At 58.3% G+C, this 57,671-nt stretch carries 51 protein-coding genes, 3 tRNA genes and 5 pseudogenes (2 of these 59 cut by a window edge); 45 read left to right on the forward strand and 14 right to left on the reverse strand.

The genetic code is table 11. From position 1 onward, the window contains the following. The 12 genes and pseudogenes from EDC27_RS10525 to EDC27_RS10585 all read left to right on the forward strand — a co-directional run. Positions 1-431, forward strand: the end of a protein-coding gene (locus tag EDC27_RS10525; protein ID WP_123290601.1) for a sensor histidine kinase. 2,161 nt of this gene lie to the left of the window's left edge; 431 of the gene's 2,592 nt are visible here — the last part of the coding sequence; its start codon lies off the left edge, out of view; the stop codon is at positions 429-431. Between the two features lie 69 nt (positions 432-500). Continuing rightward, positions 501-1,073: a cob(I)yrinic acid a,c-diamide adenosyltransferase gene (locus EDC27_RS10530; protein ID WP_123290602.1), complete on the forward strand. Its 573-nt coding sequence runs from the start codon at positions 501-503 to the stop codon at positions 1,071-1,073. A 489-nt stretch (positions 1,074-1,562) separates the two neighbouring features. Next, positions 1,563-1,850, forward strand: coding sequence for a co-chaperone GroES (gene groES / locus EDC27_RS10540; RefSeq protein ID WP_123290604.1), 288 nt, complete (start codon positions 1,563-1,565; stop codon positions 1,848-1,850). 24 nt (positions 1,851-1,874) lie between these two features. After that, positions 1,875-3,497: a chaperonin GroEL gene (groL, locus tag EDC27_RS10545; RefSeq protein ID WP_123290605.1), complete on the forward strand. Its 1,623-nt coding sequence runs from the start codon at positions 1,875-1,877 to the stop codon at positions 3,495-3,497. A 141-nt stretch (positions 3,498-3,638) separates the two neighbouring features. After that, positions 3,639-3,827 (forward strand): annotated as a pseudogene (gene rpoZ, locus EDC27_RS16910) (DNA-directed RNA polymerase subunit omega); the annotation flags it as partial. A 215-nt stretch (positions 3,828-4,042) separates the two neighbouring features. Further along, positions 4,043-4,378 carry a hypothetical protein gene (locus EDC27_RS10555; protein WP_123290607.1) on the forward strand — a complete coding sequence of 112 codons (336 nt, stop codon included), beginning with the start codon at positions 4,043-4,045 and terminating at the stop codon, positions 4,376-4,378. A gap of 90 nt (positions 4,379-4,468) precedes the next feature. Beyond that, positions 4,469-5,614, forward strand: a complete 1,146-nt coding sequence (gene dnaJ / locus EDC27_RS10560; protein ID WP_123290935.1) for a molecular chaperone DnaJ — start codon at positions 4,469-4,471, stop codon at positions 5,612-5,614. Between the two features lie 151 nt (positions 5,615-5,765). Beyond that, positions 5,766-5,978, forward strand: a complete 213-nt coding sequence (locus tag EDC27_RS10565; RefSeq protein WP_245994460.1) for a hypothetical protein — start codon at positions 5,766-5,768, stop codon at positions 5,976-5,978. Between the two features lie 70 nt (positions 5,979-6,048). Next, the gene (locus tag EDC27_RS10570; protein WP_123290609.1) at positions 6,049-7,041 is read left to right on the forward strand and encodes an ABC transporter ATP-binding protein; all 993 of its coding nucleotides are present in this window, start codon (positions 6,049-6,051) and stop codon (positions 7,039-7,041) included. Further along, positions 7,038-7,808 carry an ABC transporter permease gene (locus EDC27_RS10575; protein ID WP_123290610.1) on the forward strand — a complete coding sequence of 257 codons (771 nt, stop codon included), beginning with the start codon at positions 7,038-7,040 and terminating at the stop codon, positions 7,806-7,808. The genes EDC27_RS10570 and EDC27_RS10575 overlap by 4 nt, the downstream gene beginning before the upstream one ends. A 31-nt stretch (positions 7,809-7,839) precedes the next feature. Beyond that, a complete protein-coding gene (locus tag EDC27_RS10580) occupies positions 7,840-9,297 on the forward strand; it encodes a GldG family protein (protein ID WP_123290611.1) in 1,458 nt (485 codons plus the stop codon). Beyond that, entirely contained in the window at positions 9,294-10,676 is a 1,383-nt protein-coding gene (locus EDC27_RS10585; protein WP_123290612.1) for a DUF4340 domain-containing protein, read from the forward strand. The genes EDC27_RS10580 and EDC27_RS10585 overlap by 4 nt, the downstream gene beginning before the upstream one ends. A 106-nt stretch (positions 10,677-10,782) precedes the next feature. On the opposite strand, the gene queF is transcribed toward EDC27_RS10585, so the two are convergent. The 6 genes from queF to EDC27_RS10615 form a co-directional block, all read right to left on the reverse strand. Further along, entirely contained in the window at positions 10,783-11,250 is a 468-nt protein-coding gene (gene queF, locus EDC27_RS10590) for a preQ(1) synthase (RefSeq protein WP_123290613.1), read from the reverse strand. An 84-nt stretch (positions 11,251-11,334) separates the two neighbouring features. Beyond that, the gene (locus EDC27_RS10595; protein ID WP_123290614.1) at positions 11,335-12,048 is read right to left on the reverse strand and encodes a hypothetical protein; all 714 of its coding nucleotides are present in this window, start codon (positions 12,046-12,048) and stop codon (positions 11,335-11,337) included. A 102-nt stretch (positions 12,049-12,150) separates the two neighbouring features. Beyond that, positions 12,151-12,888, reverse strand: coding sequence for a DEAD/DEAH box helicase family protein (locus EDC27_RS10600; RefSeq protein WP_123290615.1), 738 nt, complete (start codon positions 12,886-12,888; stop codon positions 12,151-12,153). 114 nt (positions 12,889-13,002) lie between these two features. Continuing rightward, positions 13,003-15,087: an elongation factor G gene (gene fusA / locus EDC27_RS10605; protein WP_123290616.1), complete on the reverse strand. Its 2,085-nt coding sequence runs from the start codon at positions 15,085-15,087 to the stop codon at positions 13,003-13,005. 134 nt (positions 15,088-15,221) lie between these two features. Next, positions 15,222-16,703: a LysM peptidoglycan-binding domain-containing protein gene (locus tag EDC27_RS10610; RefSeq protein WP_123290617.1), complete on the reverse strand. Its 1,482-nt coding sequence runs from the start codon at positions 16,701-16,703 to the stop codon at positions 15,222-15,224. A gap of 258 nt (positions 16,704-16,961) precedes the next feature. Further along, positions 16,962-17,219 (reverse strand): hypothetical protein, encoded by a 258-nt coding sequence (locus EDC27_RS10615; protein WP_211334866.1) that lies wholly within the window; start codon positions 17,217-17,219, stop codon positions 16,962-16,964. Between the two features lie 148 nt (positions 17,220-17,367). Here EDC27_RS10615 and tadA point away from each other — a divergent pair, with 148 nt between their 5' ends. The 12 genes from tadA to EDC27_RS15810 all read left to right on the forward strand — a co-directional run bounded on the left by tadA (position 17,368) and on the right by EDC27_RS15810 (position 25,001). Further along, positions 17,368-17,871: a tRNA adenosine(34) deaminase TadA gene (gene tadA, locus EDC27_RS10620; RefSeq protein WP_211334867.1), complete on the forward strand. Its 504-nt coding sequence runs from the start codon at positions 17,368-17,370 to the stop codon at positions 17,869-17,871. After that, positions 17,848-17,943, forward strand: a tRNA-Ser gene (locus EDC27_RS10625). Before tadA ends, EDC27_RS10625 begins: the two co-directional genes overlap by 24 nt. 138 nt (positions 17,944-18,081) lie before the next feature. Further along, positions 18,082-18,175, forward strand: a tRNA-Ser gene (locus EDC27_RS10630). A gap of 37 nt (positions 18,176-18,212) precedes the next feature. Further along, positions 18,213-19,991: a DNA polymerase III subunit gamma/tau gene (gene dnaX, locus EDC27_RS10635; RefSeq protein ID WP_123290618.1), complete on the forward strand. Its 1,779-nt coding sequence runs from the start codon at positions 18,213-18,215 to the stop codon at positions 19,989-19,991. A gap of 16 nt (positions 19,992-20,007) precedes the next feature. Beyond that, positions 20,008-20,334 carry a YbaB/EbfC family nucleoid-associated protein gene (locus EDC27_RS10640; protein WP_123290619.1) on the forward strand — a complete coding sequence of 109 codons (327 nt, stop codon included), beginning with the start codon at positions 20,008-20,010 and terminating at the stop codon, positions 20,332-20,334. A 46-nt stretch (positions 20,335-20,380) separates the two neighbouring features. After that, on the forward strand, positions 20,381-20,989 hold the full coding sequence (recR, locus tag EDC27_RS10645) for a recombination mediator RecR (RefSeq protein WP_123290620.1): 609 nt from the start codon (positions 20,381-20,383) through the stop codon (positions 20,987-20,989). A gap of 163 nt (positions 20,990-21,152) precedes the next feature. Next, the gene (locus EDC27_RS10650; RefSeq protein WP_123290621.1) at positions 21,153-21,701 is read left to right on the forward strand and encodes a 2-oxoacid:acceptor oxidoreductase family protein; all 549 of its coding nucleotides are present in this window, start codon (positions 21,153-21,155) and stop codon (positions 21,699-21,701) included. Between the two features lie 3 nt (positions 21,702-21,704). Further along, positions 21,705-21,998 (forward strand): 4Fe-4S binding protein, encoded by a 294-nt coding sequence (locus EDC27_RS10655; RefSeq protein WP_123290622.1) that lies wholly within the window; start codon positions 21,705-21,707, stop codon positions 21,996-21,998. 1 nt (position 21,999) lies between these two features. Next, on the forward strand, positions 22,000-23,175 hold the full coding sequence (locus EDC27_RS10660) for a transketolase C-terminal domain-containing protein (protein WP_123290623.1): 1,176 nt from the start codon (positions 22,000-22,002) through the stop codon (positions 23,173-23,175). Next, positions 23,176-24,168, forward strand: coding sequence for a pyruvate synthase subunit PorB (gene porB, locus EDC27_RS10665; RefSeq protein WP_123290624.1), 993 nt, complete (start codon positions 23,176-23,178; stop codon positions 24,166-24,168). Positions 24,169-24,392: 224 nt separating this feature from the next. Further along, positions 24,393-24,468 (forward strand) — tRNA-Asn (locus tag EDC27_RS10670). A gap of 290 nt (positions 24,469-24,758) precedes the next feature. Further along, positions 24,759-25,001, forward strand: a complete 243-nt coding sequence (locus tag EDC27_RS15810) for a hypothetical protein (RefSeq protein WP_148045739.1) — start codon at positions 24,759-24,761, stop codon at positions 24,999-25,001. A gap of 198 nt (positions 25,002-25,199) precedes the next feature. Here the strand turns inward: EDC27_RS15810 and EDC27_RS10680 are convergent, their stop codons facing one another. After that, positions 25,200-25,916, reverse strand: a complete 717-nt coding sequence (locus tag EDC27_RS10680) for a TSUP family transporter (RefSeq protein WP_123290626.1) — start codon at positions 25,914-25,916, stop codon at positions 25,200-25,202. Between the two features lie 118 nt (positions 25,917-26,034). Between EDC27_RS10680 and EDC27_RS16550 the strand changes: the two are divergent. Continuing rightward, positions 26,035-26,292: pseudogene (locus EDC27_RS16550) on the forward strand (IS1380 family transposase); the annotation flags it as partial. A 72-nt stretch (positions 26,293-26,364) separates the two neighbouring features. Here EDC27_RS16550 and EDC27_RS10690 read toward each other — a convergent pair. After that, positions 26,365-26,853: a DUF2321 domain-containing protein gene (locus EDC27_RS10690; protein WP_123290628.1), complete on the reverse strand. Its 489-nt coding sequence runs from the start codon at positions 26,851-26,853 to the stop codon at positions 26,365-26,367. 340 nt (positions 26,854-27,193) lie between these two features. On the opposite strand from EDC27_RS10690, the gene EDC27_RS16790 reads away from it, so the two are divergent. The 8 genes and pseudogenes from EDC27_RS16790 to EDC27_RS10725 all read left to right on the forward strand — a co-directional run. After that, the gene (locus EDC27_RS16790; RefSeq protein ID WP_281273144.1) at positions 27,194-27,325 is read left to right on the forward strand and encodes a hypothetical protein; all 132 of its coding nucleotides are present in this window, start codon (positions 27,194-27,196) and stop codon (positions 27,323-27,325) included. Positions 27,326-27,411: 86 nt separating this feature from the next. Continuing rightward, entirely contained in the window at positions 27,412-28,638 is a 1,227-nt protein-coding gene (locus EDC27_RS10695; RefSeq protein ID WP_148045740.1) for a transposase, read from the forward strand. 31 nt (positions 28,639-28,669) lie between these two features. Further along, a complete protein-coding gene (locus EDC27_RS16040) occupies positions 28,670-28,810 on the forward strand; it encodes a hypothetical protein (RefSeq protein WP_170161761.1) in 141 nt (46 codons plus the stop codon). Positions 28,811-28,988: 178 nt separating this feature from the next. Continuing rightward, a complete protein-coding gene (locus EDC27_RS10700) occupies positions 28,989-29,585 on the forward strand; it encodes a hypothetical protein (RefSeq protein ID WP_211334868.1) in 597 nt (198 codons plus the stop codon). Between the two features lie 1,014 nt (positions 29,586-30,599). Next, positions 30,600-30,785, forward strand: coding sequence for a hypothetical protein (locus EDC27_RS10705; RefSeq protein WP_211334869.1), 186 nt, complete (start codon positions 30,600-30,602; stop codon positions 30,783-30,785). Between the two features lie 144 nt (positions 30,786-30,929). After that, positions 30,930-31,202 (forward strand): transposase, encoded by a 273-nt coding sequence (locus EDC27_RS17065; RefSeq protein ID WP_123290631.1) that lies wholly within the window; start codon positions 30,930-30,932, stop codon positions 31,200-31,202. Continuing rightward, positions 31,199-31,572: pseudogene (locus EDC27_RS17070) on the forward strand (transposase). The gene EDC27_RS17065 and the pseudogene EDC27_RS17070 overlap by 4 nt, the downstream one beginning before the upstream one ends. A gap of 490 nt (positions 31,573-32,062) precedes the next feature. Next, positions 32,063-32,659 (forward strand): annotated as a pseudogene (locus EDC27_RS10725) (chalcone isomerase family protein); the annotation flags it as partial. Here the strand turns inward: EDC27_RS10725 and EDC27_RS10730 are convergent. The 4 genes from EDC27_RS10730 to EDC27_RS10745 form a co-directional block, all read right to left on the reverse strand. Next, positions 32,600-33,421 (reverse strand): DUF429 domain-containing protein, encoded by an 822-nt coding sequence (locus EDC27_RS10730; protein WP_123290938.1) that lies wholly within the window; start codon positions 33,419-33,421, stop codon positions 32,600-32,602. The pseudogene EDC27_RS10725 and the gene EDC27_RS10730 overlap by 60 nt on opposite strands. A 795-nt stretch (positions 33,422-34,216) precedes the next feature. After that, a complete protein-coding gene (locus EDC27_RS10735; protein ID WP_123290635.1) occupies positions 34,217-34,549 on the reverse strand; it encodes a DMT family transporter in 333 nt (110 codons plus the stop codon). A 453-nt stretch (positions 34,550-35,002) separates the two neighbouring features. Continuing rightward, complete coding sequence (locus EDC27_RS17075; protein ID WP_407923349.1) at positions 35,003-35,119, reverse strand: integrase core domain-containing protein; 117 nt, start codon at positions 35,117-35,119, stop codon at positions 35,003-35,005. A gap of 34 nt (positions 35,120-35,153) precedes the next feature. Next, entirely contained in the window at positions 35,154-35,519 is a 366-nt protein-coding gene (locus EDC27_RS10745) for a hypothetical protein (RefSeq protein ID WP_123290637.1), read from the reverse strand. Between EDC27_RS10745 and EDC27_RS10750 the strand changes: the two genes are divergently transcribed. The 11 genes from EDC27_RS10750 to EDC27_RS10810 all read left to right on the forward strand — a co-directional run bounded on the left by EDC27_RS10750 (position 35,518) and on the right by EDC27_RS10810 (position 51,703). Next, a complete protein-coding gene (locus EDC27_RS10750; RefSeq protein ID WP_123290638.1) occupies positions 35,518-36,126 on the forward strand; it encodes a hypothetical protein in 609 nt (202 codons plus the stop codon). The genes EDC27_RS10745 and EDC27_RS10750 overlap by 2 nt on opposite strands. 100 nt (positions 36,127-36,226) lie before the next feature. Beyond that, complete coding sequence (locus EDC27_RS10755) at positions 36,227-36,487, forward strand: hypothetical protein (RefSeq protein WP_123290639.1); 261 nt, start codon at positions 36,227-36,229, stop codon at positions 36,485-36,487. A 789-nt stretch (positions 36,488-37,276) separates the two neighbouring features. Then, positions 37,277-40,711, forward strand: coding sequence for a helicase-related protein (locus tag EDC27_RS10760; RefSeq protein WP_123290640.1), 3,435 nt, complete (start codon positions 37,277-37,279; stop codon positions 40,709-40,711). Next, positions 40,708-41,859: an AAA family ATPase gene (locus tag EDC27_RS10765; protein ID WP_123290641.1), complete on the forward strand. Its 1,152-nt coding sequence runs from the start codon at positions 40,708-40,710 to the stop codon at positions 41,857-41,859. Before EDC27_RS10760 ends, EDC27_RS10765 begins: the two co-directional genes overlap by 4 nt. Further along, on the forward strand, positions 41,844-42,449 hold the full coding sequence (locus EDC27_RS10770; protein ID WP_123290642.1) for a hypothetical protein: 606 nt from the start codon (positions 41,844-41,846) through the stop codon (positions 42,447-42,449). Before EDC27_RS10765 ends, EDC27_RS10770 begins: the two co-directional genes overlap by 16 nt. Next, positions 42,446-45,859, forward strand: a complete 3,414-nt coding sequence (locus tag EDC27_RS16045; protein ID WP_170161764.1) for a DUF1156 domain-containing protein — start codon at positions 42,446-42,448, stop codon at positions 45,857-45,859. Before EDC27_RS10770 ends, EDC27_RS16045 begins: the two co-directional genes overlap by 4 nt. A 10-nt stretch (positions 45,860-45,869) precedes the next feature. Then, positions 45,870-47,108 carry an AAA family ATPase gene (locus EDC27_RS10780; protein WP_170161765.1) on the forward strand — a complete coding sequence of 413 codons (1,239 nt, stop codon included), beginning with the start codon at positions 45,870-45,872 and terminating at the stop codon, positions 47,106-47,108. Beyond that, positions 47,101-47,709, forward strand: coding sequence for a DUF4276 family protein (locus EDC27_RS10785; RefSeq protein ID WP_170161766.1), 609 nt, complete (start codon positions 47,101-47,103; stop codon positions 47,707-47,709). The genes EDC27_RS10780 and EDC27_RS10785 overlap by 8 nt, the downstream gene beginning before the upstream one ends. Beyond that, entirely contained in the window at positions 47,709-50,480 is a 2,772-nt protein-coding gene (locus EDC27_RS10790; RefSeq protein ID WP_211334870.1) for a DUF499 domain-containing protein, read from the forward strand. The genes EDC27_RS10785 and EDC27_RS10790 overlap by 1 nt, the downstream gene beginning before the upstream one ends. A gap of 774 nt (positions 50,481-51,254) precedes the next feature. Further along, positions 51,255-51,497, forward strand: a complete 243-nt coding sequence (locus EDC27_RS10805) for a hypothetical protein (RefSeq protein WP_123290647.1) — start codon at positions 51,255-51,257, stop codon at positions 51,495-51,497. Then, on the forward strand, positions 51,488-51,703 hold the full coding sequence (locus EDC27_RS10810) for an MFS transporter (RefSeq protein ID WP_148045741.1): 216 nt from the start codon (positions 51,488-51,490) through the stop codon (positions 51,701-51,703). The genes EDC27_RS10805 and EDC27_RS10810 overlap by 10 nt, the downstream gene beginning before the upstream one ends. Before the next feature lie 24 nt (positions 51,704-51,727). Here EDC27_RS10810 and EDC27_RS16300 read toward each other — a convergent pair whose 3' ends face one another. Beyond that, positions 51,728-54,883, reverse strand: a complete 3,156-nt coding sequence (locus tag EDC27_RS16300) for an AAA domain-containing protein (protein ID WP_211334871.1) — start codon at positions 54,881-54,883, stop codon at positions 51,728-51,730. Between the two features lie 165 nt (positions 54,884-55,048). Continuing rightward, positions 55,049-55,686 (reverse strand): annotated as a pseudogene (locus EDC27_RS16915) (SAM-dependent methyltransferase); the annotation flags it as partial. A 1,563-nt stretch (positions 55,687-57,249) separates the two neighbouring features. Between EDC27_RS16915 and rmuC the strand changes: the two are divergent. Then, positions 57,250-57,671: the start of a DNA recombination protein RmuC gene (gene rmuC, locus EDC27_RS10845; RefSeq protein ID WP_123290941.1), read on the forward strand. It continues 985 nt past the right edge of the window; 422 of the gene's 1,407 nt are visible here — the first part of the coding sequence; it begins with the start codon at positions 57,250-57,252; the stop codon falls past the right edge of the window.

Below are 57,671 nucleotides of genomic sequence, written 5' to 3' on the forward strand. Positions count from 1 at the left end.
AGACCAACCGGCTCACCGTTGCAGTGGACCTGCCCTTGGACCCCGTGCCCATTGTCGGCGACTACAACAAGCTTCTTCGCATCTTTCACAACCTCTTTTCCAATGCCGTCAAGTACAACCGACCGGGAGGCCATGTGACGGTTCGAGGGGCCTGGGAAAGCCCTCGACGATTTCGCGTGGCCGTGGAAGATTCCGGCATTGGCATTCCCCAGGAAGACCTGCGGCGCATTTTTGACGATTTTTACCGTGTGGGGATGAGCGGGACTCCGGTGCGAGGATCCGGAATCGGGCTGGCGGTCGTGCGGGAACTGGTGCACCTGCACGGCGCCGAGTTGGATGTGCAAAGCACTGTGGGTGTGGGCAGCGTTTTCTCCATCACGTTTCCGGTGATGGAGGATTCCGAGATCGACGTTGCGCTGTCCGTGGATTAAACCTTTTGGAATGATCAAGGGACGCGAAGGCGTGCCCGCGTAGAGGGGTTAAAGAGAGGGGGCGTGTATATGGCCAAAGCTCATGAAGCCCGTGACAGGCTCTCGGAAGGGAGGAAACGGCAGGTGGCGGTCTTTACGTTTTCCAAAAAAGGTGACAGTGGTGAAACGAGCTTGTTGACCGGGGAGAGGGTTTCCAAGGCCAGTTTAAGGCCGGAGACCTACGGGACGCTGGACGAGGCCAGTTCCGTCTTGGGACTGGCCAAGGCGTTCTCAAATAATGACAAGGTGCGCCAAATGGTGCGCACCATTCAGGAAGATCTTCAACTTCTCGCAGCACAACTGGCCTGCGGCACTGAAAAACGCTGTGAATGGAGGGTGGAAAGTCACCACATCGATCGCCTGGAACAATGGATCGAAAACCTGCAACGGGAAGTGCCCCTGCCCCGCCATTTCGTCCTTCCCGGAACCAATCCCGTCAGCGCGTCGTTGGATGTGGCGCGAACCGTAGTGCGGCGTGCCGAACGCCGTGCCACGGGTATGAAGGAAGCCGGTATGCTGGAAGACCCTTTGGTTCAGGCATACCTCAACCGCCTGGCCGATTTTCTGTTTACTTTGGCTCGGTACGCGGAAAAACATCCCTGACCGCTTGTTCGAGAAGATCTTCTGAGTTGTCTTTTTGGGGAGGACGGGGCGGGCTGGATAACCTGGCATCGCGCCGCGGGGGAGGCTTTTACGAAAAAGGACGCGCGGCGCTCAAAAATTCCATGGAGGCGACCTTGCCATGCAGGGCCGCTGCACAAGGTTAAAGGTCATTGCTGCCGGCGCAAGGAGACCCGATCTTTGGGCTTTTTTGAAGAGAAGCCCGTCGTGCTCAGCTCTGAAGGAGCCGCACGTTTGTCTTGTAGGCCGGCGGGCCGTAGCCCATGAAAAAAGAAGAAAAAAGAAAAAAAATTTAAAAGAAGCCAATGGCCAGTTTTCTTTTCCCGTCGACTTTGCCCCAAAACGGTGGTTCCTTCCTCTTATTTTTTCATTTTCGGACTTGCCAGGAAACCTAAAGGCCTTTAGAAAGTGTTAGCACTCAGGTGAGTTGAGTGCTAACACCATACCACGATGCACAAGGAGTGAGAGGCCATGAAGTTACGTCCACTGCACGACCGAGTGATTGTCAAACGGTTGGAAGAGGAAGAACGGACTCAGGGCGGTATCATCATTCCCGACACCGCCAAGGAAAAGCCTCAACAGGGCAAGGTTCTGGCGGTGGGCAAAGGCAAACTCTTGGACAAGGGCGATGTGGTCCCTCTCATGGTCAAGGAAGGAGACCGAGTGCTCTTTTCCAAGTATGCCGGCACGGAAGTTAAGGTGGAAGGAGAAGAGCTTCTCATTATGCGAGAAGACGACATCTTAGCCATTCTTGAATGATCGCCTAGGTGAGGAGGAATCATCATGGCAGCCAAGGAAATCAAATATTACAGTGAAGCCCGTTCCAAGATTTTGCATGGTGTGGACATTCTGGCCGATGCGGTCAAGGTGACTCTGGGACCCAAGGGTCGCAACGTGGTCATCGAGAAGACCTTTGGTTCCCCGACGGTGACCAAGGACGGTGTGACGGTGGCCAAAGAAATCGAGCTTGAGGACAAGTTCCTCAACATGGGCGCGCAAATGGTCAAGGAAGTGGCCAGCAAAACCAGCGATGTGGCCGGGGACGGCACCACCACGGCGACCATTTTGGCGCAATCCATTGCCCATGAGGGTTTCAAGCTGGTGGCGGCGGGCCACAATCCCATGGCTCTGAAGCGGGGCATTGAAAAGGCGGTGGACAAAGCCGTGGAAGCCCTCAAGGCCATGAGCAAGCCTACCAAAGACCAAAAAGAGATCGCCCAGGTCGGCACCATCTCCGCCAACAATGACGCCACCATCGGCGATATCATTGCCGAGGCCATGAACAAGGTGGGCAAAGAAGGTGTCATCACGGTGGAAGAAGCCAAGGGGATGGAAACCACCCTGGATGTGGTAGAAGGGATGCAGTTTGACCGGGGCTACATTTCCCCGTACTTCGTCACCGACCCGGAAAAGATGGAAGCGGTTCTGGAAGACGCCTACATTCTGTGCCACGAAAAGAAGATCAGCGCCATGAAGGATCTGCTGCCGATTCTGGAGCAGATCGCCAAGATGGGCAAGCCGCTGCTCATCATTGCCGAGGATGTTGAAGGGGAAGCCTTGGCGACGCTGGTGGTGAACAAGCTGCGGGGCACCTTGAAGGTCTGTGCCGTGAAGGCGCCGGGCTTTGGTGACCGTCGCAAGGCCATGCTGCAGGACATTGCCATCTTGACCGGTGGTCAGGTGGTCTCGGAAGACTTGGGTGTCAAGCTGGAAAACGTGAGCCTGAACGATCTTGGGTCTGCCAAACGTGTGGTGGTGGACAAGGACAACACGACCATAGTGGACGGCGCCGGATCCAAGGAAGCCATTGAGGCGCGGGTCAAGCAGATTCGCGTGCAGATCGAAGAAACCACCAGCGATTATGATCGAGAAAAACTTCAGGAACGGCTGGCCAAGCTGGTGGGCGGCGTGGCCGTGATTCGTGTCGGAGCGGCCACGGAAACGGAAATGAAGGAAAAGAAGGCTCGTGTGGAAGATGCCCTGAACGCCACTCGAGCCGCGGTGGAAGAAGGGATCGTCCCGGGTGGTGGCGTGGCCTTGTTGCGCTGCCAGAAGGCCTTAGAAGACCTGAAGCTGGACGGCGAGGAAAAGTTCGGTTTGGACATTGTTCGCAGGGCGTTGGAGGCGCCGTTGCGCCAAATTGCTGACAATGCGGGCCATGAAGGGTCTGTGGTGGTGGAAAAGGTGCGCGCGGGCGAAGGACCCTTTGGCTTCAACGCCGAGAAAGAAGTTTATGAAGACTTGATCGCCGCCGGCGTCATTGATCCCACCAAAGTGGTGCGTTTTGCGCTGCAGAACGCGGCCAGTGTGGCGTCCCTGCTGCTGACCACGGAAGCCATGATTGCGGAAAAACCTAAGGAAAAGAAAGAAAGCTCGCCGACGCCGCCCATGGAGGATATGTATTAATAACTGGGCGCCTGATGGGCCGCAGCACGAACCCGGACCTTGTCCGGGTTCTTTTTTGTTGCACTTTCGGCGCCGATTTTGCTAAGCACGGAGCGTTTCACGGCGAAATCCGTGCAGTCAATTGGGAAAGGAGGAGCCATTATGGCTCGCGTCACAGTGGAAGACTGCCTCAGGCAGGTGGAAAATCGGTTCGCTCTGGTCCATCTGGCGGTGCGCCGGGTTCTTCAATTGAGAAAGGGTGCGACGCCCCTCATCGACGCGCCGAAAAATAAGGAAGTGGTCGTGGCCCTGCGGGAGATCGCGGCGGGCAAGGTGACCCCGGAAAATATTCTGGAACTGGAAGCCCGAGAGGACCACAACGGCGAGTTGGCTTTGCCTCATCGCATTGCGTCCAGTTCAGAAGAGATTCAGGAGGTGATGAAGGAATCGGCCCAGAGCGGAACCATAGAAGGGTCCATGGAAGAGGCGGTGTTAAAGGCGCAGGGGCCAGAGGGCGAAGAGGTGGATTGAGCGGCTGCTGTTAAGGCCCGCGAAGTGAGGAGAACATGGGGAACCGGAACGGCCTGTCGTGCCTGGAAAAGCGGGAATGGCTCAATCGTCCGACCGTGGCTGTGGACGAGCTCATGGCCCGGGGGCGCGCTCTGGAGGAAGCGGGCTTGATTCACGATGCCGTGGACTTTTACGAAAAGGCGCAGGCCCGCCGTGAACTGGAGCGCCTGGTGTCCCTGGCCGTGGACGAAGGGGATGCCTTTCTTTTTCTACGCCTGCACGGGATCCTCAAAACGGACCCCTCACCTGAGCAATGGAAAACCTTGGCGCAGCGGGCTGAGACCCTCGGCAAGACCCTCTACGCGCAGCGGGCACGGCAGCAACTTTCTTGACAAGCCACCTCGGCATGCTTAAAGGACTTTCGGCCTGCCCGTCCTAAAAAGAATCCTTGAAAAGCCTCTCAAGTACAGGTGATGGGAACTATGGCTACGAACCGGGACTATTATGAGATCCTTGGTGTTTCCCGCAACGCCAGCGATGAAGAAATTAAAAAAGCCTACCGCAAGCTGGCCCTTAAGTATCATCCTGATCGGAATCCAGGGGACAAGGAAGCCGAGGAGCGTTTCAAGGAGGCGGCGGAGGCCTACGAGGTGCTTCGAGATCCTCAGAAGCGCCAACTGTACGACCAGTTCGGCCACGAAGGGCTTCGAGGTTCCGGTTTTCAAGGGTTTCGAGGTTTTGAGGACATTTTCAGTTCATTTGGGGACATTTTTCAGGAGTTTTTTTCCTTTAACTTTGGAACATCCCAAAGGTCCAGGACCAATGCCCGGCCGGGAAACGATCTGCTCTACGAGCTGGAAATTTCCTTTGAAGAAGCCATCTTTGGCACCGAAAAAGACTTGGATATCAACACATACCGGCAGTGCGAACGCTGTGGAGGCAGCGGGTCGGAGCCGGGGTCTTCCGAGAGCATGTGCCCTCTGTGCCGAGGGCGTGGACAGGTGGTCCAGAGCCAAGGCTTTTTCCGCATCGCCACGACGTGCACGCGCTGCCATGGTGCCGGCCGTGTGATCACGACCCCGTGCCGGGATTGCGGGGGGCAGGGCCGGCTGCGACGCCTCAAGACGGTGCACGTGAAGGTGCCGCCGGGTGTGGATTCCGGAACACGGCTACGCTTGCGCGGGGAAGGTGAGAGCGGATACCGCGGGGGTGTGGCAGGGGATTTGTACGTGCGGCTGAAGGTGCGGCCTCACGAGATCTTTGAACGGGACGGCAACGACCTTTATGCCAAGATCTCCGTTTCTTTTGTTCAAGCCATCCTGGGCGACGAAGTCCTTTTGAATACGCTGGACGGGGAAAAGGTCATCAAGATTGAACCGGGCACCCAGCCCGGAACCGTGCTCAAGTTTCATGGTGAAGGTGTGCCTTCGTTGCGAGGCTACGGCCGAGGCGACCTCTTTGTCCAAATCGATGTCACCATCCCTTCTAAAATCACCCCCCGCCAAAAAGAGCTTCTTATGGAGTTTCAGGCGATCGAGGAAGAAAAAGCCGAAAAGAGGGGTCGCAAGTGGCCCTGGAGCAAACGGCATCAGGACAAGGATCGCGTCGTGGGCGAGACCGCTCGCTAAGAATGGGTGAAACCGGCTCGCGCGCATCAAAGGCGAACGTGACCTTTCCCAAAGAGCGGTCTTAGGTCGAGCGCGCCTTGGAGTCGCGATTTGGCTCGATGACCGGGGACAAGGTTTTCGCGGCGCGTTCCTTGGGCAAGGAGGGTCGATCGTGAGGGCTGAGCGCTATTCCGGCCAGTACCAAGATTTTCATGCCACCGCATTGTACTGCCCGCGCTGCCGGCAAGCCATGCCGGTACGCAGTCGGCTTTTGTTGATTCTGCCGGATGGAGAACTTCACGAGTACCTGTGTGCCGTGTGTGCCGCGTCCGTGGGCACCAAGACGGTCAGACAAGAGCGCGAAGCCCGCATCCTTATGGCCTAGTCAGGGCACGTGGAAAAACGCGCGTACACAGGGGCATGAAAAGCCTGGGTTCGAACAGAGGTGAACAAGGATGATCGAAGCGCACGGTTTGACCAAGTGGTATGGAACGGTACCCGCCATACAGGATGTGAGTTTTGAGATCGCCAAGGGGGAAGTGGTGGGATTTCTCGGCCCAAACGGCGCCGGCAAGTCCACCACCATTCGCATTCTCACCTGCTACATGCCACCGACGGCCGGATCCGCCAAAGTGGACGGCTTGGATTGCCTGGAAAACTCTTTGGAAGTGCGCCGACGCATCGGCTATCTTCCGGAAAATGTTCCTTTATACAATGAGATGACCGTGCGGCGCTTCTTGTCCTTTGTGGCGCAGGTCAAAGGCGTTCCCTGGAAAGAAGTGGCCAGGGAAGTGGATCGTGTCATCGACGTCTGCGGCCTGGACGGAGTGCGCCAACGCATCATCGGGAACCTTTCCAAGGGCTATCGTCAAAGGGTGGGCGTGGCGCAGGCTCTGGTGGGCAATCCGCCGGTGCTCATTCTGGATGAACCCACCATCGGGCTGGACCCGACACAGATTTTGGAAATTCGAAAGCTTATACAGGACTTGAGGCAAGACCACACGGTGCTTTTGAGCAGTCACATTTTGCCCGAAGTGGCCCAAATCTGCCAGAGAGTGGTCATTATCAACAAAGGACGCATCGTGGCCACGGACGCCCCGCAAACCTTGACGGCCCAGTTGCAAAAATCGGCAAAGATTCACCTGACGATTTCCGGGGACGGGGCCGGGCTGGCCGAATCGCTACGACGCCTTGACGGGGTCTTGAACGTGGTTGTGGAAGGAACCGAGCCTTCTCGGCTGATCGTGGAAGCGGATCGCCAATCTGACCTTCGACCTGCCTTGGCCCGCGCGGCGGTCCAACATGGTGTGGACCTTTTGGAGTTGAAAACCGTGGACCTGAGCCTGGAGGAGATCTTCATGCATTTGGTCACGGAAGAGCCCGACGAGGAGTCCGCGGCTGCCGAAGTGGCTCAGAAAGCCAACCATAGGGAGGGAGTAAAATCATGAGAGGTTTTTGGGCTGTATACCGCAAGGAGCTGTATGCACTTTTTGCCTCCCCGATCTTTTACGTGGTGGCTTTCATCTTTCTCGTCTTGCACGGCTACTTTTTTTATACGTCCTTGGCCTACTACAGTATGGTGAGCTTTCAGGCGTCTCAAAATCCCTTTATGGCCCAGCAGATCAACCTGATGGACATGGTCGTTCGGCCTGTCCTCATGGACCTCGGGGTGGTGCTCCTGCTCACGGCGCCTTTGCTCACCATGAGAACTTACGCCGATGAGCGGCGTTCGGGCACCATGGAATTGCTTTTTACGCTACCCGTAACCGACAAGGCCGTGCTTGCGGCCAAGTTTGCCGCGGTGCTCACCACCCTGGCGCTTCTTCTTGCCGGAACCCTGCCGTCCATGGCCATCCTCGAAACTTTGGCCGATCCCAACTGGAAGGCCATGCTCTGTGCCTACGCCGGCTTGTTTTTCATGGGGGCTTCTTTTATGTCCTTGGGCATGTTTTCCTCGGCACTGACGCGAAACCAGATTGTGGCGGCGGTGCTGTCTTTTGGGGCCCTCTTGCTCTTTTGGGTCATCGGATGGCTGAGTTCCATTATGGGGCCCACGTCCGTGCGCCTGGCCGAATATCTTTCCATCATTCGCCACTTCGATAATTTTTCCAAGGGCGTCCTCGACACCAGAGATGTGGTCTATTACCTGGTTTTCATAAGCTTTTTCCTCTTCGTGACCGTGCGCCAGATCGAATCCTACCGTTGGCGCGGCTAAGGGACAAAAGATACAACGGAGGCCTGGTAAGATGCCGAAAATATTGAAATCGCGACGGCTGCATTACGGATCCAGCGCGGTTTTTTCCACCGTGGTTTTTTTTGCCATTCTGGTGCTGGTGGCCCTTATTGCCGAACGACACCCGCTTCGAGCGGACTTCACGGAAACCGGCGCGTTCAGTTTGTCCGAACAGAGCCGAAAGGTGGTGGCGTCCATTGAGGAGCCCATCACGATCAAGGCCTTTTTTGCCTCAGGGGCTCCTGAGGCGTCGCGTGCCAAGGACCTTTTGGAAACCTACCGATACTATAATAAGAATCTTCACTATGAATTCATCGACCCGGACCGAGAGCCCCAACTGGCGCGCCAATATGAAATTCGGGACTACGGCGTTTTGGTGGTTGAAGGCTTGGGCCGCAAGGAAACCGTGCTTCGTGCCGACGAAGAAGCTTTGACCAACGCGCTCTTCAAACTCAGCCGCCAAGAAGACAAGACTGTGTATTTCCTTACGGGTCATGGTGAGCGTTCTTTTGACGACATGACAAAGGCGGGATATTCTTCGGCCAGATCGGCCTTGGTCAAGGAAAACATGCAGATCAAGTCTCTCAATTTGATGCAACAAACCGAGGTGCCGCAGGACGCGGCGGTGGTCATCGTGGCGGGTCCTCAAAAACCCCTCTTTCCCGAAGAAGTGGCGACCCTTGAAACGTATCTGCTCCGGGGTGGCAAGCTTGTGTTTTTCCTCGATCCCGAAAAAGACGGCGGCGTGCGCTCTTTTCTTCAAAAATACGGAATTGTTCTTGGCGATGACATGATCATCGATAAGTTGAGTCGCGTTTTTGGGGGCAGCTACCTCATGCCCGTGGTGACCCAGTACGGGTCGCACAAGATCACCCAAGGGTTCAATGTGGCCACCTTTTATTCCGAAGCGCGGTCCGTGACTCCCGTCGATGATCCTCCCGACGGCGTGACCCTGGTGACCTTGGCGTCCACATCGGAAAATGCTTGGGCGGAAACGGACCTGGATCGACTCTATCGCGGTGAGGCCATTTTTGAACAAGACAAGGACAAACCCGGCCCTGTGTCGTTGGGCGTGTTGGCGGCCGTGGACACAAAAAAGGTTGCTTCCGAGCAACCTTCGGTATCCCAGGGCTCGAATGGAGCTCAAGACGCCGATGCGGAAGCCCAAGACGTGGAGAAGACCGACGCCAAGCCGGCTCTGGGATACCTTGTGGTTTTTGGCGATTCCGATTTTGTGGACAATACCCATTTCGGGGTTTCGGGAAACAGTGACCTTTTCCTTAATATGGTTCATTTTCTTGCCGAAGAAGAGACTCTCATCAGCATTGAACCCAGAATGCAAAAAGCTCAGACTTTGATGCTCACGGCACCCCAAGCCCGCATGGTCTTTTGGACGTCCGTGGTCGGGGTGCCCATGGTCGTTGTGCTTGTTGGATTCGGGGTGTACCGGGTTCGGAGGTCGCAGCGATGAAGTGGCGTCATGCGCTCCTTTACCTCCTCGTTTTGGTGCTTCTTGGAGGCTACTATTACTATTTCGAAATTGTCATGAAACGGGAAAGGGACGAGGCGGAACAGATCAAGAAGAAGGTTTTTGCGGTGAGCGCGGAAGCGGTCGAGGAAGTGTATCTGGAGGTGGAAGGCAAGCCCACGGTTCATCTGGTCAAGAAAGACGGTGCCTGGGTTTTGGATCAGCCCGTGTCTGCAGAAGCCGATCAAGGAGCTGTGAAGACCTTGGTTCATTCCCTGGTGGAACTGGAAAAGAGCCGCGATGTGGATACTGACGCCAAGGATATGGAGCTGTACGGCCTGGCCAAACCCGGGCAGGAGGTGCGGTTTCTCTCTGAAAACACCTGGCACCGACTGCGGTTGGGATCCAAGAACCCCACGGGTGAAAGCCATTACGCGGCCAGGGAAGATGAAAATGTGGTGTTTCTTGTCGCCTCCGGCCAGGTGCAGGCCTTGAACAAAGCCCCGGAGGATCTTCGGCGACGGGATCTTTTGAACTTTGAAGACGAGAATGTGCAAAATCTCGTCGTGTCCTGGGCTGACGGACATCAGGTGAAGCTGGTTCGCGAGGCGAAGAACAAGGACGCGTGGCGCTGTGCCGACGAACCTGAAAGGCGTGTCAAAAAATCCAAAGTGGACAATGTCCTGAACCAGATCCGCTGGTTGCGCGCCAAAAACTTCTTGGAAGGGACCGGGGAAGGTTCTGCCCTCTTGGAAGGCGGGGTTTCCGAAGCCCAGGTGGTGTTGCAAGGCTTCGATGGATCGGAGTTGTCGCTGCAGATCGGGCGCAAGAAGGGTGAGCCCGAAACTTATGTGGCCCTCAGTTCACAACTGAAGACGCCGGTGACCGTGGACGGTGCGGTCCTGAAGGAGTTGCCAAAGTCCGTGCGCGATGTGGAAGACCGATCCGTGGCAAGGTTCGACTCAAAGGACATCACCCGCATGGAATATGCCATGGGCGAGGAAAAGGGTGAGATGATCCTTCAAGACGATGGCACCTGGGTTCAAGTGAAAGCCGATGGCAGCCGCCGCGTGTTCAAAGAATCCTGGCGCATTCGTCCCCTATTTTGGGAATGGGAGGACCTGGAATACGAGGAGGCAGAAGATGCCGAGGGACAATGCGGGCAGCAGGCGGGTTGGCACCGCATGAGTTTGTACCGCAAAGAAGGCGATCCCCTGGTTTTCTCATGGCCCGGGGCGTCCGAAGACCAAAAGACCGACACCGTGCGGTTGTGCTCCGGGTCCGGCAAGGCTTACCTTGTTGAGACAGAAAAATTAAAGAAAATTGAAAAAAAGTTGCAGGAAGTCTTGAAAAGCCCCTCGGAGGAAAAGACTTCAAAGTAAGAAAGGCCCCGCGAGGATGCTTCTTGCCTGGAGATGAGGGCTTTTCATCTGCTCAACAGCTTGTCGGAAACGCTCACATCCTGGAACGGGGCATGCCGCCGAAAAACTACTCGCGCCCTCCCCTGTAGCTGGTTTTTTCCAGCGGCAGAGGGTGACATCCCGGGGGAAGCTGCCCCGTTTCGACCACCACGTCGATGGGTATGCCACCACGGGCATACCACAGCCCCACCACCCGCAAGTACTTGGGATCCATGGCTTGTTGCAGGCGTTTGAGAATCGCCACCGTGCAGGCTTCATGAAAGGTGCCGTGGTTACGAAAACTGCCGAGAAATAGCTTATAGGACTTGCTCTCCACAAGCCGCGCTCTGGGAACATAATCGACGATGATGACCGCAAAATCGGGCTGTCCCGTGATGGGGCACAGGGTCGTAAATTCGGGGGCCGTAAGCCGCACCACATAGTCCACGTCGGGATGAGGGTTGGCAAAAGTCTCCAAAACGGCTTCATCCGGGTGGCTCGGAAGGGGTGAGGGCCGTCCCAGCAGGGTCAATTGATCCGAATCTTGATGGGGCATGGGCGTTTTCCCTGTTCTTTTATATCAGCGTCCACGAGGTCCTTAGCCGTTTTCCCCAAGAAACCGACTTGAGGCAAAGTCCCGTCAGCGCATCAGGCGTTTGATTTGATTGTGGTGCTTGCGAAACACCTCATCGGCAAGTTTTCCCAAAGCATCCTGAACCAAAGCCGGTGCAGGAAGATCCAAGGGAGGCGGGAGCTGAAATCGTTCAAATTTGTGGGGGTGAATATAGAGTTTTTTTTCGATGGACATGATTTCTTCCGCCGTAAAGTTGCTTCCTAAAAAATGTTTTTGTTCCAGGCCGCACACATCGAGACTCTTAAGGAAGTTCAAAATGGTCAAGAGGTCGAAGTTGGATTGAAAAGCTTGAATGTTCGCGTTGAGCGCTCGAACTTCCAACTCCAAGTCCTTAAAAGCATCCTTGTATTTGGCCATCCAGGCGAGCAATCGGTTATAGGATTCCAGAAGGAGTTTGCGAAACTTGCCTTTATGTGTCAGGGCCGTGACCTTGATAAAGCGCACACCGCGGGCAAATGGCTTTTCAAGGCATTCACGCCAATAGGAGTCCTGGGGAATGTCTAGAATGGCGATCAATGTCTTGAGCATTTCCGGGTCCATGGTCAAGTAACCCAGGCGGGTGAAGCGCTTGCCGACATTTTGAGCCAAGGCACGCACGGCTTTCGCTTGAGTTTCCACGTCCTCGGTTTCCAGCTCGATAAGGCGCCGTTGAGTCAGATAGTTCTCGAGAACTTCCTCTTTGACCTGCCGTGTCAGACACGTAATGAGATCGTCTTCCACAAAGCCACCTCCCGGGAACGCACCTTTTGCGCCTTCGAGTGCCCAACCCATTCTGTGCCGGCTGGGTCCAAATGTTCGGGAAAGCTCGCAGGTTGTCGGGGTTTACAGGGAGCGTTGTGCCGGCAGATTGTCCTGCGGTTGGGCTACGAGAAATGTGCGAGGATTGAGCACCAGAGCCGCGTGTTCCGGTGGGTATATGTCCCCGTGTTTTAAAACGACCATGGAAATGCCCTGCGCCTTTGGTTTAAGAAGAACAATGGCATGGAAAAGGTCGTCCACTTCATGGCATGGATATGGCACGCCTTTGTCATTGGTGATGTCAATATGGCGATGAATGCGGCATGAAAACCAGACGGCGGTGCCGTATTTTTTGGCTGTCTGTTGAATCGCCTCCAGCTGTTTGCGTGAAACTCGCTCAAAGTCCAAGCCGTCCAGGACGATGAGGGTCGGGGTGAACAGCACCTGGTCCCGCAAGCTCTTCAGGTTCTCTTCCAACTTGGCCGGAGTGAACGTGTGGTGTAGGTAGGACATGATGAACCGAGACGACACCATGTTTTCCTTGAGGCCTTTGAGGACCGCCTCGTCTTTCACGGCGTTCTTGAAGTTGCGGTACAATTCCTCATACCAGATCTTGATCTTATCGGGCAATTCGTCGATGCAGATGTGAAGGACTTTTTCGTCGCGGGCGAGCCCTTCCAGAGCGATGAGGGTCAGGCAGGCCGTTTTGCCGACGCCTGCACGGGCCAAAAGCACTCCCATCTGCCCGGAACGCAGAGGGTCTCCAAGGCAGGAATGAATAAACGTCGTTGGAAAGGGCGATGAGCCATCAAAAGCTGTCATAAAAACGCTCCTTTGAGAAAGTCTGAGGAGGCTGTCCGCTGTCCGTCCATGCCGATTGCTCAGTCAATCTATACTACCTCACAAACCGGTGCAAAGGGTAGTCAAGAAAGCTGACTAGTTCTTTGAGCCCAATTCCTCTTTGCGTGCTCTGATGATGTCCTCGGCAAGACCCTTGGGCACTGGACTGTATCGCGCAAATTCCATGGTGAATTCGGCTTTGCCCTGGGTGGCGGAGCGAAGTACGGTGGAGTAGCCGAACATTTCCGACAGAGGCACCTCGGCTTCGATGCTGGTAAAGGCCCCGTCTTCCGCCGTGCTGATAATTATGCCGCGCCGTTGGTTCAAGGTGCCCAGCACGGCGCCTTGAAATTCGGAAGGCGTTTCCACCACCACGCGCATCACCGGTTCCATGAGCTGCGGCTTGGCCTTTTCAAAGGCCTGCCGAAAAGCGCCGATGGCGGCTTGTTGAAAGGCCAAATCGGAGGAGTCCACGGGATGGGTGGTGCCGTCATGAATGGTGACCCGCACCCCCGTGATGGGAAAGCCTCCAAGAGGGCCTTTCTTGAGGCAAGCGCGAAACCCTTTGTCGCATGAGGGAATGAATTCCTGAGGAATGACGCCGCCGGTGATGCGGTTGACGAAGGCGTAGTCTCCTTCTTCCAAAGGCTCGATGAATCCGGCCACTCGGCCGTACTGGCCCGCGCCGCCGGTTTGCTTCTTGTGCGTGTAGTCGAAATCGGCCCTTTGTGTGATGGTTTCTCGATAAGCCACTTTGGGTTGGCCGGTGACCACCTCCGCTCCGTACTCCCTTTTCATGCGCTCCACATAAACGTCCAGGTGCAGTTCGCCCATGCCGCAAATGAGCGTTTCTCCAGTCTCCTCGTCCAGAAAAGAGCGAAAGGTGGGGTCTTCCTTTGTGAAGCGCGCCAGAGCCTTGCTCATGTTTATCTCCGCTTTTTTGTCCTTGGGTTTGATGGCCAAGGAGATGACCGGATCTGGCACGTAGATGGAGGTCATGGTCAGGCGTCGGCTTCCGTCGGTGAACGTATCTCCTGAGGCGCAATCGATGCCGAAAAGGGCCACGATATCGCCGGCGGCGGCGGATTCGATGTCTTCCATCTTATCGGCATGCATGCGGCCCAGGCGCCCAATTTTTGCAACCTTGCCGGTGCGCGAGTTGACTATGGTCGATCCTTTTTCGATGGATCCTTGATAAAGCCGCACATAAGTCAATTGCCCATAGCGGGTGACCTCGAGCTTAAAGGCCAGCATGACCAATGGAAGATCGGGGCTGGACTTTAAGGGGACTTCCTCGTTGTTCAGATCGGCGTCGAGGGCCGTCGTGACCACATCGGCCGGGCTGGGCAAATAACGGAGCACGGCATCCAAGAGAGGTTGCACGCCCTTGTTCTTGTAAGCGGACCCCATCAGCACGGGAGTCACTTGAAGATTCAGGGTCGCTTGGCGAATGGCTCGATGAATGATCTCTTCGGTGACCGTCTCTTCCAGAATCGCTTCGGTGAGTTCATCGGAAAAGAGGGAGAGCGTGTCCAGCATCTCTTCGCGCTTTTCCATGGCCAGGGCCTGAAGGTCCTGAGGAATCTCGTGTTCTTGAACGTCTTCGCCGTTGGGCCCTTCAAAGGTCAGCGCCTTCATGCGAATCAGGTCCACAACGCCTCGATGGTCTGCTTCCAGGCCCAAGGGGATCTGCAGAAGCACGGGCACATGGTCCAACTTTTCCCGAAGCTGATCGGCCACTTTCAGGGGATTGGCGCCGGCGCGATCGCATTTATTCACAAAGGCGATCCGTGGCACACTGTAGCGTCTCATTTGCCGGTCCACGGTGACCGACTGACTTTGCACACCACCGACACCGCACAGCACCAAAATGGCGCCATCCAGAACCCTCAACGCCCGTTCCACCTCGATGGTGAAATCCACATGGCCCGGCGTGTCAATGATGTTGATGGCATGCCCTTTCCACAAACAATGGGTGGCCGCGGACTGAATGGTGATTCCGCGCTCCTTTTCCAAATCCATGGAATCCATGGTGGCCCCCACGCCGTCTTTGCCCTTGACTTCGTGGATCGCATGAATCCTTTGCGTGTAATAAAGGATGCGCTCTGTCAGCGTGGTTTTTCCCGAATCGATGTGGGCGCTGATGCCAATGTTTCTTAGGGTGGTCAAATCCTTCGTCATAAATCGTCTCCAGATACGATGCGCAAAAGTTGCCCGCCTCAAACAAAACAAAAACGGGCACTCGCAGCTCCGTGCCCGTCGGGGTTGTCGTCCTTAACAGAAATTCGCGGATAAGGAAAGAAGAAAGTCTGGCTTTACGACGGTGGAGGAATTTTAAGGCGCATTCCCGGCTTGATCTTGCTGGGGTCGCTCAGCTTGTTCGCCGAAACAATTTTATGCACATCCACATGGTACCGGCGCCCGATGACCCACAGGTTTTCCCCCGCAGCCACCTTATGAATGATTTGCTGGGCATTATGGGATTGAGGCGATGCCTTGAGAGGCGGCTTGGCGGAAACCTGCCCATGGGACCAACCCACGATGAGCTTCAATCCCACTGGAAGCGGTTTCTTTACGCTGAGATTGTTCATGCGAGCCAGCTGCGTGACGGATAGACCGTAAGCACGAGCCAACGACCAAAGAGTATCGCCACGGCGCACCGTGTGCGTTTTGGCTGTCACTTTCTGAGGCTCTGAGCGCTTCCAGGAACTCACGTCCACCGGAGGAAGGGAAGCCACCGAGGCCACCCGCACAGGTTCGAGAGGGAAAAGATTTCGAGGTTTTAAGCTTTCTGCAAGGTGCACGGGTTCCAGTTCAAAGGCTCGCCGATAATACACCAAAGGGGTACCCGGGGTCAGGGGCGCATGGGGGTCGAGATGGTTCCATCGCGCCAGGTCTTCCAGACGCACACCGAAGCTCTGGGCCAAGCTGGCCAGGTCGGTTTGATTCTTGTCCACATAGTATAGGACCTTTTTGGGAAGAAACCCGGCTTGCGCCAATTCAATGAGGGCTCTTTTTTCGGTGTCCGAAGGATTGACCTGGGCCGCCAAGGTGGACCAGGGCGCATAAAATCGTACGTGAATGTGATCGTTGTGGCGTGGCTCGTGTCGAATGGCCGCATCGGTAGACCTGCTGCCCACATCATTGAACAGCCGGTTCAATAGTGCCCGGTCAAACCCACGAGACAGGGCGAAGTCAAAGAGCAATTTCTGGATTTTGCGGTCCACAAAAAGGTACTGGACCCGTCCCGTGCGGATCAAGGCTTCGATGAACGTCCAGGTCTTGGCCACGTCCAGATTCCCCGCATGCATGGGAACGAAACGGTCCAGCCGTTTATTGCCGAGAGCGTACATGCCCACGTCCACGTCCCGCCCGTTTTGATGGGACTTGTGGCCTTTGAGGCGACCGCCGTTCCGGGCAGAAAAATCCCCGATGAACAGGTCCACGGTGTTGGGATACTTATCCCGCACCGCCTCGATGGCCTCCAAAAGGCTGCCGATCAATTCGGGTGTGGCGTAGGCCAGTTCCGGATTGCGAACCGTGTACCCCCCCATGTGGGTGGGGAACTGGATACCGTTCACCAAACGGCCTTTGTAGGGTTTTCCGATGGAAAGGGTCAGAGCTTGCGCTGCGGCTGACCACGCCAGGCAAGTGCAGAAGGTGGCCGTGATGCCGATAAGGTTCACAAACCGACGCCGGGGTGCCCGAAAACGGTGTGGGCCGGCGAATCTTTTCCCTCTGCCGAAAAAGTAGCTCGCCCGTTCCAGGATGTCCCTCCTTCGCTCGGGGTTTACCATCTACGCATCGAGTCGCCTCTTATCGTATGGCGAGCCCACGCCCGCCACGGTGAAACCTCGATGGGCGCACCGTCCCATGGAACATCCTGTGGCGCGCCGAGGATCGTGAAAACATGCTCTTATTAAAGAAGCAAAAAAAATCTGTCAAAGAAAAAATGCATGTCGTGTCAAGGACATGAGAAAAATATAACAAGTCCAATTTTGAAGAAGGCTTTTTATTAGGGCATTTTCCCGGCCGTTTCCAAAGGGGACCTGGATTTAGCGGGGCGTTTCGGAACGATCCCGAGCATTGAGGCGTTCGTAAAGGGCAATTTGTTCGGCAAAGCTCAATCGCTTGCCCCCGCACGCCGTTCGGCGGCAGGTTTGGCATCTAGCCTCCGAGCACTGCAGGCAAAAATGGCAGTCAGGACAAGGGTTTTTCTTGGGTGTTTCCCGATTCGCGGCGGGGGCATAAACGCGCGCCATGCCACAGCGCTTCACAAAAAAAGGGGATTCATTGGTGTCTTTGATGGTCATGGAAGCCTCCTCACATTGCTGTTGCGGGTTTAATGGAATTAAACTAAGAAGCACGGCGCGTCAAAGCAACGGTGCAACGGTCCCGAAGGGGGAATCACGGCGGTCGTTGAGGGCTGAGGCCGCTGAAAGGCAAGAGAGGGCGCCGAGCGTGCTGGAGGTGCTGGACCACGAGTATTTCATGGGGCTGAGCCTTCGTGAGGCGGACCGGGCCATGGCCTGTGAAGAGGTGCCGGTGGGGGCCGTTCTGGTGGGTTTGGACGGCGTGGTGTGGGCTCATGGCCACAACCTCACCGTGACGCAGCGAGATGCCACGGCCCATGCAGAAATAGTGGCCCTTCGGCGCGCCTCGGCGCTCTTGCGCAACGCCCGGCTTTCCGGCACGGTGCTCTACGTGACTTTGGAGCCTTGTCCCATGTGCCTGGGGGCTTTGATTCAGGCGAGAGTGGACGGCGTGGTTTTTGGCGCTTTTGATCCCAAGGCGGGGGCGGCCGGTAGTGTTGTGGACTTGACAAGGCCCCGGTGTTTCCATCATAGTGTTGCGGTTCTGGGCGGGGTTCGTCGCGACGAATGCGCGCAACGACTGGCCCGGTTTTTTCAAGATCGGCGCAAGCCCGTGCACCGGCGATGCGGAGAGGTACCGAAGTGGTCGTAACGGGGTCGACTCGAAATCGACTTGTCCTGTGAAGAGCAGGGCACGTGGGTTCGAATCCCACCCTCTCCGCCAGTTCAGGTTGCTAAAAAAGGCGGCTTCCGGCTTGAGGCGCCCCGTGAAGCGTGGTCCGCGAATCGTGGGGCGTGCCACAAGCCTTGCCCCAAAAGAGGTTTCATTGTTCTTTGCCACCGGCGTGATGGAGTGCGCTGCGGAGAGATGCCCGAGCTGGCCGAAGGGGCACGACTGGAAATCGTGTGTTCCGTCAAAAGCGGAACCGAGGGTTCGAATCCCTCTCTCTCCGCCACTTTTATGTTCCACGAACCCATGCCTTTGACACCCCCATGTCCTATCTGGTCCTGGCCCGAAAGTATCGTCCTCAAACCTTTGAGGAAGTGGTCGGGCAGCCTCATGTGACCCGAACGCTCAAAAATGCGGTGCAATCCGGCCGCATCGCCCACGCCTATCTGTTTACAGGTGCGCGCGGTGTGGGCAAGACGTCCGTGGCCCGCATTTTGGCCAAGGCATTGAACTGCGAGACGGGCGTGACGCCGGTGCCATGCAATCGATGTTCCAATTGCTCGGAGATTGGCCAAGGCCGGGCGGTGGATGTGCTGGAGATCGATGGGGCCAGCAATCGAGGTATCGACAGTATTCGAGAGTTGCGCGAAACGATTCGATACCGACCGGTCAAGAGCGCCTACAAGGTCTACATTATTGATGAAGTGCACATGCTCACCACGGAGGCCTTTAACGCCCTTCTGAAAACCCTGGAGGAGCCGCCGGCCCACGTGGTTTTCATCTTTGCCACCACCGAGCCGCACAAGATACCGGCAACCATTCTCAGCCGTTGCCAGCGCTACGACTTTCGAAGGATTCCCACGGAGGAGATCCAAGCCCAGCTTCTACGCATCGCCCAACAGGAAGGGGTGGCGTTGTCCGCCTCGGTCTTGGATGCGGTGGCCCGGGAAGCCGACGGCAGCATGCGCGATGCCCAAAGCCTTATGGAGCAGCTTTTGGCCTTGCGAGGCGACGACCAGCAAGACCGCGAGCTTTTGGACCTTCTTGGGGTCGTGGACCGAGAAAGTGTTTTGGCGGCAGCAGAGGCTGTGGTGCGGCGGGACCCCGCGGCGTGTCTAGACGTGGTGGAACGCATCTATCGACGAGGCATGGACAGCCGTCGCTTTTGTCAAAGGCTCTGCGAACTCTTTCGGGACCTCATGGTCATGGCCTTTCGTGCGCCGTCTGCGAAAACTCCGCCGGATGCCCTGGGACTAGAAGCGGAAAGGCTGCAGCGTCTGGTGAATCAAACCACGGTGGAAGATCTCTTTCAGTATTTTCAGATTTTAGTCTCGGGCGAAGAAGACATTCGAAGGGCTTCGCTGCCTCGAGTGACCTTGGAAATGCTGCTTCTTCGCCTGGCCTGCCTTCCCAGAGCCGAATCTGTGGAAAAGATTTTGGAGCGATTGGAACAACGCGCAGAAGGTCCATGGTCGCCAAGGCTGGAACAGGGCTCGGCCTTACCCTCCTTGCGAGAACCTCAGGGTTTGGAGCCTGCGCCAGGGGCCAAGTCGGCACCCGTTGAGGCCGCCGCCTCGGCAGGGAGTTTCCGGCAGACCGTTGCGGAGGCAAGCGTTCCGGAAAAGTCTCTCGATGCCGGCGACTCGAGGACGGATTTCGGCACCGGTCCAGCCCCGGAAGATGGGGCTAAGCAGTGGGAAAATTTTTGCCGGTGGCTCGAGCAGCGGGATCCCGTGACCGCGGCCAAGCTCCACAAAAGTACGGCAACGGCGACGCCCGATGGGCTGAATGTAGAAATTTTGGAAATCTATGAGGAGAATATCAAAAACGGAGAAACCGAAAAGACGCTTTTGCAGCATTTGACGCAATACTTTCAGGGCAAGCGACCGAACTGGCGCATCACCTTTTCCGTCAAGAAGATCGAACCCCAGCCCTCCGCCCGGGCCCGCAAAGACCCCGTCCACTCCAGGAGTGCTGTATTGCGGCACCCGGCGGTCCAGATGGCGCTGGAAATTCTGGGAGGGGAACTGGTGGAAATCCGGCCGGTTCGGCCGCAAAAACCCGCACGGCGCCGCACAGGGCGGACCGACAAGACGACATGAGGAGGCGACGAAAACGATGAAAGGATTCAATCCGCTTCAGCAGCTCAAGAATTTTCAGAAACGATTGGCCGAGGTTCAGGAGGAACTGTCCCATCGCACGGTGGAGGCGTCTGCGGGAGGTGGCATGGTGACGGCGGTGGCCAATGGGCGCCAGGAAATCCTCAAAATCACCATCGATCCTCAGGTGGTGGACCCGAACGATGTGGACATGCTTGAGGATCTGGTCACGGCGGCCGTCAACGAGGCCTTGAAAAGGTCGCAGCAAATGATGGCCGAAGAAGTCGGTAAACTGGCCGGGGGTGTCCAACTTCCTCCGGGGCTGAATATTCCCGGCCTGTTTTAACAGGTCGAAAGCCTGGAAAGCCGACGGCAAGAAAGGTTTCACATTCATGGTAACCAAAGCCCATCCTCCCGTGCTGCGGGAACTCGTGCAAAGGCTGACCAAGTTGCCGGGAATCGGTGAAAAGAGTGCCACGAGGATGGCCATGTTTCTTTTGAAAGCGCCCGACGACTACGTGCACGGGTTGGCGGAAAATCTGGAGCGTTTGAAAAGGGAGATTCGCACCTGTCCCGTGTGCTTTCATTTCACGGACGGATCCCTGTGCGGCCTCTGTGCCGATCCGTCCCGTAAGACGGGCGAACTGTGCGTGGTGGAAACCAGCGCCGACCTTTTGGCCATTGAAGAATCGGGCGCGTATCGCGGGCGCTACCATGTGCTGCAGGGCGCCCTGGCCCCGCTGGACGGCATCGGCCCCAACGATCTACGCATTCCCGAATTGTTAAAACGCCTGGAGCAGGAAAAGATTCGGGAAGTCATTTTGGCCACCAACCCCACCGGGGACGGGGAAGCCACGGCCAATTATTTGGCCAAGCTGTTGGAAAAACGACCCGTTCGCGTCTCCCGCATCGCCTCGGGCATTCCCATGGGCGGCGATGTGAAATACGCCGACAAGGTCACTTTGGAAAGAGCCCTGCAAGGGCGCCGACATGTGCAATGAGGCGCAAAATGGCTTGACCCTTGAGGAAAGGAGTCGATATAAAGCCCTGAGTGATCATGGGGTCTGATGGGATCGAAAAGACACGCGAAAGACCCAGCCTCACAAGACCCCGCCGCGCGAGCGGTCCTGCCCTGAACCTGCGAACAAATAATGGAGTCGGTCTATGGTGGAGATTCGGTTTCACGGTCGAGGCGGACAGGGAGGGGTGACGTCGGCGGAACTGACGGCCCTGGCTGCCATTGAACAGGGCAAATTCGCCCAGGCTTTTCCCAGTTTTGGCCCGGAACGGCGGGGTGCGCCCGTCATGGCTTTTGTGCGCGTGAGTGATCAACAGATTCGAACGCGGGAAAAGGTCTACAACCCCAACATTGTGGTCGTGTTGGATCCGACCTTGCTGCAGATCGTCAATGTGGAAGCCGGGGTTCCGCAAGATGGGATCGTCGTGGTCAACACGCGGCTCAGCGCCAACGAACTGCGAAAGACCATGGGATTGACTCGGCGCTTAGCCGTGGTGGACGCCAGCACCATCGCGGTGGAAACCCTTCGAGTGCCCATCACCAATACAACCATGCTGGGGGCGCTTATCAAGGCCACGGGCGTCATCACCTTGGACGCGCTGCGCGGCCCCGTGGAAAAGCGCTTCGGCCCCATAGCGGAAAAGAACCTCAGAGCGTGCCAGCGAGCCTACGAAGAAACGGTAGTGGAGGAATAAGCGGTGGCCAAAGAAACGGGAATTGTACGGTGGAAGGACCTGGCCCTGGGGTGCACCTTAATGGAACCGGGGACGGCAGCGGAGCTGAAAACGGGCGACTGGCGCTCCATGCGCCCCGTGACCAACCGTGAACTGTGCATCAAGTGCGGCCAGTGCTACATCTTTTGCCCAGATATGGTCTATTCGCGGACGGCCGAGGGATATTACGAGGCCAATTATTACTACTGCAAGGGCTGCGGCATTTGCGCGCGAGAATGTCCCAAGGACGCCATCCAAATGGTGCAGGAGGAGAAGTAAGATGGGCAAGAGAGTGGGAATGGAAGTCTCCATCGCCGCGGCCGAAGTGGTGGGGTTGTGCGATGTGGACGTGATCGCGGCGTATCCCATCACGCCGCAAACGCACATTGTGGAACATCTCTCGGAACTGGTGGCGGACGGACATCTGGACGCGGAATTTGTACCGGTGGAATCGGAACACAGTGCCATGAGCACCTGCGTGGGGGCGGCAGCGGCCGGAGCGCGCACCTTCACGTCCACAAGCTCCCAGGGCTACGCCCTCATGGCGGAAATATGCTACATCGCCTCGAGCCTTCGGTTACCCATTGTCATGGCGGTGGCCAACCGTGCGCTGAGTGCTCCCATCAGTATCTGGAACGACCATGCCGACATGATGATGGCCCGGGACACGGGCTGGATTCAAACGGTGGCCGAAAACGGCCAGGAGGTGGTGGATCTTCTGCTTCACGCCTACCGAGTGGCCGAAGATCCTCGCGTGCTTCTTCCCGTCATGGTGAACCTGGACGGCTTCATTCTGTCGCACATGATCGAACCCATCTACATGCCGGACAAGGAGGAAGTGCAGCGGTATCTGCCACCTTACAAGCCGGCACTTCGGCTGGATCCTCGAAATCCCATGACCTTTGGTCCCGTGGGCATGCCGGAAGTCTACACCGAAGCCAAAAAGGCCCAGGACGAGGCCATGAAGGGCGCCTTGCCCGTCATCGTGGAGGCCTGGAAGGAATTTGAAAAGCACTTCGGCCGCGCCTATCATCCTGTGGAGACTTACAAGACCGACGGAGCCGAAATCCTTCTTTTGACCATGGGCAGCGTTTCCGAAACGGCCATGACGGCCGTGGACAAGATGCGCGCCGAAGGCAAGAAGGTCGGATTGGTGCACCTGCGGCTGTGGCGTCCTTTCCCGGCGAAAGAGTTGGTTGAGGCGTTGCAAGGGGCCAAGGCCATAGTGGTGGTGGATCGAGCCATGGCTTTCAGCACGCAAAGTGGTCCCGTATGCGTCGAAGTCAAGGCCGCGCTCTTTGATCATGGCATCTCGACCTATGTGCAGAACTTTGTGGCCGGCTTGGGCGGCCGGGATGTGACCGTGGAAGATTTCGAGATGATGGTGGCCAAGACGAGCGACGGACTCGCCAAGGGCCTTCCCATGACTTACGAAATCGTGAATGTGAGGGAATAAATGGGTATCGCAGCGGAAGCACTCAAGGATTTCAAGGGCTTCAACCTAAAAAAGCTCCCCGAGGTTGAACCGCTTTCTTCCGGCCATCGCGCCTGCCAGGGGTGCGGCGAAATTCTCGCCTTGCGCCAAGTGCTTAAGGCTCTGGGGGAAAACGTCATCGTGGCCAGTGCCACCGGGTGCATGGAGATTGTTACCTCCCCGTTCCCTCAGACGGCGTGGCGCGTGCCGTGGATTCATGTGGCCTTTGAAAACGCGGCGGCGGTCATCAGCGGTGTCGAATCGGCTTACAAGGCCCTCAATCGCAAGGGTAAGATTGACCAGCCCGACGTGGTTTTTCTTGCCTATGGGGGTGACGGGGGGACGGCAGACATCGGTTTGCAGGCTTTGAGCGGCGCGCTGGAACGGGGGCACAATTTCATCTACGTGTGCCTGGACAACGAAGCCTACATGAACACGGGCATTCAACGTTCGTCTTCGACCCCCTACGGGGCCATGACCACCACGTCCCCACCGGGTAAGAAAAGCATCGGCCAGCGCACCTGGAAGAAGAACGTGGCCTACATTGCAGCGGCCCACGGCATTCCTTACGTGGCCACGGCTTCTCCTGCCTTTGCCCTGGATCTTATGAACAAGGTGAAAAAGGCGGCCATGATTCCGGGTCCGGCCTATGTGCATATTTTTTCGCCGTGCCCGACGGGATGGCGTCATGAGACGGATTTGGCCGTGGAGGTAGCTCGGCTCGCGGTGCTGACCAAGATCTTTCCGCTCTACGAAGTCATCGACGGCCGGTGGATTCTTTCGCGCAAGGTGGCCAAACCCAAGCCGGTGAGCGAATACTTAAAGGTGCAGCGCCGCTTTCGGCACCTTACGGAAAAGGACATTGAAGACATTCAGCGCCGGGTGGACGAAGAATACGAGGACCTGCTGCGTCGGTGCGCCATGAGCGGGGGGGAACCGGAAAAGAAGGAAGGCGAGGAAGCCCAGGGAGACTAAGAGCCCTAAGGGGCCGTGCCTGAGCGTGCAGGGCTGTGAAAGCGGCGCGAATTCCCAAAGGACATGGGGCTTAAAGATCTTCGTGGCTCATGGACTCATCGCCTTTGCCGGCGAAAGCCCTTGATGGGAAGGAGAATATGCGGATTCGTGCTTGACAAAGGTCCCGGCCTTTGCTACGCAATCGCGGCGCCTGACGGAAGCTAAAACAGAACCAAGGTGCCTATTCCCCGGTAGCTCAATCGGCAGAGCGGGTGGCTGTTAACCACTAGGTTGGCGGTTCGAGTCCGTCCCGGGGAGCCAGAATGCAGTCCGCTGAATTTAGCGGTTTTTCATAGAGCGCAAAACCCCGTGGAGTGATCCCCACGGGGTTTTGTCGTTTCCGGCGGCCCACGCCCAGTTACGCCCACCCGCACATTGACCCTGATTTTCCGTTTCGAAGTCCGCCGTCCGAGGGGCGGTGCAACCCCCCCCCGGGGATTGCCTGCGCTCACCGGAAATGTCCCTTTTGAATGCTCCCGTTCTCCGTTTTTCGACCCGCCTTTTTTAACCTTAAGTTCCACGACCAAGTCGAGCTTCGAAGGCTCGAATGGATGACCATCGCAGCAGCTTGCGGACCAGCTCAAAAAATTCCGCCGAGCGGCGGACTGCATGACCTCATCGTGGTCGATCTGCAGAAGATGGCCAAAACCAAGGGCGTCTCCCGCACCATGACCACGCAGGACGTGATCGACCTACTGCATGTATTGGAGACAGGCGTGGATCATGCGGGGGCTCAAAGGTGCGTCTCTGATCGACGCCAAGAAGAAGCACCACATCGGCCCACTCAAGAATGAGCAGCAGCTCGTCAAAACGCAGGAAAAGACGGTCGGTGAGGAGCTTGGCGGAAAAGTCAAAAGAGAAGCTTCGAAGCAGCTAAAAAGGAAAAACTGAAGATTCGTTAACGTTTGCCATAACCGGGGTGCCAAAGCAGGGCGAAGCGGCGCTTTTGCACGGTCGTTTTGATGGCGTTGTTAGACTCGATAATGCCCTTATTACCCATGCAACACCATGTAACCTGCGATAGCCACCAACAAGATCGCCACAAAGCGCTGAAACGCCTCACGACGCATTCGCTCAATAATGCGCTTAGCCGACCACGTTCCGAGAACCATAGCGACGCCCATCAGCGCGGCCAGAAACCAGAACTCTCGGTCCAGGATGATGTAGTGCTGGTAGACCGCAATCTTCACACCATGCATTGCAAGAGCGGTCGTGGCCTCGCTAGCGATATAGGCCACCGGAGGCAACCCGAGAGAGAGAAATATGGCAGCCCCAAGCGGTCCGGCGCTGCCAACCAACCCGGACAGAAACCCAACGACGCCTCCACCACCGATAAGCACTGCGCGCCCGCTCTTGATTTTTAGAAGGCCGAAATATTTCAGCGCAACAAAAACCAGAATGGCAAGCCCAATCGCACGTATCACCAATTCTTTCGGTAGCTGCACAAAAGACATGGCGCCCAAGATGCTGAGCGGAATAGCCCCAAGGAGAAACAAGCCGACGGGTTTCCAGTGAATTTGCGTGAAACCAAACCCAACCCGTGAGAGATTGCCGACAAGTTGCGCGATAGTCAGCAACGGAACAGCATGCGTTGCGCCCACCGTCGCCACCAGCAGAGGCAGGAGCAAGAGCGCGCCACCAAAACCCGCTGCACCTGAGATAGCCGCAGCCGCAAATGCAGCCATGAAAAGTAATACGAGTTCGAGCATCTGTTTTCCAACGAGCTAAGAATGTTTATATGGTTTCTTCATAACACCTATGGGCCACGACATCGCGGAACAACACCCCGCCTGTAATGATTTCGTCACACCGGCATTTGCAGAAAAAGGATATTATGGTTACGTTCCCATCGTCGCCGACCTGGGTGATGATGGTTGGCGTCTCAACCTGGAGTTTCGGGAGGGGAGCCAGCAGAGCCAGAACAGCTTTATCCCCTTTTTGTACGAATCACCGGCGCGGGCCAGTGTATTGACCAAGAGCCCCCTGCTGCTTCTCGGGCTTGATTCCGCCCACGATGCCCTTAAAACCAGATCGATGCTCAGCCAGCGCCGCCAGGCTGAGTATATCCTAAGGAAAAAGTCAAGACTTATTAGCGGCCCGCTTTATGGGAGGCGGCGGGTTAACGACGCCGTCCCGCGGACGCGGTGGTTAGATTGCTTACCCTCCGAACAGTGACTTCTTCACGGTTTCGTTGACGACGTTGAAGAGTATTTCCTTCATAGCGGCAATCGCTTGAGAACCTGCTTTTTTCATGATTTTCTTAAATTTTATTTCCGCGACCGTTCTACGAGCCGAGTTATTTACCAAATCGGGCAGGCTGTTTTTTAGCTGCGCCTTTTCATCGTCAGTTAATCCCTCGAGCTCGTCTGCAAGTTCTGATGCGGCTTCAATGCCTTTTACCGTCCACGAGTATGGGCTTCCGCAGTTGTAACAGTATGCGGGTTTCTGGTAGTCTAGTGGGGCAATGACGCCTGGAACGTGATAGTAACCTCTGATTGGTGCCCCGCGCGAGTCGCATGCAGTTACTGTCTCTTCTCCGCACTTTGAAAAGAATTTCTGCTTTGACTGAGGCGAAGACTGTGCCATCGAAGTAATGACATGCCCATTACGGCAAATTTGTGCCATATCGTAGTAACTGTTGCTCATTCTGGCCTCTTGTTTAGCAACTAAACAATGGCTCTTCTTTAGAATACATTTAAACCGCGACATCGCGGTATAACACCCCGCCTCCAATGATCTCTTAAGACCTGCGTTTTCAGAAGATTAGGCCATGTTTTGCACTGACCACGGGGGATATATGGTTTCTCCATAATAAACCTTCGTTACTCCTCTACAAATGGCTTATTCCATGACGAAATGTCAATACCTAACCTAAGCGGTTTAAGCGCAAAAAAATCCCACCTCATGGGCTAATGAGGTGGAATCGTAGCGAGATCGGACGCATCACATACCGCGTAACCATAACCCAAAAGGTGGGGACTTCACAATGGAACGTGCCACAACCGCGACAAAAAGCAAAGCAACGATTGACGGCGTTGAGCTGACCCACGATACGCTCACAGGCCGCGGCGGTTTGATTTTGTTTGTTCGCTATCTTCGCAACATCCAGATTTTCTAGCAGATCGATACTTTCTTTGGCTCCATGCGTCGTCGCCGCAAGGGGCAGCCGATCACTAAGATTTTCAAGCAGCTGCTGTGTTTTTTATGGACGGCACGAGCCGGCACCTGGTTGACTTCGATGCCCTGGCCAAGGACGCGGGCTATGCCGCCGCCATGGAGTGTGAGCCAGGTCGCATGCTTTCCTCCCACGCCGTCAAACGGTTCTTCTGCTCTTTTTGGTGGCCGCGCATTGACTTGTACCGCCACCTTTTGCAGCGGCTGTTCTTGTGGCGTCTTAAACTGCAAGAGCCCGATCTGATTGTTTTGGGCATGGACACCATGGTCATGGACAACGACGAGGCCCGGGTCCACGGCGTCAAGCCCACCTCCAAGCGTGTCAAAGGATTTCAGCCGCTGCAGATGACGCGGCAAAACCACATCATCGATGCGGTTTTTCGTCGCGGAGATGCCCACAGCAACAACGGCAAGAGGGTGGAGCGAATGGTACGCCATGTGGTGGCCAGAATCCGCAAGCCTAATCGAGCCGACGTGGCCATCATTGTTCGCATGGACAGCGAACTTTTTGACCAGAAGCTTTTCGAGGCTTTTGAAAATTTGCTCATTGGCGACATCTGTGGCTGCAAGCTCTATGAGCCGATCAAGGAATTTGTGGCCCAAAGCCAGAGGAACCAGGCCGCCTGGGGCCGCTACAAGCAAGGGAGCCAGGTCTGGCAATACCTGGAGCTTGGCACAAGGTGCGGTCGGTGGGAGTCGTTTCGTCGAGCGCTGTTTTGCCGTCCGCTGTATCAAGATGCCCAGATGGTGCGGTCTTTTCCCCGTCCCGACACGGTGGTGGTCACCAACCTGGGTATGGGACGGGCCGTCGATACGGCGCTCACCACGGCTGGATACGGTCAATGGCTTCAGGGGCAAGGGATCATCGCCGGTGACCACGGCCGAGGCAGTATGGAAAGCGGTCACAGGGGCATCATCGAAACCGACGGCACGATGCACGTCGCCATGGCGAACGGCTTGGACTTGGTCATGCATTTCCCGGACGACGATGGCTCCAATGGGGACACCCAGGTTCGAATAGCGTGCCCGGCTGCATCTTTGCAGAGCGTGCCGGATGGTTTTGCATTTCTTCGGACGCGTGTTGAAGTTTCCCTTCCGGTCCTGGCGTCGCACAGATCTGTGGTTCATGCCTTCCGTAGATTCTCTTTTCGTGACAAGAGCGCAGGCAGATTGGCGAGCCGTCCAAAGCAGGGGCTGTTCAACGTGAAATATTTGACGGAGAGCCGCTGCTGCTTTCATCCATGGATCCAACCTTGAAATCCACGTGAGCTGCCGATAAGGTGCCGGCATGCTTGATGAGGTTGTGCCTTATGCCCTCGCTGCGACCTCAGAGGTGGCGGAAGAGAGGGACATCGATATTTCCGGTGAAGTTGCGGCTCGAGTGAATGCGGCTCGTGTTCGGGACACTTGTAATGAACTAGGTCCGTAAATGATTATCCAGGAGACGGGCGACCCTGTCGAGATCACGGTTTTCAACCGCGGGCTCGCTCTGATGACGAGCGAATCCGTCAAAGACACCGCGTGCAGTGAAAACTTGATGAAACGGGGGAAGATGGATGGCCGGCTCTAGGGCAAGCGCGAAAAAGGTCGCATGGTCAGGCCGTGTCATGGCTATTCAGCCTCGCATACGGCTCATACGTTCCTTTGATGAGCGGTACCACAACTACCTGGGCTATGTGCTTTGCATCGACGGAACGTGCGGCGAGGAGGCGGGCGAATTCCTGATTGCGATCGGTAAAGCTGCGCAAGAAAAGCACCGGTTTCAGACGGGCATGGAACTGCGCGGTTACGCCGTGCCGGTCGAAGACCCGCGCAAAGAGACGGCGGCGTTCTACAAGACAAGTGGGCTCAAGGTTGTCAGTCATGCCAAGGGTGAAACTTCTGCCGGTCCGCCTTTCCATGGAGTGCCTCCAAACCTGGAAACCTACCGCAGCCGAGGACATCGTCGTCTGAACGCCCGAACCTACGACACCAAATGCAAGAGCTGCATCTGGGGCTGCCGAATGCCGGTGGAAATAATTATCGACCAGTGGAATCCGTCAAAGACACAGTACCGGTTCGAAACTTTCTGTTACGGCCCGAAAAGCTGCCCCTTTTACCGGCCCGGGCCTGCCCGGAAAGTTCCGGGTCGAAAGGGGATGTCCTACACTGAGGAGGATTGGGTCGACGAAGAGGCTACTGCCCACAGAGGGCCGGATGAATGAGGATGAGAACGCCCGATGGCCTAAAAAAAACCGTGGCCAACCGGCCATTGGGTCATGCCGAATGAAATGGGTAACGAATGAGGTCACGACTCGGCCTAAGGAAAGCGGTTGATTCGTGCGACAGGTTTGCGACACAACTTGCGACAAACTCACGACTCCACGTGTGACCCCATGGGTCAGGTGAGAGGGGGGGAATGGTCTTGTGGAAATTTCCGGTCCGCCGTGAGGGGCCGACTCTTTGACAGCTCATGGATTCACCAGGGTTTTCGGTTAACAGCCGGAGCAAGAGAATGGTGATGAAGAGGTTGCACCCGGCGAGCAAGAATTTAATTCACTGATTTCAGCGGTTTTTGTAGTGCCCAAAACCCGTGGGGTGATTCCCACGGGGTTTTGTGTTCTTCGGCGCGTACCTGCGCCCCCAAGTCCTGGGAACTTCTTCCCTTGGACCCGCGTTCAGCGCATAGGACGCATCTTGGCAGGCAACCGATGCCGAAAAGCCCACCTTCCGGCCGTTGGCCTGCTTCAGGGGCGCCATTCCATGTCTGAGTGCAATGCCCAGGGAGGTGACGGACCCTGCCTCTTCCGCCCCGTTCCGACCTCCGCCCGGGCAAACCGAACTGTGCCCCTGGCTTAGCTCTAAGTTTGAGAGCTCACTAAATGGATTAGTTTCAGGCCGCCTCCATCCGGGAAATGGCGATCCTGAGATGCGATTCGACCAAAGCACAAGCCCGTGCGGATTCGTCATAGGCGTCTTGCATCAGGCCTGCTGGGGCGAGTTTTCAGAGAACTTCAGTTCGTCTTGGCCGCGTCGGGGCCCCCTGGTCAACGAGTTCACGCTACCTGCACTCTGGCCCGCCGTCCGCAGGGCAAGATCCCTCATGCACACGGACCCGATGTTCTCTTTCCTGTCGGAAGCACATGACGACGGTCGTCAGGACAACCAGAGTGGTCGGAGATGGTGCCGGTACGCATCGCCCGCTGCGTTCTCAGTCTCCCTAGGGCTGTCGAATTCCTTTGGAAAAGTTTGAATCAGTACCCGACCGGCTGCACCTTCTGAACCTTCCCGGCGAAAGCCGCTGCCGGCGCCTGCTGGCCGACGCGGCCGATCTGCTAAAAGGCGACGCTGGCGGAGCGGCTTCGGTCATCGGCGGTGTGGAATATGCGCTGCCGGACGGAATCACTTGGGCCAAGGCTGTTTAGGATGGCAGTTTTGGCGTGGGCTGAGAAGCACGCAGACGGGGATTTGGTGCGCAAGCTAGGGCAGATCATCCTCCAGCGGTTGATGGAGGCGAAGATTGAGAGTCGCCGCGGGGCGAGGGGCGGCACAAGCGTAGCCCTGAGCGTGTGCAATACAGGAACGGCTACTGCAGGCGAACGCTCGAGACGCGTTTAGGCACCCTGGACTTGAAGAATCCGAAGGTGCGTTCGAGGAGCTGTTTTCCCAGTTTCCTTACGCCGCGTAAGGCGTCCGAGCAGGCGCTGGTCGCGGCGGTTAATGAGGCGTATGTGAGGGGGATCTCATGGCGCAAGGTGGACGACCTGGTGCAGGCTCTGTGGATGACCGGGATCTCGAAGAGCGAGCTTGAGGGCTCGGTGAGGAGCTGGACGCACGGGTGAAGGCCTTTCTAACCCGGGAGATCACGGGCAGGTGGCCGTATCTTTGGCTGGATGAAACGTACGAGAAGTCACGCGAGGAAAATGCGGTGGAGAGTCAGGCAGTGGTCGTCGCCGCTGCGGTCAACGCCGAGGGGCGGCGCGAGACTCTGGTTTGGCGATAGGTCCGGCAGAGACCGAGGCGTTCTGGACGGACTTTCTGCAACGTATCGTGCGCCGTGATCGTTCAGGGGGCCGGCCGGTGATCATGGACGCCCACGAGGGGTTGAACCAGGCGATAGGCACGGTCATCGGTGCGACATGGCAGCGCTGCCGGGTGCATTTTTTTGCGATGTCCTGGCGCAGGTGCCTCGGCGCCAGCACTTTAAGGTAGCTGCGGTCATCCAACGGTATTCGTGCGAGAGGATCGCGCCCGGCCCGCGCACAATCGTAGTAGATCGCCCACAAGCCGCGGGCTCGTTTCCCCACAAGGTGGCGGCACGGATGGACGCGGCCGAGGACGACGAAATGCCGGCCGGGATGCTCCCTAAAGAGCCCTGGCCGAAGCCTGTTTTACCAAACCACCGGTGCGATTGAACAAGGAGGTCAAACGCCGCTTTCGGGGTGGATAAACTCTTCCTAAACATGGGAGCGATCGTGCGTTCGGTGGGCACGGCTGCTGCTGAGCAAACCGACGAATGGCAGCTCACCTGCCGCTAGTTGAGCCAGCAGAGCCTGGCGCAGCTAATTGACGAAGAGACGGCCTCAGTCCCACTACCCGATCAGCAAGCCGCATGAGCCGGTGAACCCGGTAAAGGGGAGAAAAGCACGGGGGCTGGATTGACACCACTTGACGGGACACAACCTGGCCGTTTGCACCGACGCGGGCAGTTGGCGATACCGTGTTGGAGCTCAAGGGCAGGGGCGACGTTTACTTCGCCGGTTTCGTCCACGTCTACGACGCGGCGCTTCATGGCCCGGCGCACATCCCCGCCCCGGCGCTGCTTGATTCGAGTGCGCCCGCCGGCCTGGAAATCCTCTATCGCGTCGGCCTTCACCGTGACAAGTTCGTCCTGGCCGCGGAGCGCATTCTTGCCCGCCAGCATCAGGATATTTCGTCGCTGCGTCCGCGCCTCGATGCCCTGCACGCGGCCTATCGCCACGTGAGAGAAGGTGACGGCTACCACCTGTGTTACGCGCCTGACATCGGCACCGAACTCCTGCTCAACGATGACGTGCTCATACGCATCGTTGGGGAGGACTTCGCCCGTGCCTGCCTTGGATCTGGCTCGGTAAGCGAACGCTCTCGAGGCGGCTGCGCGCTGGCCTCCTATGCGAAGGATGAGGACGTCCCGCGCCGACTAACCTGGGTTATATCTGTCGTTCTGGCGCAAAGCCGACACGGTAAGACGATCACAGGCCTAAGCACCGTGTTCGGCGCCGATGATCCAGCCTTCCAAAGGGTCGAACGTGGCAGGTAAACCGAAGCTGGGAGGGCCAGAGCGCCATGCCTGAGCGGCCTGGACGAGGGCGAGTACGGCATCTAACGCATCACCGCTGGCGTCCCTGATCAACTCGGTGAGTACTTCTTGCGTACCATGGAGGCGAAAGGGCGTGAATGGGCTGCCCTGTTGCAAACGAGTGACTATTTCACATCGCGCCTGCTGCCGTGCGTGATTCTGCAAACGACGGGTATCGTTTTTATACGATGATGCGCCCAAGCGACGTGCGAGCAGTCCGGGATAGGCCTCCAGCGCCACCCGGGTCACATCCCCGGTGTGCAGGCCGGGCAGATGCACACCGGCTGCCAGCAATCGTGGCGCGCCTTCCAGAAACATTAGTCCCACCGGCGGGTTCACAAGCTTCAACGGGCTATGTGAGCGCGCCGCAATATCCGTGGCGCGATGGGCATACCGGCGGCCGAACGGACGGCTTTGACGATACGCATCGAGCGTGGCGCGAAAGGCGGTCTTACCCAATGCATGGCAATGGGCGACCATTGCAGCCCAGCTCTCGCTTGGCCAACCAAGATCGATCACTGCCTCACGCGGCAAGCCGAAGGGGAAATCGAAACCACCAAGCCAAGGACCAGGACGGCGGAGAAAGGTCTCGAACGCTGACCAGTCGGTGAGCCGCTCTAGCTGCTCGACAAGCAAGCGGTTATCCACCAGGCAACCGGCCGCGACCGTAATCGGTTTGGCACGGCGCGGCGCACTCGTAAAGTCGATGCCGTAGAGTTTCAATGGAGAGTACCTCGAAAAACCTACCGGACAACGGGATTGCGGCCTTGGGCGGTGCTCGCTTCCCCACGAGGTCGCCTTGGCCTGGGCTTGCCCGCCGGACGACTCCGTGAGGCGTGTTCCTTTGGTAACCTCGCTTACCTGAGCAAAAAAGTCACTCACCCGCGCGTCGGACGCCAACTCAAAGTACCAAGTGCAAGACGTGCGGAAAAGCCCCTCCTTTGGTTATGCGAGGCCTGGGACATCAAATGACGGCGATTTCACCCCGCCTGTTGCACAGGCAAGTTGAATGCACGCTGAACACCCGCACCCGTGGATGCGGGTGCTGGTTTTTTCCGTCGTTCTGCCACGCTAACCGGAGTGTCAAATGCCAGGTTCTGAAAGGTAGGGACAGTCCCGGGGTATTTCGAAAAAAAGGTCGCGAGCGGGTAAGTCGCAAGGCGCTTGAGCGCAGTGATCACAGCCTTTCAAGTAGATAGGTGAGCCAGCGAACCGCCCAATGCACCAATGGGACCGCGCTCCAGGTTTTTTAGGTGCCCGGAAGGCATGGTGGGGTTGTGTGATTGACAGATTATGGCAGATTGGCTTTCGATGCTCGAGGTGATTGCTGGAATCATCATCGGAATGGTAGTGGGCTGGTTTGGCAATAAGGTTGCTAAGCGCCTATTTCCTCATGATCGACGGATAAAGAACAAATCACGACAGGACGTCACGAATGATCGCTGGGGTCCGGTCGTTTTGGGCTCAGTTGCTTGTCTTCCCGAATGCAGTGCTCTGATAATGCCACCTTCGCTAAGATCAATGGACACTGACTTTGGAAAAGATATTAATGACAGCCACACCGGCAACGATAAGTCCAATACCCACGATACTGGCAGCATCAAGTTTTTGGCCAAAGAACACCCAGCCAGCCAAAGAAATTAATGCAATGCCCAAGCCAGCCCATATGGCGTAAGCAATGCCGACAGGGATGGTTCTTAGGGCCAGAGAAAGGAAATAGAACGCAAGCCCATATCCCAAAACGACGATCACACTGGGCCATAGTTTTGTGAATCCTACGCTCGCTTTTAAGCTGGATGTTGCAATGACTTCAGCAAGGATTGCCGCAACAAGGAAAAGCCAGTCTTTCATGAAAGCGCTCCTCGCATGGCTTTTGCTTGGCACCTGGAAAAACCCCCGCCCTAAGCATCCTCACCCTTGGTGAGATAACTGTGGAATGACCCCAAGGAGTCAAGACCAAAATTTGCGTTATTGCCAACGCGGTGCTCTCGGCTTGTCTGTCCCCATCGAGAGAGCAATGACTGGTGACCCTTCAGCCTTCGCTTCAGGCCTTGACAACCGGCTTTGGGCCTGAAGAGCGGAAGCAGTTTGGCGGTTGCCCTGAGGAAAGGCCTTCTTTTTTAAGCCGTTGTCCTTTTTCCTCTAATCAGACCCAGAGCCGGCAAGCTCTTCAAGTTATCAAAACCGTTGCTCTCCGGCCTATGCCTTTCCGCAGGCGGCTCCATAGGGGAAAAAGCGATAGACCCACCGCGTTCGTCTCGCCAGCTAAGCGGCCAATTTATGTTGAGACGCAACCGGGCTCATTTATCCAAACTCCTGGTGCGGCCTCTCGATGTTGTATTCTCGGATCCAGCCTTCGATGATCGCTATGACCTCATTAAAGGACGAAAACAGGTTGAGCGAGATACATTCTTCTTTCACCAAAACTGAGCGATTTACGCGCAAAAAAACCCACCTAATGGGCTAATTTTGCGTGGTATAGTGCGTTTGTCCGACACATCACATACCGCGCAAAAGTAACCCAAAAGGTGGGAGCTTCACAATGGGACGTACCACAACCGCGACAAAAAGCATAGCAGCGATTGACGGCGTTGAGGTGTTCCACGATACGCTCACGGGCCGCGTCGGTTTGCGTCTGTTTGTTCGCTATCTTCGCAACATCCAGGTCTTTCAGCAGATTGATACTTTCTTTGGATCCATGCGTCGTCGCCGCAAGGGGTAGCCGATCGTCGAGATTTTCAAACAGCTGCTGTGTTTTTTCATGGACGGCACGAGCCGGCACCTGGTTGACTTCGATGCCCTGGCCAAGGACGCCGGCCATGCCGCCGTGCCCCGAGTGTGAGCCAGGTGGAATGCTTTCCTTCTACGCCGTCAAAAGGTTCTTCTTCCGTTTTTGGTGGCCGCGCATTGACTTGTACCGCCATCTTTTGCAGCGGCTGTTTTTGTGGCGTCTTAAGCTGCAAGAGCCCGATCTGATGGTTTTGGGCATGGACACCATGGTCATGGACAACGACGAGGCCCGGGGAGGCCACGGCGTCAAGCCCACCTCCAAGCGTGTCAAAGGATTTCAGCCGCTGCAGATGACGTGGCAAAACCACATCATCGATGCCGTCTTTCGTCGCGGAGATGCCCATAGCCACAACGGCAAGAGGGTGGAGCGAATGGCACGCCATGTGGTGGCCAGAATCCGCAAGCCCAATCGAGCCGACGTGGCCATCATCGTTCGCATGGACAGCGAACTTTTTGACCAGAAGCTTTTCGAGGCTTTTGAAGATTTGAGCATTGGCGACATCTGTGGCGGCAAGCTGTATGGGCCGATCAAGGCATTTGTGGCCGAAGGCCAGTGGAACCAGGCCGCCTGGGGCCTCGACGAGCAAGGGAGCCACGTCTGGCACTACCTGGAGTTTGGCACAAGGTGCGGTCAGTGAAAGGCGTTTCGTCGAGCGCTGTTTTGCCGTCCGCTGGATCAAGATGCCCAGATGATGCTGCCTTTGGCCCGGCCCGACACGGGGTGGTCACCAACTGGGTATGGGACAGAGCATCCATGCGGCACTCACCAGGGCTGGATACGGTCCATGGCTTCAAGGGCAAGGGATTCTTGCCGAGGACCACGGCCGGGGCAGTGAGGAGTGGGTGCATCGGGCGCTGAAGGATTTCGGCTTCGAGCAGCTGCCTTTCAAGCGCTTTGCCCCCAATGCCGCCTTCTTCGACACGATGCTGGTGGCCTTTTTTCTCTACGAGAGCTTCAAGCACGACGTCTGCGCACCGGTAGTCGAGCCCGTTGGCTAGGCCACCACGCGGCGCCGTAGGGTGATGGACATCGCCGCCAAGATCGTGCGTCACGGCCGCCGTGTGGTGCTGAAAGTGACGGCGGCAACCTTTGAGGCCCTCCATTTCGAGAGGCTTTGGCACAAGAGCGGGGCGCCGCCTAGGTATCGCTGGGAGTAAGGGACGTCCGGCACCGAAGAATTTACCTACAAGTGGAGCGGTGTCTCTAAAAAGTCGTAAATTTGACGACATACTAAGCATCAGGGCTCATGCACAAAAAAATTGCACATTCAGTAGCTCAAGGATGACCATCGGAGTGCCAGAATCAACTCATCGGTGATCAGGCAGACGATCGCCGGCTCTTTCTCGTGTCAGAATCGCTTAAATTAGGGCTTGATAAGGTCCTCGAGTTGCTCTCGTAACCTAACCAATACGCCATATCTACAACTTTCTTGTTGATAAAAAGCATCCCAACGCTAGTATGAGAGTCGTTCCACTCAAGACAGTCTTTTGGGGCCGGGGATGGCCTTCAGTGCTTTCAACTGAGAGCCTGAGATGCCGCAGTATAGGGATTACACACGGGAGAATCGGCACGTTCGGGTCAGGTCCGCCGGACAGGAGCAATCCCCATCGGATAATGCCTTCTGCCGCGCCCAGGCGAGAACCATCGAGTCGGCCCCATCAACAGCATTGTGAAGCACCGGGAGAACGGCAGGTGGGTGCCGCTCCCATTCTTTGTGAAAAAATTACCGAGATGAAAGAGGAACTGGAGGCACAGGGGGCAAAGTCACCGAGAAAGGAAACGTCGCAATGAGTGAGAACAGGCTCTTACGCGAAGGACAGATTCTCACCGGGTCGCTGTTCAGCGAGCCAATGCGAGTGGAAACTCTTCGTGCGATTGGCCCCGACACGTGGGAGGCCGGGCTGGTCGGGACGCAATCGGAGCGATTCCGCAGGGTCACTCTCACGACCCGCGACATCGAGGGGCTTAACATTATCGATGTTCGGCACTCCTACGATGGCGACGGGCGTCTTCTTCGCCTTGGGCTGCAAGCGTACGCCCTTGGGCTAGCCTACGAATTCGATCCCTACTTCGGCCTCTCCATCTCCCGCGTGGACCCGCTGCCTCATCAGCTCGAGGCGGTTTACGACTACCTCCTCAAGCTTCCCCGGGTGCGGTTCCTCTTGGCCGATGACGCCGGAGCCGGGAAAACGATCATGGCCGGCCTCTTGATCCGCGAGCTCGGGCTCCGGGGCCTCGTGGACCGGATCCTCATCGTTTGCCCCGCCAACCTGTCCTTTCAGTGGCAGCGTGAGCTCAAGGAGAAATTTGACGAGGAGTTTTTCGTCCTGAAGGGCAGCGACATCCGAGACCAATTCGGCGTGAACCAGTGGCTGAAGCAGAAGCGAGTCATCACCTCACTCGACCTGGCCAAGCGCGAGGAAATCCTTCCCGGGCTACGGCAGGTCCATTGGGACCTGGTTATCGTCGACGAGGCGCACCGCATGTCGGCGGTCGACGAGGCCCACAAGAGCCTCCGCTATAAGCTGGGCGAGATCCTGAGAGACACGGCGGACCACATGCTTCTGCTCACGGCCACGCCGCATAAAGGCGATCCTACAAACTTCAGCCTCTTTCTCCAGCTTCTCGATGCGGATGCCTACGCGGACGTCCGGTCCATTCGCGAGGCCATGGAACGCCGCCGCGCGCCCTTCTACCTACGCCGCACGAAGGAAGCGATGGTCTACTTCCCGGAGCGCCGCCCGGACGGTACATGGGTGGCCGAGAAGATCTTCACCAAGCGTATTCCGCACACGGTGAAGTTTCAGATCGATGGACCGGAATTCGACCTTTACCGAAACGTCACGTCTTTCGTAAAGCAACAGAGTGCCAAGGCCGCCGCCCAGGGCGATGACCCGCGGGCCCGCGCCATGGGCTTCTTGATGTCGCTCTATCAGCGCCGGCTGGCCTCTAGCACCTATGCGATGCGGCGCTCGCTCCAGAGCCGAGCCAAGCGTCTTGAGGAAAGGTCGAAGCAGGCTCAGGACCAGGCGAAGCCTGAACTTCCGGATCTTCCTGCCCCAGATGAGCTCGACGAAATGGAGGAGGGCGATTGCGAGCGCCTCGAAAAGATTCTCGAGGCCGTCACCCTCACGGACAACGCCCAGCAGGTCCAGGAGGAAATTCAAAAGCTCAAGGAACTGGCGGCCCAGGCTAAGTCGGTCGAGAACTCCGGCGCAGAGGCCAAGCTGACGAAGCTCAAGGAGCTGCTCCAACAGGAAGGCTTTTTCGACCACCCGGAAAAAAGGCTGCTCCTTTTCACCGAGTTCAAGGACACACTCGATTACCTGGTGGCTCGACTGAAGTCCTGGGGTTTCCGGGTTGGGTGCATTCACGGTGGAATGAAGCCCGGGACACGTGACGAGCCGGGCACCCGACTCTATGCCGAGCAGCAGTTCAAGGAGGGTGCGACACAGATTCTCGTCGCGACCGAGGCGGCCGGCGAGGGAATCAACCTGCAGGTCTGCAATATCCTTTTCAACTACGACATCCCGTGGAACCCGAACCGGCTCGAACAGCGAATGGGCCGTATCCACCGCTACGGCCAGCGCAAGGACTGCCTGATCTTCAACTTCGTGGCCACCAACACCATCGAAGGTCGGGTGCTGCAGCGCCTGCTAGAAAAACTCCAGGAGATCCGAGATGCCCTTGACGACGATGCCGTCTTCAACGTGGTCGGCGAGATTCTCCCTGCTGCCCATGTCGAGAGGGTTCTACGAGACTATTACGCCGGACGCCTGGGCGATGCCGACCTCGAAGAGCGGTTGCTTCAAAATGTGGACGAAGGCGAGTTCCGTCGTATTTGTCAAAACGCCCTCGAGGGGCTGGCCTCGAAGAAACTCAACCTGAGGATGCTCATCGAGCGTAAAGCCCGGGCTCAGGAGCGGCGCGTCGTACCGGAGACCATTGCTCGGTTCATCCGCGAGGCGGCCGAGTTCGTGCCGTTCACCATCAAGAACCTTCCAAGTCTTCCCCACTCCTTCGAGCCGGGCCGCACACCAACGGTGCTTCACCACTACGAAAGGGATCCGAACTGGAAGTTGCCGTCGCTGGCACCGAAGTACCCTCGCTGCTCCACGGATCGAGAGACCGCCGAGAAGAACAACCTGGAATGGGTCACGCCGGGACACCCACTCTTTGAGGCGATTCGGCGGCACATTTACGCACAGGCTCTTGAGGTCTTCAACAAAGGGGCGTCCTTCTACTCCCTGCAGCACGAAGAGCCCGCTCGAATCGACTTTTACCGTGCCCGCGTCGTGGATGGCCTCGGCCAGGTGATCCACGAGCGGCTTTTTGCAGTTGAGGTCACAAACGACGGCGAACCGGTTCTGCGAGAGCCTCTTCTCTTGGGAAACCTTATCCCGGCGGCGCCGCCGGCTACGTTACCAGCTGTGGCTACGGCCGCCGAGCCCACGGTCTGGCTTAACGAGCATGCCCTGGCCCCCTTTCTGGAAGAGGTACGCGCCGAACGCGTCACCGAGCTGAACCGGATTGCCAAGCACGTGGAGCTCTCGCTGACCGAGCTTCTCCAAAAGGCCGACGAGGATATTGGAAAGGCCCAAGAGAGTGTGGAACGGGGTGAGCAGGGTGCGGAAGGCCGGCTCGCCCTGGCGGAGGCCCGCCACGAGAAGCTTCTCAAGCGACGGGAGCGGCGACGAAGGGAACTGGACCAGCAGCGCGCACTGTCCTTGCAGGCGGTTGAGCGCATCGCCAGCGTTCTCGTTCTCCCCCATCCTGAACGCGAGGCGCCCGAGGTCCAGCGGCTGCAGCCAAACCCGGAGACCGAAGCCACGGCCATGCGGGTCGTCATGGAGTATGAACGAGCCCAAGGGCGACAGGTCTACGATGTTCACGAAAAGAATTTAGGGTACGACATCACGAGCGTCGATCTCAACTCGGGCGAGCTGCGGCTGATCGAGGTGAAGGGTCTGGCGGGTGCCACGGGCAGGATCCTCCTCACTCCAAACGAGCGTCGTGTGGCCGAGGACCGACGCGATTGCTATTGGCTTTACATTGTCACCGACTGTGACACCAATCCCGAACTGCAGGAGCCGATCAAGGACCCCGCTCGCTTAGCGTGGCACGAAGTCACGAAAGTAGCGCACTACTACCTGTCGGTGAATGCCCTCACCTGCCCTATGCAGGTGCGGGAGGACTCGCCACCGTATGGAAACACAAGATGAAGATTCGAAAGATCACGTTGAAAAACTGGAAGAACTTCGCCCATGCGGAGGCAGAGATCCGCGACCGCCGGTTTCTGGTCGGCCCTAATGCGTCGGGCAAGTCCAACTTTCTGGACGCGTTCCGTTTTCTTCGTGATCTTGCATCCACCGGCGGTGGGCTTCAAGAGGCTGTCCGTCGCCGCGGTGGCGTGAGCGCTATTCGGTGCCTTGCGGCGCGGCGCCAATCGGAGGTTAGGATTCACGTCATGGTCGAAAATGGCCGGGGTTACTGGGACTACGAGCTCTCATTCGGCCAAAACAAACAACGTCAGCCCTTGGTGCGAACGGAACGTGTCCGCCATGGGGTCAAGCTGCTGCTTGAGCGGCCGACCTTCGAGGACCGCGCCGACCCGATACGGCTTACGCAGACCTACATCGAACAGGTCAATGTCAACCAGCCGTTTCGTAGGCTGGCTTCGTTCTTCGCGAGCATTCGTTACCTGCACATCGTACTGCAACTGGTAAAGGAACCCGATCGCGCAACCGGACGTGAGAATGACCCTTTCGGTGGTGATTTCCTGGAGCAGGTTGGGAAGACATCGGAGCGCACGCGGTCTGTTCGGCCTAAACGGATTCTGAACGCGCTGAAGTTCGCGGTCCCACAACTGAATGAGATTGAATTGTTCCGCGATGAGCGCGGCACGCCGCACCTGCGTGGCAAGTACCACCACTGGCGCCCAAAAGGGGCACGGCAGACCGACGAGCAGTTCTCTAACGGTACTCTTCGTTTGACTGGGCTTTTGTGGGCAACACAGGACAAGAAGGGGCCGTTGCTTCTTGAAGAGCCGGAGCTCTCGTTGCATCCCGAGATCATCTGCCGCCTTCCGCAAGTCTTCGCCCGCGCCGGGCGCCGAACAGCGCGTCAGATTTTCCTTAGCATGCATTCTCCGGACTTGCTTCGAGATGAGGGGATCGGGCTCGACGAAGTGCTGCTTCTTGTCCCCAAAAGCGAAGGCACGGAGTTCACGACCGCAGCCGCACATCAAGACATCCGCGACCTGCTGAAGGGAGGCCTGTCGCTGGCCGACGCCGTGATTCCCAAAACTCGGCCGAAAAAGGTTGAGCAACTTACCCTTTTTGGAGATGTGTGTGTATGCCACAGCCGATGATCATTTCCGTGGCCGTGGAAGGGCTTCTCGATGAAGCCGTTGCCTGTCGGCTCATAAACGATGTCGGTGGTCGTCTGGGGTCCGTGTACGGCAAACAGGGGAGACAGTCGCTGCGCAAAAAGATCGGTGGTTACAACAAAGCAGCCCGGCATGCGCTGTGGTTCGTGCTGGTCGACCTAAACGGGGACGCAGAATGTGCGCTGTTGCTACGAAAGAGCTGGTTGGACGCGCCTGAGCCCCGGCTTTGCTTTCGCGTCGCCGTACGCCAAGTCGAGGCTTGGCTCATCGCCGACCACGAGGCGTTGGCCACGTCCTTGGGCGTCGCGCGGAGTCTCGTTCCTTCTGACCCCGAAGCCCTCCAAAACGCGAAGGTCGAGATGGTCAACCTTGCGCGCAGATCGCGACGGAAAAACAGCCGTGCTGATATGGTGCCGCGTGAGGGCAGCGGCCGCTCGATCGGCCCCGCGTATGTCTCACGCCTGATCGAGTACGTCGAGCGACATTGGCGTCCCCATGTGGCTGCACAAAAAGCCGAAAGCCTGCGCCGCGCCATCACCTGTCTCGAGCGATTGATGAGGAACGCGACATGATCCCCAAAGAGTGCAAGCGATTGGCCGAAGTGGACTTTCCGATTGCCGATGTGTCTAAGCACGCGGCGCGGGAAAAGTCTATTCGCCACGGGCATCCGAGCACATTGCATCTGTGGTGGGCGCGCCGACCGCTCGCTTCCTGCCGCGCCGTCCTGTTGGGCCTGCTGTTGCCCGACCCCGCCGATCCCCATTGCCCGGACGACTTCAAGGCGCAGGCCCGACGAGTCCTTGCCACCCTTTACCAGGGGGCGGCGCAGTCGAACGACGGCGACCTCCGGCGCTGGCTGCTCAAGTTCATCGCCGACTTCGCTAACTGGGACCTGGCGGCAAACCGTAATTATCTCGACGTCTCCCGGGCGCTCGTGAAAGCAGCTCATAAAGACGAAACGCCGCTGGTCGTCGATCCCTTCGCCGGCGGTGGCTCGATTCCGCTGGAGGCCTTGCGGCTGGGCTGCGAAGCCTTTGCCAGTGACCTGAATCCCGTCGCATGCTTGATCCTCAAGGTCATGCTCGAGGACATCCCCCGCCACGGACCGAAGCTGGCCGAGGAACTGCGGCGTGTGGGCGCCGAGATCAAAAAGAAAGCAGAGGAGGAATTGGCAGAGCTGTACCCTTGCCTGCCGGAGGTCGAAGACCGTAGGCAGGCGCCGCACCCGGAACCAGGCAAATCATACGTGTACGCTCTGCGTTGTTCCGACAAGAGCATCTATATCGGTCTCGCGGATGACATTCCGCGCCGGATCAAACAGCACGAAGCAGGAGGCGTGGACCGGACATCGCGGAGACTTCCTGTCGAACTTGTCTATTGGGAGAAGTTCGACAGCCGCGAAGAAGCCGCAGAACTTGAGAAGAAACTCAAGAGCGGTTCCGGCCGGGAGTGGTTGAAAAAGCGCGTTGATGCTCCGCCTGCCTCCGCTCGCGCTTCGGCAGGTAAACCCATTGCCTATCTTTGGGCGCGCACGGTGCGATGTGAATCACCCAACTGCGGCGCCGAAATTCCCCTTGTGCGCTCCTTCTGGCTCTGCAAGAAGGCCAACCGCAAGTGGGCACTGCGGTATCAAGTGAAAAGGTATAAAGAAAAGGGCAAAAGCCCAGAGGTCGAGTTTGAGGTCTTCGCGCCGGAGAGCGAAAAGGATGTCCCGAACGGGACGGTCACGCGTGCGCGAGCGACCTGTCTGTGTTGTGGCGCGGTCCTGCCGCCCGAACGGGTGCGCGCGCAACTCGCTGCGCAGCGCGGTGGCGCGGATGTGGTTTTCGACCATAAGGGGCGGCGCACGGGCGGGGCCCGTCTGTTGGCGGTGGTGACACTACGGCCCGGTGAGCAAGGCAGGCCTGCCTGCCGGCAAGGCAGGCACTACCGCCTGCCCACCGAGCGCGATTACCAGGCCGTCTGGAAGGCGCAGCAGCGGCTCAAAGCGATTCTCGACGAATGGGAACGGGGCGGCAGAAAGGGCCTCTGCCCGGTGCCGGATGAGCCGACGCCAGAAGGCGGTGGCTCCGGTGCCGGTCGCGCGTTCAGCGTGCAAAAGTACGGCATGCTTCAGTGGGGTGACCTGTTCACGGCGCGGCAGAAGGTGGCGCTGGTGACGCTGGTGCGGCTGCTAACCCACCCCCCCACAGAGACGGAGGGCACGCACAAAAAAGTGCGGAACCAAGCCGTGCGGGGGGCACTGGCGTTTGCATTGAGCAAACTATGCGATTTTAGTTCGAGTCTTTCCCGTTGGGCAAATCACATGGAAAAGAGTGTTGCGACCTTTAGTCGGCAGGCTTTACCAATATTGTGGGATTGGGGAGAAGTGCTGCCCATCGGCGCTTCATCCGGCTCGTTAGTTGTTGCAGTGGATTGGGCCGCGAATGCATTGAGCACGGTCGTGACGATTGTCCATCAAGCGACTCAGGTTCAACTTGCTGACGCCACCGAGCACCCGTTGCCTGACGATGCAGCCACGGTCTGGTTCACCGATCCGCCGTACTACGACGCAGTGCCCTATGCGGATCTGTCAGACTTCTTTTTCGTCTGGCTCAAGCGGGCGCTGCCCGGCCATCCCCTGCTGCGTGACCCATTCAATCCGGAAAACCCGCTTACTCCCAAGGATCGGGAGGTGGTGCAGGACGAGCGCTCGCAAACCGATGACGGACGGCCAAAGGATAAGGCCTTCTACGAAGAAGCCATGGCCCGCGCCTTCGCCGAAGGCCGGCGGATTTTGCGGGAAGACGGTATTGCTTCCGTGGTCTTTGCCCACAAGACCACCGAGGGCTGGGAAGCGCTGCTTTCCGGGATGATCCGCGCCGGCTGGACAATCACGGGATCGTGGCCGATTGCCACGGAAAAGCCGGATCGGATGAGAGCCATGGAATCCGCAGCGCTGGCCACCAGTGTGCACCTCGTCTGTCGGCCGCGGCCAGAGGATGCGCCGGTTGGCGACTGGGCGGACGTGCTCCGCGAACTCCCAAAGCGTGTCGGCGACTGGATGGAGCGGCTTCAGCAGGAAGGCATCCGCGGGGCGGACCTCGTCTTCGCCTGCATCGGTCCGGCCTTGGAGATCTTCAGTCGGTACAGCCGGGTCGAAACCGCGGATGGCCGGGAGGTCAAGCTCGCCGAGTATTTGGAAAAGGTGTGGGAAGTGGTGGGACGAACGGCGCTGGAAAACGTGCTGGGCACGGCCGAGGCCAAAGCGCGCAATGGCGTGGCAGGGGCGCTGGAAGAAGATGCGCGGCTCACGGCGCTCTTCCTCTGGACGCTTCAATCCACCAACGGCCAAAACGGCCCAGGCGGGAAGGCGGACGAGGAGGCCAACGACGAGGACGGAGGCGACGAGGATGAAGAGGAAACCACCCCAAGGGGCAAGGCGAAGGGTTACAGCCTGGTCTTCGATGTGGTGCGCCGCTTCGCCCAGCCCCTGGGGATCGATCTTCCCAGGTGGGAAGGCCGGATCATCGAGACAAAGAAAGGGGTCGTCCGCCTCCTGTCTATCCACGAGCGGGCCAAGGTGTTGTTTGGCAAGGACGGGGCGGAGGCCATCGCCCGGCGACTGGAAAAGGCCCCCGCCGCAAACACTCGTCAGCTGGTGCTCTTCATGAATAGGGAGGTGACGGCGAAAGCCAAAGGGCGCGGTCGCGGGCGCAGGAAACCTGCCGTCAACGTGCCGGACTTGCCTGCCGCGACGCACGCGGCGCAGGCAGGCGAGGCCCTGGAGACCAGTCGCGAAGCGACGACGCTCGACCGGGTGCACATGGCGATGCTCCTTCAAGCCGGCGGTCGAGCCAACGCCCTGCGAGCTCTTTTGAAAGCAGAGCAGGGGCGCGGGCCGGACTTTTTGCGCCTGGCCAACGCGCTCTCGGCCTTGTACCCGAAGGGAAGCGAAGAAAAGCGCCTGCTGGATGCGATGCTCCTGGCAGTGCCGAGATGAGGGAAGGCTCATGCTGGAAACGTTGCGAATCCAAGGATTCAAGTCCCTTGCCGATGTTAGGTTAACGCTGCCGCCCCTCACGGTGCTGTTCGGCCCTAATGCCGCGGGCAAGAGCAACCTGCTCGATGCGCTGCAAGCACTCTCCCGCATTGGCACGCTACGGACGCTGTCCGACGCACTTGCGGAGCCTATCCGCGGCTACCCGATCGAGGCGTTTTCCTATCCCGCCGGCGGACTTCAGGAGTTGCTGAGCGCCAATCGTGCTTGCTTTAGTTTGGAAGCAGACCTCCGTGTGGGCAAGGATGCCTATCGCTACCGGATCGAAATATCCATCGAAACGGCCTCAGGGCGACTCACCGTCGCCGACGAGTACCTCGCTCAACTAAGCGCCCGGAGAGAGCCGAAAGGTCGGCCGGTGGTCGAACGGGTTGATTCAAATCTCCACATCCGTCGTAAAAGCAAACCCGCCCATCCCCGACAAGAGCCGCTCGGCCTAAATCACTCCGTCGTTTCTGATCCTCGTTTCGCCGGCGTGGAGTACCGGGCGCTGGAGCGCACGAGGCAAGAGCTCTCGGGCTGGAGGACATACTACTTGGATCCGCGGGTTGCCATGCGGGCCGCACGACCGCCATTGGATGTCCAAGACATCGGGGTCTTGGGCGGAGACATTGCCCCGTTTCTCTATCGCCTGAAAGGCGAGCGTCCGAAGGATTTTCAGGCGGTCGTACGGACCCTTCGCACGATCGTGCCCAGCGTTGAGGACCTCAGTGTCGACCTGGACAAACGGCGCGGCACACTGGACATCCTCGTGCGCCAGGCAGGCATCGACTACTCCTCGCGCATCGTTTCGGAGGGCACGCTACGCGTTCTCGCGCTTTGCGCAATAGTTGTAAATCCCTGGGCTGGTTCGGTGTTGGCATTCGAGGAACCTGAAAATGGCGTCCACCCGAGACGGCTAGAACTGATCGCGCGGCTGGTGACCTCTCTTGCGTTGGAAAGAAATCGCCAGGTGATAGTCACCACGCATTCCCCGCTTTTCTGTGATGCCATACTGAAGATTGCAAAGGACAAACCAAACAAGAACTTTGCGCTTTACAACGTCCGGCGTGAGGGCGCTGCAACAGTGGTTAGACCGTTTGATGTCTCAGGGCCCCTCTTTAAGGACATTGAAATTGCTGAGGCGCTCACGGCCGCAACCGAAGACGGCCTTTTTGAAAGTCTTATGCTTCGAGGACTTGTCGATGAGTGAGCCGCTCATCATAGACCTCTTCGTCGAGGATCGAGCACATGAGGAATTCCTTAAGCCGCTGCTTTTTCGAATTGCAGCGGAGGAACAGGTTGCCGTCAAAGTGCGCGTGCGGTCGGCGCGTGGCGGTCATGCTCGCGCCGGCAAGGAGCTCCAGCTCTTTCTGCGACTCATCCAGAAAGGCGTGGAGGAATGCCCCGATCTCTTTGTCGTGGGCATCGACGGCAACTGCGAAAGGTTCACCAAGAAGAGGGACCAGATAGCTACTGCGACGGGCGAGGCTATTCCGGCTAAGGTGATTGCGGCTTGCCCGGATCCGCATGTCGAGTGCTGGTACCTAGCCGATCCGGATTCCTTTCAACAAGTCGTGGGTTACCGGCCAACCGTTGGCAAGACGAAGTGCGCCCGCGACCACTATAAGACAATTTTGGCCAATGCTGTGCGTCAAGGGGGCTATCCGCCAACCCTGGGCGGAATCGAGTTCGCAGCAGAGCTGGTCACTGCAATGGACTTGTATCGAGCCAGTAAAAACGATCCCTCACTGAAGGCGTTCTTGGGTGACCTGCGTGCCAAGCTGCGGCAGGCAAAAAGGAGGGACGAATAATGAAATTGCAGCCGTGGTACAAAGTCGCCACACCGCGAAAGGAGGTCCGGGAAGGACGATCATTCAACCCGGACGAGTTCGCCATCGCTCTCGAGCAGGTGGTGGCAAAGACGGCCCCGGAGGACTACAGCGACCCGGAGCAGTTCTTCGCTCGCACCTGCTTCACCAGGGCGCTGCGCGAGCACGCCGGTATGGTGCTACGAAGACTTTCGGGCGAGACCCATAACACCGCACCGGTACTGACCTTGATCACCCAGTTTGGGGGCGGCAAGACGCACACGCTGACCGCCCTGTACCACCTGACCACGAGCGCCGAAAAGGCGGCCGGCTACCCGGGAGTGTCCGAATTGCTGCGAGAGGCCGGTCTCACGTCGGTTCCCAAGGCGCGGGTGGGCGTGTTCGTGGGAAACGCCTGGGACCCGCAAGAAGGCCGCGAGACACCATGGATCGACATCGCCCGCCAGCTCGCGGGCGATAAAGGCGCCCAGGTGCTCGGAACCGCCGCAAAGACGACCCCGCCGGGAACGGAGTCCATCGGGCGCGTTTTCAAGGCGGCTGACGCGCCCGTCCTCCTCCTCTTCGACGAGGTGCTGAACTTCCTCAACCGGCATCGGGACATGGCGGAGTCCTTCCATGCCTTCATCCAGAACCTCACCGTTGCCACAACGGGAACGAGTCACGGTGCGGTGGTGATCAGCCTGCCGCGCAGCCAAGTGGAGATGACCGACTGGGACATGCAGTGGCAGGACAAGATCACCAAGGTGGTTCGTCGCGTCGCCAAGGACCTCATGGCCAACGACGAGGCGGAGATCAGCGAGGTTGTCCGCCGGCGGCTCTTCGAGGATCTGGGAAGCGAGCGTACTAGGAAGAACGTGGCCAAGGCTTTCGCCGACTGGTGCTTCAAGCGGCGCGCAGAGCTTCCACCCGAATGGACCGCCGTGGACACATTGGCAACGGAGGCCAAAGCGAGGGAGTTCCTTCTTCGCCGGTTCGAGGCGTGCTACCCGTTCCACCCGGCGACACTCTCGGTCTTCCACCGGAAGTGGCAGGCGCTCTCGCAGTACCAGCAGACGCGTGGGACGCTGGCGATGCTGGCCCAGTGGATCGCCTGGGCGTATCGCGAAGGCTTTACCAAGGCGCGGCGTGAACCACTGATCACGCTCGGTTCGGCGCCGCTGCATGATATGAGCTTCCGCAGCACGATTCTCGGCCAGTTGGGTGAGTCCCGGCTCGTTGCGGCCATCGAGGCGGACATCGCGGGCGAGCAGGCTCACGCCAAAGCGTTGGACGCCGACACCAAGGGCCCGCTCCGTGACATCCATCGCAGGGTTGGGGCGGCGATTCTCTTTGAGTCGTCGGGAGGCCAGACGGACAAGGTCGCGCACCTGCCGGAACTGCGCTTCGCCGTTGGCGAGCCCGAGGTGGACACAACGTCCGTGGACAACGCCGCCTTTGCCCTGGAGGACAAGTCCTACTTCATTCGGAAGGTGGGCTCCGACGGGTTCAAGATCGACTATCGGCCCACGCTGAAGAAAGTGGTCAGCGACCGGCGGGCGTCTCTGGACGAGGATACGGAGATCAAGCCGGCCATTTGTAAACTCCTCGAGGACGAGTTCCGCCGGGGGGCCAGTATTCCCGTCCTGCCGTTCCCCCGGGACGGCGCGGAGGTCCCGGATACGCCACGGCTGTTATTGGTCATCGTCGACCCTGAGGCCGAGTGGACGGACGACGGCTTGCTGCGGCAACAGATCGCCGAGTGGACCAAGCAGCGCGGAAAATCACCACGCCTCTATCCGGCATCGCTTGTGTGGTGCATCAAGAAGCCGGGCCGCGAACTGCGCGAGAAGGTAGAGCTTTGGCTTGCCTGGAAACGGGTCAAGAGGGAAGTGGACGACGGCACGCTGGCAGGGGATTTCCACCGAGGGGATCGCGCCGAACTTCAGTCGAAGGTCGCCGCGGCAGAAAATGCTGCCAGAGATGAAGTCTGGGGTGGGTATCGGTTTGCGGTGATCGCGGACCAACAGGAAGCCGACGGGCTCAAAATTATCGACCTGGGGGCTGGTCACTCCAGTAGTGGCGAGACCCTCTGCGGCCGGGTCCTTGCCGCGCTCAGGTCGGAGGCGTTCCTCAACGAGTCCGTCGGCGCGGGATACATCGATCGAAACTGGCCACCTGCTCTCAAGGAGTCCGGCGCGTGGCCGCTTGCAAGCTTGCGACAGAGTTTCCTCGACGGGTCACTCACGCGGTTGCTGGACCCTGATAAGACCCTGCGGCAAAAAATCGTCGAATTCGTCGAAAAGGGTGATTTCGGACTCGCCTCGGGGCAGAAGTCCGATGGTACCTACGAGAGGGTCTGGTTTCAGGAGGTCGTCAACGCCGACGAGGTTGCCTTCGAGTCCGATGTTTTCCTGCTGAAGAAAGCCAAGGCGCAGGCGCTCAAAGAGGGTGTTCCGGACCCCGAACCGCATTCCGAACCGGAGCCCCCTGTACCGCCAGGCGAACCAGGTTCTGGACCCGAGCCGCCTGTGCCGAATCCCCCGACGGTCCTTCCGCCGAGGACCATTCGGCTGGAAGGCGCTGTCCCACCAGAATTATGGAATCGGCTTGGGACAAAAGTCTTGCCAAAGCTCCGGTCAGGCGCCGATCTCAAGGTCGACGTGGTCTTCTCGGTCACGGTTGATCCTAATCTCGCAGGGAGCCTCACGTCGGACCTCCAACAAATCCTGCATGACCTCGGTTTGGCGGACAAGATACGCATCGAGGAGGGTTAAGGTCAGAGCGCTCTCTGGGTCCGGATCGGCTGGCCGAACGTCAACTTTTGGTCGCTCACTTTCTGCAGTTACGCCATCGGCCGCAATGCCCGCCCGGTGATGGCCGGCTGCCGTAAAATATCGGGAAGCACGAGGACGTGCTCCTTGATCTCGGGCGGGAGGCAGAGCAGCCCCATAACCCGGGTCACCCGGGGGGGCACCTGCCTACCGTGCTTGCTACCGCAGGCAGGAGTGATCCCCACCCGGCGTACGATAGCAGTCGGGTTCACTACCTCGCCGTACTCGAGGAACACCTGTCGGTCAATGGCTTTGCGGAGGAGTGCGACCGTTCGGAGCGTCCGAGGGCCCTTGGGCGGCTACCGGTGGAGAACCCCGGACGGAGCGGCGTACACGACCCGGTTGACGGGCACCCGGCACGTCAGGGTGCCGGTGTTACCGTTTTCGAGTGACCCTTTGAGCGATTCGCCAGAGGCGGCATTTACCCTGCGCCAATCTCTCGACACGGTCGGCGCGCTCTTTGGCCCGCTCCAGGCGGCTGCCCTGATGCTGCTATGGGCCAGTGAGGTCCGGGCTGTATTTCGGGTCGCCGTCTCCCCGGCCATGCTCGGTGTCTCTCTGCTGCACTTCGGCGTATGCGAGCCAGACCGGTACTTTCGCGCAAGACGCACCGATCCGATTCGTTATGTCAACCTCGGGCTTCTGAGCTGAGCGTACCGGTATGTGGTCGGCATCGGTGTGGTGTTGACTCGGGCGCGATTCAAGGAAGTGTTTCTGATGCTTCTTGCCCAACAGGGTGGTATTGCCGTCGCCTACGTTCCTCTGGTGATGATGAGCATGAACGTGGTCTATTCGGGATCAACCTATTCATTTGGCAGTCCCTCAGATTGTACGAACCACGGCACGCTGCTATCACGGTGGCGGATGGTCCTGATTGCAGCCGAACTAATTTTGGCCGCCACCGACCATCGGCTTACCGTGGTGATCGGGGCGCTTTCTAGGGGCGTCATATGGGAATGAGCCTGGAATTGCTTGCAGCCATGATTGCCGATACGGCCCCCGTGGAGCTAAGCGGTACGGCATGCCGCCTCTTCAACCTGGTCAGCGGCATTGCCATGGTGATGGGCAGCGTTACAGCGGGGTTGTTGTGGGACCGCTTCGGCGCGTCTTTTGCCTTGCACGCGAGGGTGCCTTCGCGGAACTGGTCTCGATGGGTCTTAGGTTGAAACGGCAGCGGGAATGTTGACCTTTCACTCCACGTTCTGCGTGTACCGGCAACGGGGGTAGTTCGTGCAGCCGAGGAATCGACCGAACCGACCGTCGCGCTCCACGAGCCTCCCAGTGCACCCTGGCGTGGGACACTTCCGGCCGGTATCGGTACGCGCGCCGTCTTGTCTTCGCCCACGGCCTTTGCTGCCCTCGTTTTCGCGCCCATGCCCGCTTCTACGCTGACTGCGGCCTCTGCGCATGTCCATCTTTCCTTCACAGGTGGTGTCCTCGCATGTGAAGTAGATCCCGTAGCGTCCTTCTTTGAACACCGTCGGCCCACCACACAGGGGACACGCAGGGTTTTCGTGGGCGTGCAGGGACACCTCGGCGTCCTCGTCGCCCCAGCGGGCCGGTGTGGCGAGGAGGCGGGTGAGCTGTTGGCACACAGCCGGGCTCTCAAAGCGCAGCATGCTCTCGTGCGTGTCGCGGTGCGAGAGAATGTTCAGTGAACCGTGCCAGAGGATGCGCCCATCGAGGATGGCCAGTTTCTCATGCATTCGCGCGCGTAGGTCCACTTTCACGCCCAGGCGGCGGAGCGACTGGACCAGCTCCACGACTTCATTGGACGAACCACCGCCAAACTCCGTGGGCGGGCGGGTGACGATGCGGGCTTTCACGCCACGGGCGAGGGCCACACGCAGGGGATCAGCCCAACGAGCCGTGCCGTTTGGGGTTGCGAAAGGCGAAAAGATGACGATGGACTCCCGGACGCGGGCGAGGTCCATGAGGAACGCCGGGTAGAAGGTGCTCTCGTTAAACACGCCAGCCCCTTCCTCTGGAAGGTCGAAAGTGGCGCGCGCCGCGAGGTGTAAGCCATCGATCCAGTCGCGCTCGGCCAGCGGTAGTAATGCATTCACGTTAAGCGCCTCGCCGAAGTGCTCGAAGTGGTCCAGGAGTCGGCGCACGAATCCGTCGCGCGGTGCGTGCGCCCGCAGGTACTGGAAGTTGCCGAGGAGGATCAAGTGTTGCCGCGCACGACTCACGGCCACGTTGAGCAGGCGCGCACCCACCTGCTCCATGCGGGTGGCTTTGAGGAAGTGGCTAAGGTGGGTGCCGTACGAGTCGGTAAGGTCGAGCACCACCGCCGCCTTCTCGTTGCCCTGGTAGCGGTGGACGGTGGCGACGACCCCGGCGGCGCGGTCGCCGAGGCGTTCGTTGAGCAGTGACTGGATTAGGCGCACCTGCGAAGCGTACGGGGCGATGACCCCCACGGCATCGTTGGGCTCGCCAGCCGGAGGCAAGAAGCCCGTCTCGGCAAGGTGGACGATAATGTTCCGGACCAGGAGCGCATGAAAAAGGTTGTAGCGTGAATACGTCCCGACCCGGAGCGCCGCCCACGGGTGAAAGGGCGCCGTGTCCACGTAGAGCAGGGATGCTTCGGAGAGGGGGAAATAGCCGTTGCAGCGGTTTGCGCTCGGGTGCGAACGCAGGGGGTGGTCGGCATAAAAGAGATCGTTAACAAGCGTGCAGATCCGCTCACACATTCGATACTGAATGCCCAGCGCGATGAGGTGCGGGGTGGGCTTGCGCTGCGCGAGGCGTTTGGGGATACCGGCCTTTTCGAAGACGTCGCGCTTAAGCCACTCATCTGTGAGCTGCTCGTCGGACATGACGATTGGCGGGAGTTGCCGGAAGTCGCCGGCAACGGTCACCGACTGCGTCGCAAGCCCCGCCGCGTAGTAGACGAGCGGCGGCATGAGCATGGAAGCCTCGTCGATCACGACGGTGTCGAACTGGCGTTGTAAAGCCTTATCGAGGTAGGTGCGGTAAACGGTGGTCCCCAGGATCTTGCAGCGGGCGAGGACTTGCTGCTCGATGGCGGCGAGTTCGCTATCGATCGCTTCGATGCGCTTGCGGATCTGGCCAATGAGGATGCCTAGCTTGTCGAGCCGCGTCTTGATCAGGTCGGGCGGCGGATAGGGTTGCGTTTGGGCAACGAGCTGGTCCACTTCTTTACGGAGCCTTGCGATCTCGGCCCTCAACCTCGTGAGGTCAGAGGCGAGGGCTCGGGCTGCCTCAAATGCCGCCTGTGCCGCCTGATCGGCTTCGGCTGCCTCTCGCGCCAGGCGCTTGGGGTCCAGCCTCAAGAAAAAGCGCCGCACCGGTCCCATGCCTTGCGCGCGCTCCAGATCAGACCGCGCCCTGGCGGCGCGGATGCGGTGCTGCTCGGCCTCCTGCTCGTGCCTGGCGATGTTCTCTTCCGTTGCCGCCAGCATTTTCTGGTTGGCAGCGAGTTCCTCGCGAGTGGAAGCGAGCTGCTCGTAGATCTTCAGTGCCGCGACGAGCGAGCGCTCCTCGGACTCAAGGGGTGCCACCTCGCGGAGCAAATCGTCCTTGTCTCGCTGCAGTTTTTCGCTGAGCCGCGCGACGATGTCGTCGAAAATGACCTGCGGCCCGAAGCGCTGGCGCAGCTCGGGCTTCACCACAGGCCCTTTGCGGATGACAAGCCCCTGGTGAAACTGGGGCTCGCCTAGGAGCCGCTCCACAACCCGTTCCATCGCCGTGTCCACGGCAATGTTTGTATTCGACACTAGCAGCACGGACCGACCCGCCCGGTAGTGTGCTTCCACAATGCGGGCGAGGGTGGATGTCTTGCCCGTGCCGGGCGGCCCCCAGACGAAGGTCATGTCGCTGCCGAGCGAGCGTCGCACGGCCGAAATCTGGTCAGCGTTGGCGGCCCCGTCGCTGTAGACCAAGGGGTGTGGGTCGGCATCGGCGGTAGACGCTGCTTTGAGGCCCAAGACACGATCGGCCGCGGACCTATTAAATGACACCTCACCGTTTTGCACTTTCTCGAGACGCTCTTTCAAGCGTTCCAGCAGGAAAGAGTCGTCGGCGACTAGACGGGCGGCTGCGATTCGCGGCCCGAGATCCTTCTCCAGCGCCACGAGTAGCACCCCGTCCCGAAAGGATAACAACAGGCCTGCGACGTCCTCCTGGCCCACTGTGACCCTAATGGGTGTGTCGTCCCGCAGGTTCAGGTCCTCGTGCACCACGAAGCGATAGATCCAGTTGGGGCCGGCCGCACCGACGCGTTCTCCAGCGCGCAACTCAATCTGGGTCTTGCCGGTTTTTTTGCGAATGGCCGCGATCTCTAAGCCGAGCGCCTTGATCATGAGCATCAGGGGGTCACTCAAGTGCTTTCCTCCGTCGAGTCTGCACGCACCGCGGCGGCCAACGTTCAATCCCGGCTGAAGCAAAGCGCTGCCGTGGCGCCGAGCGTCGCCGGCTTGAATAACCCGTGAGGCATGATTGGATTTTCTCCGCTTTGTGAATCTCCAGGCAATTCGCCCTGACCATTTTATTAGAGCAAATACGCCCCAGACCAGATAATTCGCGCGTGTCAGTCGCGTAGCGTACAGGCTTTGAGCTCAGAAGGGCCCGAACCTCTTGCGGCTGACTCATCGTCAGGATTAGCATCAAGCTATCGACGCATGCTTAGCCATTTGGCCGTCTCGCATATGTCCCAGCTGTCTTGGTCGGCCAGAATCATTTCAACGACGTCGTAACTAAAGCGGCCAAAAGACGCGAGAAGGTCCGGGAGCAAAAGGAGCTCGGAGATCGAGTGGGCAAGGCACCCCTTGGCGACAGCTTCCGTCGGTCGTCGGTGCCTTCTGGCGCCAGTAGGGCTCGCCGATGGTAATGGTCCCACTGGGACGCAGGCTTCGCGCCAGGAGCACGTCCGTGCCGGCGACTCTCCCGCCGATCCAGGTGGCACCGACACAGGTCGCCACATCGACCCTTTCGTCGGGCACGTAGCCGGTGGCATTGCCATGGATGAACTCGAATCGATCGGCGACACCGAGTTCTTCGGCCGGCGTCTTGCCTGCTCAGTGAACAATCGACTCATGGGAATGCCGGTGCCGATGACGACGTCGTCTCGCGCCCATGTGCACAGCATTTTCCCGAAACCGCTGCCGAGGTAGAGCATCCGACTTCCCACACCCGGCTAACCCAAGGTAGGGGCAGCCCTTGTAGCTGCCCCTGGTCAGGAGAAGCACGGGGGCTATCGGCGCAAACACGGGAGCCTGCCCCTACGAGAATGATGATGGCGTGGATGTGATGGGGCATGATAACGAAGGCGTCCGTTTTCACGCCGGGATAAAAAAACGACGGAGTTATGTCCCAAAGCGATTGGACCATCCGTCCCGCATCATTCAACGGCATTTTTCCATAAACCACATCCGCAAACAGGCATTGCCGATTCTGCGTCACGATGGTGACGAAATGCGCCACCGGCTGGGTGTCATCGTGTCCCTTCAGGCGGATGGAGCGGCGGTTTCGTAGGAACGACGGCGGGTCACTCGGGCATAGAAAATCATAGCCCCATCTCCTTCAAAAACGGCTCCGCATCCTTTCCCCGCATCTCGCCACGGATGAGCCTGGGCCGCAGCGCGTCGCGCCGAGCGGCAAGGGTGCGGGATTCCTGCTCGTTTCATCTCGTTCTGGTCATCGATCGGCTCACACGCGACTTCCAATTGTTCCACCAACGTTCTTTCTGGCACCACCTACTGGACTATAGCCTTGCTTGTTACTTGCCCCAAGTACCGTCATCTCCACTTCGAAATGCTCAAAACGGGGTTCAGCGATTGGATATGGTCGTCTTACGTGTAGGAACGATTTGCCGTCGTATGGGGAGCAGCAAAGACCCTGCGACCAATTGCCCAACGCTCCACGGCCATGTTCACGTCGTGGCTCAAACGATGGGGATCGTCTTAAAGTCGTCACCCGTGGCGTTGCCAACTTATGTTGGAGCCCTCCCAAGTCAAAGAGGGTACGGCCCGGCTCCAGTTCCAAAGGGAAGTCCATGTTCACTGCTTCGTCCGCTTCACCGTAAGGCACGTAACCGAACATTCGAACAGCGCGTGCCCCTTATCTGGCGCAGACGATGATCGGCTCTGCAAGACGTATGAGCGCGCGCATATCTTTTGTCCTCGATCATAGCAAGCCCCTTTGGGTGTATCACGGCGCACCGAAGGACCATCGTGCACGAGCCGACACAACGACGCGTTGCTTGGTTGGGGGGCGATGCGGCACAGTTCCGCCGCCTCCTGTGGGGTGATGCGGCCACGCTTTGTCATGTATTTAAGAACCGTCTGCTCCAGCTGTGGTGTAAAGGTTGAAGGCCACGTTGGCGCCCATAGGCGAATTTTTCTTCCAAGACGGCGCAGGTGGCCGCCGAAAAACCTGTGTAGGGGCGGACGCAGGGGTCCGCCCCCACGTGGGGGTTGTGGTTGGTGCGGGCGTCTTCCTGGAGCCTGATAGAGCGTCGGAAATCGGGAACGTTGCGGTATTCCGTAGGGGCAAAGCCCGTAGTTGGTCCGTTTCTAGGCGGACGCAGGGGTCTGCCCCTGCACGGCGGCGACGTGGATGGGGCAAGGCCCCGTGGTTGGCCCGTGGCTCTGGACGTGGTAGGATCCCCGTAACAAAATCCTCCGCACGTTGCGGCAGATGGGGTCCAAAGCGCCATCGAGGCATCTTGATGTTCATGGGAGGCGGGGCAATGGACGTGCTTCACGGTGTGTATGCTTTGGCGGGGTTCCTCCTGGGTGGGCTCATCTTTGGACTCCTGGCGTGGACTCAAGCGCGTGGCTCTCATCGGGCGGCTCAGGAAGCGCTGGAACGGCGAGCCCTTGAGGCGGAAAATCGCGGCTCCGTTCTGGAAGCGACCGTGGCAGAACTTCGCGCCCAGTGTCAAACCCTGAGCGAGAAAACCGAGACGCTGCGAGAGGATTTGGCTGCCGAGCGCACGGCAAAGGTCAAGGCCGAAACGCGTTTGGCGGAAACCCTCAAGCGCCTCGAGGAAGAAAAGGCCCTTCTCGACGAAGCCAAGGCGCGTTTGACGGACACCTTCAAGGCCCTGGCCGGGGAGTCCCTTCAGAACAGTTCTCAGGCTTTCTTGCAGCTGGCCAAAGAAGCTTTGGA

Source organism: Desulfosoma caldarium (assembly GCF_003751385.1).
GTDB classification, from domain to species: Bacteria; Desulfobacterota; Syntrophobacteria; order Syntrophobacterales; family DSM-9756; genus Desulfosoma; species Desulfosoma caldarium.

Excerpts from the sequence above, each read along its gene's own strand:
- EDC27_RS10750 (WP_123290638.1), top strand. The coding sequence starts at position 35,518 with ATGCCGCCGTGCCCCGAGTGTGAGCCAGGTGGAATGCTTTCCTTCTAC.
- EDC27_RS10530 (WP_123290602.1), top strand. The coding sequence starts at position 501 with ATGGCCAAAGCTCATGAAGCCCGTGACAGGCTCTCGGAAGGGAGGAAA.
- EDC27_RS10555 (WP_123290607.1), top strand. The coding sequence starts at position 4,043 with ATGGGGAACCGGAACGGCCTGTCGTGCCTGGAAAAGCGGGAATGGCTC.
- EDC27_RS16045 (WP_170161764.1), top strand. The coding sequence starts at position 42,446 with ATGATCCCCAAAGAGTGCAAGCGATTGGCCGAAGTGGACTTTCCGATT.
- recR (WP_123290620.1), top strand. The coding sequence starts at position 20,381 with ATGGTAACCAAAGCCCATCCTCCCGTGCTGCGGGAACTCGTGCAAAGG.
- EDC27_RS10745 (WP_123290637.1), bottom strand. The coding sequence starts at position 35,519 with ATGGCCGGCGTCCTTGGCCAGGGCATCGAAGTCAACCAGGTGCCGGCT.
- EDC27_RS10760 (WP_123290640.1), top strand. The coding sequence starts at position 37,277 with ATGAGTGAGAACAGGCTCTTACGCGAAGGACAGATTCTCACCGGGTCG.
- porB (WP_123290624.1), top strand. The coding sequence starts at position 23,176 with ATGGGTATCGCAGCGGAAGCACTCAAGGATTTCAAGGGCTTCAACCTA.
- EDC27_RS10735 (WP_123290635.1), bottom strand. The coding sequence starts at position 34,549 with ATGAAAGACTGGCTTTTCCTTGTTGCGGCAATCCTTGCTGAAGTCATT.
- EDC27_RS10650 (WP_123290621.1), top strand. The coding sequence starts at position 21,153 with ATGGTGGAGATTCGGTTTCACGGTCGAGGCGGACAGGGAGGGGTGACG.
- fusA (WP_123290616.1), bottom strand. The coding sequence starts at position 15,087 with ATGACGAAGGATTTGACCACCCTAAGAAACATTGGCATCAGCGCCCAC.
- EDC27_RS10640 (WP_123290619.1), top strand. The coding sequence starts at position 20,008 with ATGAAAGGATTCAATCCGCTTCAGCAGCTCAAGAATTTTCAGAAACGA.
- EDC27_RS10660 (WP_123290623.1), top strand. The coding sequence starts at position 22,000 with ATGGGCAAGAGAGTGGGAATGGAAGTCTCCATCGCCGCGGCCGAAGTG.
- EDC27_RS16790 (WP_281273144.1), top strand. The coding sequence starts at position 27,194 with ATGGAACGTGCCACAACCGCGACAAAAAGCAAAGCAACGATTGACGGC.
- EDC27_RS10755 (WP_123290639.1), top strand. The coding sequence starts at position 36,227 with ATGGGACAGAGCATCCATGCGGCACTCACCAGGGCTGGATACGGTCCA.
- EDC27_RS10575 (WP_123290610.1), top strand. The coding sequence starts at position 7,038 with ATGAGAGGTTTTTGGGCTGTATACCGCAAGGAGCTGTATGCACTTTTT.
- EDC27_RS10690 (WP_123290628.1), bottom strand. The coding sequence starts at position 26,853 with ATGAGCAACAGTTACTACGATATGGCACAAATTTGCCGTAATGGGCAT.
- dnaX (WP_123290618.1), top strand. The coding sequence starts at position 18,213 with ATGTCCTATCTGGTCCTGGCCCGAAAGTATCGTCCTCAAACCTTTGAG.
- dnaJ (WP_123290935.1), top strand. The coding sequence starts at position 4,469 with ATGGCTACGAACCGGGACTATTATGAGATCCTTGGTGTTTCCCGCAAC.
- EDC27_RS10765 (WP_123290641.1), top strand. The coding sequence starts at position 40,708 with ATGAAGATTCGAAAGATCACGTTGAAAAACTGGAAGAACTTCGCCCAT.
- EDC27_RS10700 (WP_211334868.1), top strand. The coding sequence starts at position 28,989 with ATGGCTATTCAGCCTCGCATACGGCTCATACGTTCCTTTGATGAGCGG.
- EDC27_RS10585 (WP_123290612.1), top strand. The coding sequence starts at position 9,294 with ATGAAGTGGCGTCATGCGCTCCTTTACCTCCTCGTTTTGGTGCTTCTT.
- EDC27_RS10680 (WP_123290626.1), bottom strand. The coding sequence starts at position 25,916 with ATGCTCGAACTCGTATTACTTTTCATGGCTGCATTTGCGGCTGCGGCT.
- groES (WP_123290604.1), top strand. The coding sequence starts at position 1,563 with ATGAAGTTACGTCCACTGCACGACCGAGTGATTGTCAAACGGTTGGAA.
- EDC27_RS10570 (WP_123290609.1), top strand. The coding sequence starts at position 6,049 with ATGATCGAAGCGCACGGTTTGACCAAGTGGTATGGAACGGTACCCGCC.
- groL (WP_123290605.1), top strand. The coding sequence starts at position 1,875 with ATGGCAGCCAAGGAAATCAAATATTACAGTGAAGCCCGTTCCAAGATT.
- EDC27_RS10695 (WP_148045740.1), top strand. The coding sequence starts at position 27,412 with ATGGACGGCACGAGCCGGCACCTGGTTGACTTCGATGCCCTGGCCAAG.
- EDC27_RS10780 (WP_170161765.1), top strand. The coding sequence starts at position 45,870 with ATGCTGGAAACGTTGCGAATCCAAGGATTCAAGTCCCTTGCCGATGTT.
- EDC27_RS10790 (WP_211334870.1), top strand. The coding sequence starts at position 47,709 with ATGAAATTGCAGCCGTGGTACAAAGTCGCCACACCGCGAAAGGAGGTC.
- EDC27_RS10610 (WP_123290617.1), bottom strand. The coding sequence starts at position 16,703 with ATGGTAAACCCCGAGCGAAGGAGGGACATCCTGGAACGGGCGAGCTAC.
- EDC27_RS10785 (WP_170161766.1), top strand. The coding sequence starts at position 47,101 with ATGAGTGAGCCGCTCATCATAGACCTCTTCGTCGAGGATCGAGCACAT.
- EDC27_RS10770 (WP_123290642.1), top strand. The coding sequence starts at position 41,844 with ATGCCACAGCCGATGATCATTTCCGTGGCCGTGGAAGGGCTTCTCGAT.
- EDC27_RS10810 (WP_148045741.1), top strand. The coding sequence starts at position 51,488 with ATGGGAATGAGCCTGGAATTGCTTGCAGCCATGATTGCCGATACGGCC.
- EDC27_RS10615 (WP_211334866.1), bottom strand. The coding sequence starts at position 17,219 with ATGACCATCAAAGACACCAATGAATCCCCTTTTTTTGTGAAGCGCTGT.
- queF (WP_123290613.1), bottom strand. The coding sequence starts at position 11,250 with ATGCCCCATCAAGATTCGGATCAATTGACCCTGCTGGGACGGCCCTCA.
- EDC27_RS15810 (WP_148045739.1), top strand. The coding sequence starts at position 24,759 with ATGACCATCGCAGCAGCTTGCGGACCAGCTCAAAAAATTCCGCCGAGC.
- EDC27_RS10600 (WP_123290615.1), bottom strand. The coding sequence starts at position 12,888 with ATGACAGCTTTTGATGGCTCATCGCCCTTTCCAACGACGTTTATTCAT.
- EDC27_RS10805 (WP_123290647.1), top strand. The coding sequence starts at position 51,255 with ATGCTTCTTGCCCAACAGGGTGGTATTGCCGTCGCCTACGTTCCTCTG.
- EDC27_RS10580 (WP_123290611.1), top strand. The coding sequence starts at position 7,840 with ATGCCGAAAATATTGAAATCGCGACGGCTGCATTACGGATCCAGCGCG.
- EDC27_RS16040 (WP_170161761.1), top strand. The coding sequence starts at position 28,670 with ATGCTTGATGAGGTTGTGCCTTATGCCCTCGCTGCGACCTCAGAGGTG.